Origin of the sequence: Bacillus arachidis (assembly GCF_030285945.1) — a bacterium.
In the GTDB taxonomy this organism is placed as follows: Bacteria; Bacillota; Bacilli; order Bacillales; family Bacillaceae_G; genus Bacillus_A; species Bacillus_A arachidis.
Map to the genome: position 1 here is coordinate 3805439 of NZ_CP127376.1, position 57671 is coordinate 3863109.

At 36.5% G+C, this 57671-nt stretch carries 66 protein-coding genes and 1 pseudogene (2 of these 67 running past the window's edge); 15 read left to right on the plus strand and 52 right to left on the minus strand.

Translation table 11 applies throughout. From position 1 onward, the window contains the following. The 17 genes from yqfD to gpr form a co-directional block, all read right to left on the minus strand. A protein-coding gene (gene yqfD, locus QRY57_RS21265; RefSeq protein ID WP_208018160.1) for a sporulation protein YqfD crosses the window boundary here: on the minus strand, positions 1–526 show its 5' end (the start). The gene continues 674 nt to the left of window position 1, outside the view; only the first 526 of its 1200 coding nucleotides appear in the window; the start codon lies at positions 524–526; the stop codon falls past the left edge of the window. 134 nt (positions 527–660) lie between these two features. Beyond that, on the minus strand, positions 661–957 hold the full coding sequence (yqfC, locus tag QRY57_RS21270; protein ID WP_026589887.1) for a sporulation protein YqfC: 297 nt from the start codon (positions 955–957) through the stop codon (positions 661–663). A 108-nt stretch (positions 958–1065) separates the two neighbouring features. Then, complete coding sequence (locus QRY57_RS21275) at positions 1066–1509, minus strand: GatB/YqeY domain-containing protein (protein ID WP_026589886.1); 444 nt, start codon at positions 1507–1509, stop codon at positions 1066–1068. Positions 1510–1524: 15 nt separating this feature from the next. After that, positions 1525–1698 carry a 30S ribosomal protein S21 gene (gene rpsU / locus QRY57_RS21280; RefSeq protein WP_000048061.1) on the minus strand — a complete coding sequence of 58 codons (174 nt, stop codon included), beginning with the start codon at positions 1696–1698 and terminating at the stop codon, positions 1525–1527. Positions 1699–1886: 188 nt separating this feature from the next. Continuing rightward, the gene (gene deoC, locus QRY57_RS21285; RefSeq protein WP_208018158.1) at positions 1887–2552 is read right to left on the minus strand and encodes a deoxyribose-phosphate aldolase; all 666 of its coding nucleotides are present in this window, start codon (positions 2550–2552) and stop codon (positions 1887–1889) included. Between the two features lie 145 nt (positions 2553–2697). Then, entirely contained in the window at positions 2698–4050 is a 1353-nt protein-coding gene (mtaB, locus tag QRY57_RS21290) for a tRNA (N(6)-L-threonylcarbamoyladenosine(37)-C(2))-methylthiotransferase MtaB (protein WP_026589884.1), read from the minus strand. A gap of 6 nt (positions 4051–4056) precedes the next feature. After that, complete coding sequence (locus QRY57_RS21295; protein ID WP_286016035.1) at positions 4057–4806, minus strand: 16S rRNA (uracil(1498)-N(3))-methyltransferase; 750 nt, start codon at positions 4804–4806, stop codon at positions 4057–4059. A 146-nt stretch (positions 4807–4952) separates the two neighbouring features. Further along, the gene (gene prmA / locus QRY57_RS21300; RefSeq protein ID WP_026589882.1) at positions 4953–5891 is read right to left on the minus strand and encodes a 50S ribosomal protein L11 methyltransferase; all 939 of its coding nucleotides are present in this window, start codon (positions 5889–5891) and stop codon (positions 4953–4955) included. A gap of 28 nt (positions 5892–5919) precedes the next feature. After that, positions 5920–7032: a molecular chaperone DnaJ gene (gene dnaJ, locus QRY57_RS21305; protein ID WP_286016036.1), complete on the minus strand. Its 1113-nt coding sequence runs from the start codon at positions 7030–7032 to the stop codon at positions 5920–5922. Positions 7033–7251: 219 nt separating this feature from the next. Then, complete coding sequence (gene dnaK, locus QRY57_RS21310) at positions 7252–9087, minus strand: chaperone protein DnaK (RefSeq protein WP_090687534.1); 1836 nt, start codon at positions 9085–9087, stop codon at positions 7252–7254. Between the two features lie 26 nt (positions 9088–9113). Continuing rightward, positions 9114–9674 (minus strand): nucleotide exchange factor GrpE, encoded by a 561-nt coding sequence (gene grpE, locus QRY57_RS21315; protein ID WP_026589879.1) that lies wholly within the window; start codon positions 9672–9674, stop codon positions 9114–9116. A gap of 108 nt (positions 9675–9782) precedes the next feature. Next, a complete protein-coding gene (hrcA, locus tag QRY57_RS21320; protein WP_286016037.1) occupies positions 9783–10814 on the minus strand; it encodes a heat-inducible transcriptional repressor HrcA in 1032 nt (343 codons plus the stop codon). Between the two features lie 134 nt (positions 10815–10948). Then, the gene (hemW, locus tag QRY57_RS21325) at positions 10949–12088 is read right to left on the minus strand and encodes a radical SAM family heme chaperone HemW (protein ID WP_286016038.1); all 1140 of its coding nucleotides are present in this window, start codon (positions 12086–12088) and stop codon (positions 10949–10951) included. Between the two features lie 51 nt (positions 12089–12139). Beyond that, positions 12140–12514 carry a winged helix-turn-helix transcriptional regulator gene (locus tag QRY57_RS21330; protein WP_098301764.1) on the minus strand — a complete coding sequence of 125 codons (375 nt, stop codon included), beginning with the start codon at positions 12512–12514 and terminating at the stop codon, positions 12140–12142. A 90-nt stretch (positions 12515–12604) separates the two neighbouring features. Further along, entirely contained in the window at positions 12605–14428 is a 1824-nt protein-coding gene (gene lepA, locus QRY57_RS21335) for an elongation factor 4 (RefSeq protein ID WP_026589875.1), read from the minus strand. A 210-nt stretch (positions 14429–14638) separates the two neighbouring features. Further along, on the minus strand, positions 14639–15004 hold the full coding sequence (locus QRY57_RS21340; RefSeq protein WP_490715737.1) for a DUF3679 domain-containing protein: 366 nt from the start codon (positions 15002–15004) through the stop codon (positions 14639–14641). Beyond that, complete coding sequence (gpr, locus tag QRY57_RS21345; protein ID WP_026589873.1) at positions 15000–16103, minus strand: GPR endopeptidase; 1104 nt, start codon at positions 16101–16103, stop codon at positions 15000–15002. Before gpr ends, QRY57_RS21340 begins: the two co-directional genes overlap by 5 nt. A gap of 181 nt (positions 16104–16284) precedes the next feature. Between gpr and rpsT the strand changes: the two genes are divergently transcribed. Continuing rightward, positions 16285–16542 (plus strand): 30S ribosomal protein S20, encoded by a 258-nt coding sequence (rpsT, locus tag QRY57_RS21350; protein ID WP_001274013.1) that lies wholly within the window; start codon positions 16285–16287, stop codon positions 16540–16542. A gap of 325 nt (positions 16543–16867) precedes the next feature. Here rpsT and holA read toward each other — a convergent pair whose 3' ends face one another. After that, positions 16868–17881 (minus strand): DNA polymerase III subunit delta, encoded by a 1014-nt coding sequence (gene holA, locus QRY57_RS21355; protein ID WP_026589872.1) that lies wholly within the window; start codon positions 17879–17881, stop codon positions 16868–16870. Positions 17882–18374: 493 nt separating this feature from the next. On the opposite strand from holA, the gene QRY57_RS21360 reads away from it, so the two are divergent. Beyond that, on the plus strand, positions 18375–18509 hold the full coding sequence (locus tag QRY57_RS21360) for a YqzM family protein (RefSeq protein ID WP_001001652.1): 135 nt from the start codon (positions 18375–18377) through the stop codon (positions 18507–18509). 43 nt (positions 18510–18552) lie between these two features. Here QRY57_RS21360 and QRY57_RS21365 read toward each other — a convergent pair whose 3' ends face one another. From QRY57_RS21365 to QRY57_RS21375, 3 genes are all read right to left on the minus strand, one after another. Beyond that, entirely contained in the window at positions 18553–20865 is a 2313-nt protein-coding gene (locus QRY57_RS21365; protein WP_286016039.1) for a DNA internalization-related competence protein ComEC/Rec2, read from the minus strand. 174 nt (positions 20866–21039) lie between these two features. Continuing rightward, positions 21040–21597 (minus strand): ComE operon protein 2, encoded by a 558-nt coding sequence (locus tag QRY57_RS21370; protein ID WP_208018152.1) that lies wholly within the window; start codon positions 21595–21597, stop codon positions 21040–21042. Between the two features lie 61 nt (positions 21598–21658). After that, the gene (locus QRY57_RS21375; RefSeq protein WP_090687545.1) at positions 21659–22255 is read right to left on the minus strand and encodes a helix-hairpin-helix domain-containing protein; all 597 of its coding nucleotides are present in this window, start codon (positions 22253–22255) and stop codon (positions 21659–21661) included. Between the two features lie 82 nt (positions 22256–22337). On the opposite strand from QRY57_RS21375, the gene comER reads away from it, so the two are divergent. Beyond that, complete coding sequence (gene comER, locus QRY57_RS21380) at positions 22338–23165, plus strand: late competence protein ComER (RefSeq protein ID WP_286016040.1); 828 nt, start codon at positions 22338–22340, stop codon at positions 23163–23165. Positions 23166–23335: 170 nt separating this feature from the next. On the opposite strand, the gene QRY57_RS21385 is transcribed toward comER, so the two are convergent. The 8 genes from QRY57_RS21385 to QRY57_RS21420 all read right to left on the minus strand — a co-directional run bounded on the left by QRY57_RS21385 (position 23336) and on the right by QRY57_RS21420 (position 28493). Further along, complete coding sequence (locus QRY57_RS21385; protein ID WP_286016041.1) at positions 23336–24085, minus strand: methyltransferase domain-containing protein; 750 nt, start codon at positions 24083–24085, stop codon at positions 23336–23338. After that, positions 24082–24438 (minus strand): ribosome silencing factor, encoded by a 357-nt coding sequence (gene rsfS, locus QRY57_RS21390; protein WP_026589866.1) that lies wholly within the window; start codon positions 24436–24438, stop codon positions 24082–24084. Before rsfS ends, QRY57_RS21385 begins: the two co-directional genes overlap by 4 nt. Then, entirely contained in the window at positions 24435–25004 is a 570-nt protein-coding gene (yqeK, locus tag QRY57_RS21395) for a bis(5'-nucleosyl)-tetraphosphatase (symmetrical) YqeK (RefSeq protein WP_026589865.1), read from the minus strand. Before yqeK ends, rsfS begins: the two co-directional genes overlap by 4 nt. Beyond that, positions 24994–25563, minus strand: coding sequence for a nicotinate-nucleotide adenylyltransferase (locus QRY57_RS21400; RefSeq protein WP_286016042.1), 570 nt, complete (start codon positions 25561–25563; stop codon positions 24994–24996). Before QRY57_RS21400 ends, yqeK begins: the two co-directional genes overlap by 11 nt. 160 nt (positions 25564–25723) lie before the next feature. Next, entirely contained in the window at positions 25724–26017 is a 294-nt protein-coding gene (yhbY, locus tag QRY57_RS21405; protein ID WP_026589863.1) for a ribosome assembly RNA-binding protein YhbY, read from the minus strand. A gap of 4 nt (positions 26018–26021) precedes the next feature. Further along, entirely contained in the window at positions 26022–26855 is an 834-nt protein-coding gene (gene aroE, locus QRY57_RS21410) for a shikimate dehydrogenase (RefSeq protein ID WP_286016043.1), read from the minus strand. A gap of 15 nt (positions 26856–26870) precedes the next feature. Beyond that, the gene (gene yqeH, locus QRY57_RS21415) at positions 26871–27977 is read right to left on the minus strand and encodes a ribosome biogenesis GTPase YqeH (RefSeq protein WP_286016044.1); all 1107 of its coding nucleotides are present in this window, start codon (positions 27975–27977) and stop codon (positions 26871–26873) included. Between the two features lie 3 nt (positions 27978–27980). Further along, positions 27981–28493, minus strand: coding sequence for a YqeG family HAD IIIA-type phosphatase (locus QRY57_RS21420; RefSeq protein WP_026589860.1), 513 nt, complete (start codon positions 28491–28493; stop codon positions 27981–27983). A 244-nt stretch (positions 28494–28737) separates the two neighbouring features. Between QRY57_RS21420 and QRY57_RS21425 the strand changes: the two genes are divergently transcribed. Next, the gene (locus QRY57_RS21425; RefSeq protein ID WP_026589859.1) at positions 28738–28893 is read left to right on the plus strand and encodes a sporulation histidine kinase inhibitor Sda; all 156 of its coding nucleotides are present in this window, start codon (positions 28738–28740) and stop codon (positions 28891–28893) included. Positions 28894–29041: 148 nt separating this feature from the next. On the opposite strand, the gene QRY57_RS21430 is transcribed toward QRY57_RS21425, so the two are convergent. The 3 genes from QRY57_RS21430 to rpmG form a co-directional block, all read right to left on the minus strand. Next, positions 29042–29839: a phosphatidylserine decarboxylase gene (locus QRY57_RS21430; protein WP_026589858.1), complete on the minus strand. Its 798-nt coding sequence runs from the start codon at positions 29837–29839 to the stop codon at positions 29042–29044. Between the two features lie 307 nt (positions 29840–30146). After that, positions 30147–30860, minus strand: a complete 714-nt coding sequence (gene sigK / locus QRY57_RS21435; protein ID WP_026589857.1) for an RNA polymerase sporulation sigma factor SigK — start codon at positions 30858–30860, stop codon at positions 30147–30149. A 236-nt stretch (positions 30861–31096) separates the two neighbouring features. Then, on the minus strand, positions 31097–31246 hold the full coding sequence (gene rpmG / locus QRY57_RS21440; protein ID WP_286016045.1) for a 50S ribosomal protein L33: 150 nt from the start codon (positions 31244–31246) through the stop codon (positions 31097–31099). 380 nt (positions 31247–31626) lie between these two features. Here rpmG and QRY57_RS21445 point away from each other — a divergent pair, with 380 nt between their 5' ends. Next, positions 31627–32277 carry a GTP pyrophosphokinase gene (locus tag QRY57_RS21445; protein ID WP_026589856.1) on the plus strand — a complete coding sequence of 217 codons (651 nt, stop codon included), beginning with the start codon at positions 31627–31629 and terminating at the stop codon, positions 32275–32277. Between the two features lie 35 nt (positions 32278–32312). Here the strand turns inward: QRY57_RS21445 and QRY57_RS21450 are convergent, their stop codons facing one another. Next, positions 32313–32792, minus strand: coding sequence for a hypothetical protein (locus tag QRY57_RS21450; RefSeq protein ID WP_286016046.1), 480 nt, complete (start codon positions 32790–32792; stop codon positions 32313–32315). A gap of 56 nt (positions 32793–32848) precedes the next feature. Then, positions 32849–34234, minus strand: coding sequence for an alkaline phosphatase (locus QRY57_RS21455; RefSeq protein WP_286016047.1), 1386 nt, complete (start codon positions 34232–34234; stop codon positions 32849–32851). A 286-nt stretch (positions 34235–34520) separates the two neighbouring features. On the opposite strand from QRY57_RS21455, the gene QRY57_RS21460 reads away from it, so the two are divergent. Then, positions 34521–35360 carry a GNAT family N-acetyltransferase gene (locus QRY57_RS21460; RefSeq protein WP_286016048.1) on the plus strand — a complete coding sequence of 280 codons (840 nt, stop codon included), beginning with the start codon at positions 34521–34523 and terminating at the stop codon, positions 35358–35360. A 24-nt stretch (positions 35361–35384) separates the two neighbouring features. Then, complete coding sequence (locus tag QRY57_RS21465) at positions 35385–36260, plus strand: alpha/beta fold hydrolase (RefSeq protein ID WP_432804096.1); 876 nt, start codon at positions 35385–35387, stop codon at positions 36258–36260. A gap of 38 nt (positions 36261–36298) precedes the next feature. On the opposite strand, the gene QRY57_RS21470 is transcribed toward QRY57_RS21465, so the two are convergent. From QRY57_RS21470 to QRY57_RS21480, 3 genes are all read right to left on the minus strand, one after another. Next, a complete protein-coding gene (locus QRY57_RS21470) occupies positions 36299–36799 on the minus strand; it encodes a DoxX family protein (protein ID WP_026589851.1) in 501 nt (166 codons plus the stop codon). A 258-nt stretch (positions 36800–37057) separates the two neighbouring features. Continuing rightward, the gene (locus QRY57_RS21475; RefSeq protein ID WP_286016050.1) at positions 37058–37609 is read right to left on the minus strand and encodes a delta-aminolevulinic acid dehydratase; all 552 of its coding nucleotides are present in this window, start codon (positions 37607–37609) and stop codon (positions 37058–37060) included. Next, positions 37610–38185, minus strand: coding sequence for a histidine phosphatase family protein (locus QRY57_RS21480; RefSeq protein ID WP_286016051.1), 576 nt, complete (start codon positions 38183–38185; stop codon positions 37610–37612). Positions 38186–38377: 192 nt separating this feature from the next. Here QRY57_RS21480 and QRY57_RS21485 point away from each other — a divergent pair, with 192 nt between their 5' ends. Continuing rightward, the gene (locus tag QRY57_RS21485) at positions 38378–38716 is read left to right on the plus strand and encodes a hypothetical protein (protein ID WP_026589848.1); all 339 of its coding nucleotides are present in this window, start codon (positions 38378–38380) and stop codon (positions 38714–38716) included. A 182-nt stretch (positions 38717–38898) separates the two neighbouring features. Then, the gene (locus tag QRY57_RS21490) at positions 38899–39021 is read left to right on the plus strand and encodes a DUF4023 domain-containing protein (protein WP_286016052.1); all 123 of its coding nucleotides are present in this window, start codon (positions 38899–38901) and stop codon (positions 39019–39021) included. A gap of 42 nt (positions 39022–39063) precedes the next feature. On the opposite strand, the gene QRY57_RS21495 is transcribed toward QRY57_RS21490, so the two are convergent. Further along, positions 39064–40302, minus strand: a complete 1239-nt coding sequence (locus tag QRY57_RS21495) for an eIF2A-related protein (RefSeq protein WP_286016053.1) — start codon at positions 40300–40302, stop codon at positions 39064–39066. A gap of 473 nt (positions 40303–40775) precedes the next feature. Between QRY57_RS21495 and QRY57_RS21500 the strand changes: the two genes are divergently transcribed. Next, positions 40776–42533, plus strand: a complete 1758-nt coding sequence (locus QRY57_RS21500; RefSeq protein ID WP_286016054.1) for an aromatic amino acid hydroxylase — start codon at positions 40776–40778, stop codon at positions 42531–42533. Beyond that, entirely contained in the window at positions 42511–42825 is a 315-nt protein-coding gene (locus QRY57_RS21505) for a 4a-hydroxytetrahydrobiopterin dehydratase (RefSeq protein WP_286017919.1), read from the plus strand. The genes QRY57_RS21500 and QRY57_RS21505 overlap by 23 nt, the downstream gene beginning before the upstream one ends. An 18-nt stretch (positions 42826–42843) precedes the next feature. Here the strand turns inward: QRY57_RS21505 and QRY57_RS21510 are convergent, their stop codons facing one another. Next, positions 42844–43701 (minus strand): VOC family protein, encoded by an 858-nt coding sequence (locus QRY57_RS21510; RefSeq protein WP_286016055.1) that lies wholly within the window; start codon positions 43699–43701, stop codon positions 42844–42846. Between the two features lie 21 nt (positions 43702–43722). Further along, positions 43723–44127 carry a DoxX family protein gene (locus tag QRY57_RS21515; protein WP_286016056.1) on the minus strand — a complete coding sequence of 135 codons (405 nt, stop codon included), beginning with the start codon at positions 44125–44127 and terminating at the stop codon, positions 43723–43725. A 158-nt stretch (positions 44128–44285) separates the two neighbouring features. Here QRY57_RS21515 and QRY57_RS21520 point away from each other — a divergent pair, with 158 nt between their 5' ends. Beyond that, on the plus strand, positions 44286–44831 hold the full coding sequence (locus QRY57_RS21520; protein WP_026593444.1) for a helix-turn-helix domain-containing protein: 546 nt from the start codon (positions 44286–44288) through the stop codon (positions 44829–44831). 60 nt (positions 44832–44891) lie between these two features. On the opposite strand, the gene QRY57_RS21525 is transcribed toward QRY57_RS21520, so the two are convergent. Together QRY57_RS21525 and QRY57_RS21530 are read right to left on the minus strand one after the other, a co-directional pair. After that, the gene (locus QRY57_RS21525; protein WP_026593445.1) at positions 44892–45269 is read right to left on the minus strand and encodes a hotdog family protein; all 378 of its coding nucleotides are present in this window, start codon (positions 45267–45269) and stop codon (positions 44892–44894) included. A gap of 100 nt (positions 45270–45369) precedes the next feature. After that, positions 45370–45828, minus strand: a complete 459-nt coding sequence (locus QRY57_RS21530; protein WP_090687568.1) for a GNAT family N-acetyltransferase — start codon at positions 45826–45828, stop codon at positions 45370–45372. A gap of 166 nt (positions 45829–45994) precedes the next feature. Here QRY57_RS21530 and QRY57_RS27250 point away from each other — a divergent pair. After that, positions 45995–46210 (plus strand): annotated as a pseudogene (locus tag QRY57_RS27250) (CPBP family glutamic-type intramembrane protease); the annotation flags it as partial. An 11-nt stretch (positions 46211–46221) separates the two neighbouring features. On the opposite strand, the gene QRY57_RS21535 reads toward QRY57_RS27250, so the two are convergent. Together QRY57_RS21535 and QRY57_RS21540 are read right to left on the minus strand one after the other, a co-directional pair. Then, positions 46222–46728 carry a GNAT family N-acetyltransferase gene (locus tag QRY57_RS21535; protein ID WP_286016057.1) on the minus strand — a complete coding sequence of 169 codons (507 nt, stop codon included), beginning with the start codon at positions 46726–46728 and terminating at the stop codon, positions 46222–46224. A gap of 4 nt (positions 46729–46732) precedes the next feature. Beyond that, entirely contained in the window at positions 46733–47686 is a 954-nt protein-coding gene (locus QRY57_RS21540) for a LacI family DNA-binding transcriptional regulator (RefSeq protein ID WP_026593448.1), read from the minus strand. Positions 47687–47801: 115 nt separating this feature from the next. Here QRY57_RS21540 and QRY57_RS21545 point away from each other — a divergent pair, with 115 nt between their 5' ends. Then, positions 47802–48557 (plus strand): HAD family hydrolase, encoded by a 756-nt coding sequence (locus QRY57_RS21545; protein ID WP_286016058.1) that lies wholly within the window; start codon positions 47802–47804, stop codon positions 48555–48557. A 262-nt stretch (positions 48558–48819) separates the two neighbouring features. Here the strand turns inward: QRY57_RS21545 and QRY57_RS21550 are convergent, their stop codons facing one another. The 6 genes from QRY57_RS21550 to QRY57_RS21575 form a co-directional block, all read right to left on the minus strand. Beyond that, a complete protein-coding gene (locus QRY57_RS21550) occupies positions 48820–49053 on the minus strand; it encodes a YrhC family protein (protein WP_026593450.1) in 234 nt (77 codons plus the stop codon). Between the two features lie 125 nt (positions 49054–49178). Continuing rightward, positions 49179–51782, minus strand: a complete 2604-nt coding sequence (gene adhE, locus QRY57_RS21555; protein ID WP_026593451.1) for a bifunctional acetaldehyde-CoA/alcohol dehydrogenase — start codon at positions 51780–51782, stop codon at positions 49179–49181. 258 nt (positions 51783–52040) lie between these two features. After that, the gene (locus QRY57_RS21560) at positions 52041–53174 is read right to left on the minus strand and encodes a bifunctional cystathionine gamma-lyase/homocysteine desulfhydrase (RefSeq protein ID WP_286016059.1); all 1134 of its coding nucleotides are present in this window, start codon (positions 53172–53174) and stop codon (positions 52041–52043) included. A gap of 2 nt (positions 53175–53176) precedes the next feature. Then, the gene (locus QRY57_RS21565; RefSeq protein ID WP_208018130.1) at positions 53177–54100 is read right to left on the minus strand and encodes an O-acetylserine dependent cystathionine beta-synthase; all 924 of its coding nucleotides are present in this window, start codon (positions 54098–54100) and stop codon (positions 53177–53179) included. Positions 54101–54182: 82 nt separating this feature from the next. After that, on the minus strand, positions 54183–54878 hold the full coding sequence (gene mtnN, locus QRY57_RS21570; protein WP_090687586.1) for a 5'-methylthioadenosine/S-adenosylhomocysteine nucleosidase: 696 nt from the start codon (positions 54876–54878) through the stop codon (positions 54183–54185). Between the two features lie 14 nt (positions 54879–54892). Then, positions 54893–55531: a class I SAM-dependent methyltransferase gene (locus tag QRY57_RS21575; protein WP_090687591.1), complete on the minus strand. Its 639-nt coding sequence runs from the start codon at positions 55529–55531 to the stop codon at positions 54893–54895. Between the two features lie 136 nt (positions 55532–55667). Between QRY57_RS21575 and QRY57_RS21580 the strand changes: the two genes are divergently transcribed. Beyond that, complete coding sequence (locus QRY57_RS21580; protein WP_026593456.1) at positions 55668–55883, plus strand: YrzA family protein; 216 nt, start codon at positions 55668–55670, stop codon at positions 55881–55883. 37 nt (positions 55884–55920) lie between these two features. Here the strand turns inward: QRY57_RS21580 and QRY57_RS21585 are convergent, their stop codons facing one another. Continuing rightward, entirely contained in the window at positions 55921–56556 is a 636-nt protein-coding gene (locus QRY57_RS21585; RefSeq protein WP_286016060.1) for a YrrS family protein, read from the minus strand. Between the two features lie 116 nt (positions 56557–56672). Further along, a protein-coding gene (locus QRY57_RS21590; RefSeq protein WP_286016061.1) for a peptidoglycan D,D-transpeptidase FtsI family protein crosses the window boundary here: on the minus strand, positions 56673–57671 show its 3' portion. It continues 756 nt past the right edge of the window; 999 of the gene's 1755 nt are visible here — the last part of the coding sequence; the start codon falls outside the window, past its right edge — the gene reads right to left on this strand; the stop codon is at positions 56673–56675.

Sequence of the window (57671 nt, forward strand, 5' to 3'; positions counted from 1 at the left end):
TTTTAAAATGATACGTCGTTCCCTTTATCTCTAAACCAGCCCACGTAATTGCATTAATATTATCTGTTAAATGACGTTGAACATCCTCTACACTCGGCATTTGAAATTGGAGTCTTCCTTTTTTAATGCCCATTTTGTCCAATTCTTTCATAAGAATATATTCTGTTTCCGGTTTCGCCCCTGTAATCTCGATTTTCCAGACCATGTTTGATAAAGCAATCATACCGAAAAAAAAGATAAGAAATCCAATTAGAAAACCACTATTCTTAAGCAATCGCTTATTCCAAAACGGAAAACCGAAACGTCCAATAAAGTATAGCTTGCATTCATTTTTTCGATAAATCGGTCTCAGCCGTTTCACATCACGAAGTAACATAAAAAATACTAATGTATCTTCTGCAATCTTTTTTACATCCCATACAACTAAATTTCTACGCACACATTCATTAATAAAACGCTCCGCTCCTCTACCTTCAATTCGAACCTTCACATATCCAACCCATCGTGTAAACCATTGATTTTTCATCGTCAGCCCCCACTACCTTTCTCAAAAGCACAGGTGTTATGCGACTATTTTCATAGTGCTTTTTTCAACTTTTAACATTCAAATAGCTCGTACGAAGCGAGATAAGAAGAAAAACTTCACTAATGGAAGTTTTATTATGGTGTATCTTTCTTCTCACTTTCTAAAAACATTACTTGTTCAATATTCCCCTCCAACAAAAGTTCTTCTGGAAGAATCGTTTTAATCACAAATGATTGCCCTTTTATTAATAATTGACCATGTTTTAATAACAACCGTACTTCTTTATCTGTAAATACTAATAATCCCCGATGATTTTCTATATAAATATGCACTTGCCCGACAAGAGTAATACGAGGTAGATCCATTAACACATCCACTGGTAGGTCTATTTGCTTCGTTAGCCAATTTTTCATTTGCACTAATTTCTTCATCTCCAAGACCCCCCTCTCATCCCATATGTATGAAAAAAGGGCTTGTAATATCACGTCCAAATAGAAAAAAAGCATAAAAAAACGTCTCATTTCTCATGAGACGCTTTTTTATGCTAATAGCTGTGCAACCAGCTTATTCACTTGTGATCCGTCTGCTTTACCTTTTACTTTCGGCATAACAGCACTCATCACTTTACCCATATCTGCTTTAGAAGCAGCACCAACCTCAGAAATTACTTGCTTAATTACATTTGCTAGCTCTTCTTCTGTTAGTTGTTCAGGTAAATACGTATTTAAAATCTGAATTTCACTTTGCAGTTTATCAACAAGGTCATCACGACCCGCTTTTTTAAATTCAAGGAGGGAGTCCTTACGCTGTTTTACTTCACGAGTTAAAACTGTTAATTCCTCTTCTTCAGTAAGAGTTTGTTGCAGTTTAATTCCTTCATTTTGCAAAGCAGCCTTAACCATACGAATAACGGTTAATTTTTCTTTTTGTTTATTCTTCATCGCTTGTTTCATATCATCGTTTAAACGACCGAGAAGACTCATAACTTACACCCTCTCTTAGAATTTACGCTTTCTTGCCGCTTCAGATTTCTTCTTACGTTTTACACTTGGTTTTTCATAAAACTCGCGCTTTCTTGCTTCAGCAAGTGTACCAGTTTTAGAAACCGATCTTTTAAAACGGCGAAGTGCATCCTCCAAAGACTCGTTTTTACGAACGACTGTTTTTGACATTCTCTTTCCCTCCCTCCGAAACATCACACTTACATACTAACTTCAGCATGCAAAAAGAAACACTTCTTCAGCATGTCTTTTACGATTATAATACATTTTGTCACTTCAGGTCAACTATTTGACAGAATAAAAGAAGAGTATCAGCTTCAATACCCTCCAATTCTGAACGAACAACTTCCACTTTTAAATTAATAATCCGTTGTTGCTGTTTTTCCACTCACTAAAGCTACGCCTGCACTTGTACCGATACGCGTCGCTCCTGCTTCTACCATTCTATCCATATCTTCTCCGTTACGAACACCACCAGAAGCTTTCACACCAATTTCTGGTCCAACTGTTTTTCTCATTAGTGCTACGTCTTCCACTGTTGCTCCACCTGTTGAGAAGCCTGTTGATGTTTTTACAAAATCCACACCTGATTTTACAGATAATTTACAAGCACGAACTTTTTCTTCTTCTGTTAATAGGCACGTTTCAATAATAATTTTCACAAGCGCTTTTCCTTTTGCAGCTTCTACAACCGCCCGAACATCACGCTCTACTAATTCATCATTTTTATCTTTTAATGCACCAATGTTAATTACCATATCAACTTCCGTTGCACCTTTTGCAATTGCATCTTTTGTTTCAAACGCTTTTGTTTCTGGTGTATTCGCCCCAAGCGGGAAGCCGATTACTGTACAAACTTTTACATCTGTACCTTTTAATAATTCAGCTGCAGTCTCAACCCAAGTAGGGTTTACACACACAGACGCAAAGTCATGCTTTTTTGCTTCTTCACATAATGTAACAATCGCTTCTTTTTTTGTATCCGGTTTTAATAATGTGTGGTCAATTAATTTTGCATAGTCCATTTTTTATATGCCCCTTTCTTCACTACACGGTCGTCTGACAACCATAACGGTTAGCATTATAGCATGAAATATTACATCTTCATATCTTAACTTCTCCAGCAAAGAAAAAAGCATGCAAACCCTTTTTCGTTTGCATGCTTTCCTATTACGCGCTTGCTGATTCTTTTTTCACATCATCTTCAAGAACACGAACAAATTGCGCTTCGTTATATGGATAACCAGCTTTTGTAATCTTCACTTTTACTAGTTTACCGATTAATTCTTCAGATCCTTCAAACACAACTTTTAAGTAATTATCTGTATAACCTACATATAATCCTTCGCGATCGCCATCTTTGAAAGGCTCTTCTGGAATAATTTCAAGAACTTCCCCTTCAAATTGAGAAGCATACTCTTTCGCCAATTGATTTGATAATTCAATTAGGCGGTGCACACGATCATTTTTGACTTCCTCAGGAATTTGGTCATCCATACGAGCCGCAGGTGTTCCTGTACGTTTCGAATAAGGGAACACGTGTAATTCAGAGAAACGGTTTTCTTTAATGAAATTATATGTTTCCATAAACTCCTCTTCCGTTTCACCAGGGAAACCAACAATTACATCAGATGTAATCGCAAGGCCTGGTAACGCTTCTTTTAAACGATCTAAACGCTCTTGGAAAAATTCCATTGTATACTTACGGCGCATACGTTTTAGTACAGTGTTAGAACCTGATTGCAGCGGAATGTGCAAGTGACGCACAACTACTTCAGATTTATCTAGCACTTCAATTACTTCATCTGAAATTTGACTCGCTTCGATTGAAGAGATACGAAGGCGTTTTAAACCAGTTACCTCTGCTTCCATATCGCGAAGTAATCCAGCTAAGTTATAATCCTTCATGTCTTCACCGTATCCACCTGTATGAATACCAGTTAATACGATTTCTTTATACCCTGCATCAACTAATTGCTGCGCCTGATGAATAACTTCTTTTCCATCACGAGAACGCATTAAACCACGTGCCCAAGGAATGATACAGAACGTACAAAAGTTATTACAACCTTCTTGTATTTTTAAAGATGCACGTGTACGATCAGTGAAATACGGTACATCAAGCTCTTCATATACACGTGTTTTCATAATGTTGCGGACGGCATTGATTGGCTGACGTTCTTTACGGAACTCTTCAATATACCCTAGCATTTTTTCACGATCTTGTGTACCAACTACGATATCTACACCTGGAATCGCCATAATTTCCGCTGGAGATGTTTGTGCGTAACATCCTGTTACACAAATAACAGCGTCCGGATTTTGACGTACCGCACGTCGAATAACTTGACGGCTTTTTTTGTCTCCAGTATTTGTTACTGTACATGTATTGATTACATATACATCAGCTTTCTTTTCATACTCAGTTCTTTCATAACCACCCTGTTTAAATAATTGCCAAATTGCTTCTGTTTCATAGTGGTTTACTTTACAACCTAACGTGTGAAACGCAACAGTTGCCATTAATCATCACTCCATCAATTCAAAATGATAAGAAGCAGCACTTAACGCGTAAAGCGGCGCCGTTTCCGTTCGTAAAATCCTCGGTCCTAAACTACATGGTACAAATTTATGTTCACGAAGCGCAGAAATTTCTTCCTCAGATAGACCACCTTCTGGGCCAAATACAATCAACAGCCTTTGACCGCGTTCAAGTGCTGCTAAAGCCTTCGCAAAATTAGCTTTTTCGCCTTGCTTTGCTTCCTCTTCATATGCAACAAGACAAGCATCATAATCACTACTCATCGCAAGCAATTGTTTAAATGATGCCGGGGCTTGTACATCTGGAATTTCACTTCTATGCGATTGTTCTGCCGCTTCTTTCACAATTTTTTTCAAACGCTCAACTTTTTTATCTGCTTTTTTCGCATCCCATTTTACGATAGAACGAGATGCTTGAAATGGTAAAAATGCAGCTGCTCCAAGCTCAGTTCCTTTTTGGAAAATAAGCTCTAACTTGTCTCCTTTAGGCAGTCCACTTGCAATCGTTACGAACACTGGCAGTTCGCTTGACGCCTCTACCCATTCTACAATAGCACTATCCACAAATTCACTGGTAATTTCAGCAATTGTACACATTGCCGTTTTACCGTTTACACAGCAATAAATGTGATCACCTGCTGACATGCGCATCACTCTTACGATATGATGTACATCATCGCCTACAATTCGAATACTTGCATTATTTACATATTTTTCTTCTACAAAATAACGTTGCATCTCATCACCTTAGCAAAGTTTCGTTCCTTTCGTAAGTCCATACTTACGAAAAGAACGAAACGTTATCATTTTCATATAACAAACGGCAAGTCCCTCGCTTTATACAGCGAGAGACTTCTACGTTTATTATAAATATAAATTATATATTACGCATTTCGTGCAATGATTGCTACCCAATCTTCCATTCTTAAAACTTCTTCAATTGTAAATCCAGCTTTTTCTAGAGCTTCAGAAATTATTTTTTCTTTTGCTGCAATAATACCAGATGTAATAAATAGTCCGCCCTGCTTTACAACTCTCGCTGCATCTTCAGGGAATAAAAGAATAATTTCCGCAAGTAAATTCGCTACAATTAAATCTACTGGGCCTTCAATACCTTCTAATAAACTATTTTGTCCTACAGATACGACATCGTCCGTTTTATTTAAACGAACATTCATCTCTGCACTTTCAACTGCAACTGGATCTAAGTCATATGCCTGAACAGATGCTGCACCTAATTTTGCTGCTGCAATACTTAATACACCTGAACCTGTTCCAACATCAATTACTGTATTACCTGGCTGAACTGTTTTTTCTAACGCACGAATACACATCGTTGTTGTTGGATGCGTCCCTGTACCAAACGCCATACCTGGATCTAACTCAATAATTTTTTCATTTGGAGAAGAAGGTGTATATTCTTCCCATGTCGGCACAATTGTGAATGTATCAGAAATTTGAACTGGATGATAATATTTTTTCCAAGCAGTCGCCCAGTCTTCCTCATCGACTTCATTAATCGTGATATTTCCTGTACCAATTTCGATGTCGTAAGATGGAAGTACATCAATAGATGATTTTACACTTGCAACTGTTTCATGTAAAGAATCCGTTTGTGGGAAGTATGCTTTTATTATCACGCCATCCTCTGGATATTCAGCTGGATTCAACGCATAAATTTCTCCATACTGTTGCTCACGCTCTTTTGTTAATTCTGCCGGATCTTCAATCGCTACGCCACTAGCACCTGCTTCATGTAAAATATGAGAGACAGCTTCTACTGCTTCCTCTGTTGTATGAATACTAATTTCTGACCATTTCACAATTTACCAACTCCATTTTTTATTTCCATTATTCCCCTTTGAAAGCCCGTTTAAGCTTTCCAAATAAGCTATCATCTTGATCTTCCTGTCCTGCAAATTCACGCAATAATTCTTTTTGATGCGCTGTTAATTTCGTTGGTACAACAACACGAACTACTACGTATTGATCTCCTTGTCCATACCCACGTACATTTGGAGCCCCTTTTCCTTTTAGACGGAATTCCGTTCCAGTTTGTGTACCCGCTGGAATTTTTAGTTTTATTTTCCCATGAACCGTTGGGACTTCCACTTCAGCACCAAGTGCTACTTGTGCGAATGTTAATGGCATTTCACAAATAATATGATCCCCATCACGCTCGAAGAATTCGTGATTTCTTACCTGAACAACAACATATAAGTCCCCAGCTGGGCCTCCGTTCACACCCGCTTCACCTTTACCAGACACACGGATTTGTTGGCCATTATCAATACCTGCTGGAATTTTAACGTTAATTTTTTTACGTTTACGTACTTTTCCAGATCCATGACATGTTGTACATTTCTCTTTAATCATTTGTCCTGTTCCTGAACAATGTTTACACGCTTGACGATTTACAATGCGACCAAACGGCGTATTTTGTTCTACACTTACTTGCCCTGTTCCTGAACAGTATTTACATGTCTCTTTTGAAGTTCCTGGTTTTGCACCGCTACCATGACATGTATCACAAGGATCTTCCACTGGAATTTCGATATTTAATTCTTTACCAAAAATAGCTTCTTCAAAATTTAAAGTAACTTGATATTGCAAATCAGCGCCTTGGCGTGGTGCATTTGGATCACGACGTCTGCCGCCACCTCCGCCAAAGAATGAACTAAAGATGTCTTCAAATCCGAATCCACCACCAAAATCTCCACCGCCAAAGCCACCAAAGCCTTGATTTGGATCCGCATGACCAAACTGATCGTATTGCGCACGTTTTTGATCATCACTTAACACTTCATACGCTTCTTGTACTTCTTTAAATTTTTCAATTGCATTTTCTTCTTTACTTACGTCTGGATGATATTTTTTCGCCAAACGACGGTATGCTTTTTTGATTTCATCTTTTGATGCGCCCTTGCTAAGGCCAAGCACCTCATAATAATCTCTTTTATTCATAAATTTGTAACCCCCGAATCTTTCACATAAACGTAATTTTAACACCGAAAGAAAGTGCTTTGCAACAAAGTTTCCTTACTTACAGTATGCAAAAACAAAAACGTAAGACCCTTAACTAAAATACTTAGTTCATACTAAGCCCTTTTCTTATTCGTGAAAAAAGCCAAAGCCAAGGCACGCTTGACTTTGACTTTTTGTCATCTTACTTATTTTGTTTTATTACTTGTCTTCTTTTACTTCTTCAAACTCAGCATCAACTACATTGTCATTTTTTGCACCAGCGTTACCTTGTGCACCTTCTGCTTGCTGAGCACCAGCAGCCGCTTGAGCTTGCTCATACAATTTTACAGTTAGTTGTTGTACGATTTCTTGAAGAGCATCTTTTTTCGTACGGATTTCATCAAGATCATTTTTCTCGATTGCCGCTTTTAATGCATCTTTCGCTTCTGTTGCTTTCGCCACTTCAGCTGCATCTACTTTACCTTCTAAATCTTTTACAACTTTATCTGTTTGGAATACAAGTTGGTCAGCTTCATTACGAAGTTCAACTTCTTCCTTACGTTTTTGGTCCGCATCAGCATTTGATTCTGCTTCTTTTACCATACGCTCTACTTCTTCATCAGAAAGACCTGAAGAAGATTGAATTGTAATTGTTTGTTCTTTGCTTGTTCCTAAGTCTTTTGCACGTACATTAACGATACCGTTCGCATCAATATCGAATGTTACTTCAATTTGTGGAATACCACGTGGTGCTGGTGGGATATCAGTTAATTGGAAGCGACCTAATGTTTTGTTGTCAGCTGACATCGGGCGCTCACCTTGTAGTACGTGAATGTCTACTGCAGGTTGGTTATCAGCAGCAGTTGAGAATACTTGTGACTTACTCGTTGGAATTGTTGTATTACGTTCGATTAATTTTGTAAATACGCCACCCATCGTTTCGATACCTAAAGAAAGTGGAGTTACATCTAATAGTAGAACGCCTTCTACATCACCAGTAAGCACGCCACCTTGAACTGCAGCACCTAATGCTACAACTTCATCAGGGTTAACACCTTTGTATGGTTCTTTACCAGTTTCACGTTTAATAGCTTCTTGTACAGCTGGGATACGAGTAGAACCACCAACAAGGATAACACGATCTAATTCGCTTGCAGATAGACCAGCGTCTTTTAATGCACGACGAGTCGGTTCTAACGTTCTTTCAACAAGGCTTGCTGAAAGCTCTTCGAATTTCGCTCTTGTTAATGTTAATTCTAAGTGTAATGGACCAGCAGCCCCAGCACTAATGAATGGTAATGAAATTTGTGTTTGTGTTACACCAGAAAGATCTTTTTTCGCTTTTTCAGCTGCATCTTTCAGACGTTGAAGCGCCATTTTATCTTGGCTTAAATCAATGTTGTTTTCTTTTTTGAATTCAGCTACTAAGTGATCGATGATAACTTGGTCAAAGTCATCTCCACCAAGACGGTTGTCACCAGCAGTTGAAATAACTTCAAATGTTCCATCAGCTAACTCAAGGATAGATACGTCAAATGTACCGCCACCTAAGTCATATACTAAGATTTTTTGTTCTTCATCTTGTTTTTCCAAACCGTAAGCAAGCGCTGCTGCTGTTGGTTCGTTAATAATACGCTCAACTTCTAAACCAGCAATACGACCAGCATCTTTTGTTGCTTGGCGCTCTGCATCGTTGAAGTATGCAGGTACTGTAATAACAGCTTTCGTTACTGTTTCACCTAAGTATGCTTCAGCAGAAGCTTTTAAGTTTTGTAAAATGATCGCAGAAATTTCTTGAGGCGTATATTCTTTACCCTCAACTTCTACTTTGTAGTCTGTACCCATATGACGTTTAACAGACATGATTGTGTTTGGGTTTGTAATTGCTTGACGTTTCGCAACTTCCCCAACTTGACGCTCTTCATTTTTGAAAGCTACAACAGAAGGCGTTGTACGGTTTCCTTCTGGATTTGGGATAACCTTTGGTTCTCCACCTTCCATAACAGCTACACAAGAGTTTGTTGTACCTAAGTCAATACCGATAATTTTACTCATGGCGAATCCTCCTACTTTTATGTAAATTATTGATTTACTTTTACCATTGATGGGCGAATCACACGGTCTTTTAGTCTATAACCTTTTTGGAATTCTTCCACAACCGCGTTTGATTCAAATTCACTGTCTTCTACTTGCATAACAGCTTGGTGTTCATGAGGATCAAACTGTTTACCAACAGCTTCAATCGCTTCCACACCTTCTTTTGTCATCGCTTCTACCAATTGACGATACACCATTTCCATACCTTGTAATAAGGACTTCATTTGCTCGTCATTTGCTTCCACTTGCATTGCTCTTTCAAAGTTATCAAGAGCTGGCAAGATATCTGAAACAAGACTTTGTGCTCTATATTTTTCAGCAGCCTGTTTATCCATTTGAACACGGCGCTTATAATTTTCAAAATCAGCTTGTAGACGTAGCATGCGCCCTTCCGTTTCCGTCAGTTTCACTTGCAATTCATCTACCTTTTCTTGTAAAAGAGCCGCTTCACTTTTTTCTTCTACCACAGTTTCTTCACTGCTCTTTGCTGTAATAGTTTCTTCATTTTGCGCTTCTTCAACTACTTGTTCGTTACGCTCTTCCACAACTTTCACCTCCTTAAAAGGCACCTGGGCTCATGCTTAGCATGAGCACCCAAGCATATTTTATGTTACACACCAGCAATGATTATGTTCACTGCTTGAGCGAATTTATTATTTTGATTTATACAATCCGTTTAAGCCGTCTGTAAATTGCCTTGTAAACAATTGTAACAGACTAATCACACGAGAGTATTGCATTCTCGTTGGTCCTAAAATTGCAATGGTCCCAATCTGTTCTTCACCAATGGAATAAGTTGCAGAGATTAAACTACAATCCTCCATAGCAATCGAAGAATTTTCTCGACCGATTTTCACTTGAATACCGACTTGTTTATTACGCAAAATATCGTAAAATGCGGCTTCATTATCAATCATAGTTAGCAAGGAACGTACCTTTTGGATGTCATGAAACTCCGGTTGCGAAAGCATATTGGCTTTCCCGCCAAAGTATATTTTTTCCGATAAAGGCACTTGAAATGTACCATTCAACATTTTTATTGCACTATCATAATTATGGACGTAGCCACGCAGAACCGTCACAATCTCTTTGAAAATTTTATTATGCAATTCCGCCATCGGTACACCCGATAGTTTTTCATTTAAAATATTAACCATTTTTTCTAAATCTGATAAATCAACAGATTCCGGAACGGTAATCGTTTTGCTTTGCACATGCCCTGTATCTGTTACAATAATTGCGACTGCTGTTTGATGATCAAGCGGAACGATTTGTACATTTTTCAACTTATTTGTACTCACTTTCGGCCCAAGAACTATCGCCGTATAATTTGTGAGTTCTGATAAAATTTGAGCTGATTGCTGTGCAACCTTCTCTGCTTCAAAAATTCTTTCAGCAAATAAATCTTTAATCTGTACAATCTCCTCGTTTGGTAAATTCTGTGGCGCTAAAAGATGATCTACATAAAATCGGTATCCCTTTTCTGAAGGAACCCTTCCTGAAGAACTGTGTGTTTTTTCAATAAAACCTAGTTCCTCTAAATCAGCCATTTCATTTCGAATAGTAGCGGAGCTAAATGTAATTTCATCTTTTTTAGCCAACGTCCTTGACCCAACAGGCTGCGCTGATCCAATAAAGTCATCAATAATTGTTTGTAAAATTAAGAGCTGACGTTCCGTAAGCATCTCATCATCACCTCTGTTAGCACTCTTTGTCTTCGAGTGCTAAATCTATTAATAACTTACCAAAATTGACATTCAATTGTCAACGGAAACGTCACGAAATATTAAAACTTTTTCATATACATGAAACATCTAAGTTAATCAACTAAAAACGATTGAAACACTTCATTACCTAATAACTTCCCTTGTCTCGTTAAACAAACATGACCATCTTTTTCCTCTAGCAATCCATGCTCTTTGTTATATAGTAACTGTCTCGCAAAGATTTCATCTATCTCCACTCCAAATTTCTGTTGAAATCCTATTCTAGAAACACCTTTTGTTTTTCGAAGTCCTAAGAATAATTCCTCTTCCATTTTTTCTATTTTTGTTACCTCATGGACATCTAAATAAGGAAATCCTGTCTCATCGATTTTTGAAAAATACTGTTTAAGGGGCCCGACATTTTGAATACGCTCACCACTTACATAACTATGAGCACCAGCTCCAAAACCATAATACGTTTCATTATTCCAGTATGTGAGATTATGCCTACTTTCATAGCCTTCTTTTGAAAAATTACTAATTTCATACTGATGGTAACCGTGCTTCTCCATCTCATCCATTACTATTTCATACATTCGTGCCTCATGATCTTCCCCTGGAAGCCTTAATTTCCCCTTATTCATTAAATTATAAAAAACTGTTTTGGGTTCGACAATTAATGAATATGCAGAAAAATGTTGAACTCCAAGCGTAAAAGCAATGTCCAATGTGTCTTTCACGTCTTCTATCGTTTGTCCTGGCAGCGCGTAAATTAAATCAACATTAATATTCGTAAAGCCAACTTCCTGCGCCTCACGAATCGCTACAAATGCATCTTCCCTCGTATGCTTACGTCCAATCTTCTCTAGCAATTCATCTCGAAACGTTTGCACACCAAAACTGATTCGGTTCACGCCACCTTCTAATAATAGGTTTAATTTTTCTTTCGGTAAATCTCCAGGATTCGCTTCAAACGTTAATTCACACTCTGGAGCGAACGGACGTAAACGACGATTAATAATGGCAAGTAACTTTTTAGTCTGCTCCATATTTAATGCTGTTGGTGTCCCGCCCCCAACAAAAATCGTTTTCATATTTTCAAACGGTACCTTTTGAACCGTATTTATTATCTCTTTCTCTAAATACTCCAAATATTGATCAACTGGCTGACGTTCAATAAAAACTTTATTAAAATCACAATAGTGACAAATATGCTGACAAAACGGAATATGAATATATGCAGCTTGCATCAAATTTTACTCCTACCTTTCTAAAAAGAAAACCTCCGCATTTCGGAGGCCCCTTTACTTCTCTAACCCATTACGAATTTGCTTCATCCGCATTTTCCCCCAATCATACATCATTTCGACGATTGGTAAAAGCGACATGCCTAAATCCGTCATAAAATATTCTACGCGCGGAGGCACTTCTGGATATACCGTCCGATCAATAATCCCATCTTCCATTAATTCTTTTAGTTGATTAGACAATACCTTATGAGAAATGTTCGGGAATAAGCGTTGCAACTCACTAAAGCGATGTGGTCCTTCTACACCTAAATGCCACAAGATCACAACCTTCCACTTCCCACTAATAATAGAGAGGGTTAATTCTTTTTCACAATTAAAATCACCATTTTGCATTTTTTCTTGAATATCTTTTCGAATATTTTCAGACATCATTCGTCTCCTAACTCTATAGCAATCCTTACTTTCTTCCTTGTACGAAAGATACAGAAAAAGAAGCCGCACAAACGGCTTCCTTTCTTATTAGTTATCATCCATTTTCAACACAGCCATGAATGCTTCTTGTGGTACTTCTACAGAACCAACAGACTTCATACGTTTTTTACCTTCTTTTTGTTTATCAAGAAGTTTACGCTTACGAGAAATGTCACCACCGTAACATTTTGCAAGTACGTTTTTACGCATCGCTTTAATTGTAGAACGCGCTACAACTTTGTTCCCAATTGTCGCTTGAATTGGCACTTCAAACTGTTGTCTTGGAATTAATTCTTTTAATTTTTCTACGATTACTTTACCACGGTCATACGCTGAATCACGATGTACGATAAATGATAATGCATCAACTTGTTCAGAATTTAAAAGAATATCCATCTTCACAAGTTTAGATGGTTTATATCCGATTAACTCGTAGTCAAATGACGCATATCCCTTCGTATTTGATTTTAGTTGATCGAAGAAATCATATACGATTTCAGAAAGTGGGATTTCATATGTCAATGTAACACGTGTTTCATCTAAATATTGCATATCAATAAACGTACCACGTTTACCTTGGCAAATTTCCATTACAGCTCCAACATAGTCATTCGGAACCATGATTGCAGCTTTTACAAATGGTTCTTCTACACGGTCAATGGACTGCGGATCTGGCATGTTAGATGGATTATCGACAATCAAATCTTCACCGCTTGTTAAATATACTTTATAAATAACACTTGGTGCTGTTGTAATTAAATCAATCTTGAATTCACGTTCAATACGTTCTTGAATAATTTCCATATGAAGTAAACCTAAGAATCCACAGCGGAAACCGAAACCTAATGCTTGAGATGTTTCTGGTTCAAACTCAAGTGCAGAATCATTTAATTCCAATTTTTCTAATGCATCACGTAAATCATTATAGCGCGCAGAATCAATTGGGTATAAACCACAGAATACCATTGGGTTTAATTTACGGTAACCTGGTAATGGCTCTGCTGCTGGGCGTTTTGCATGTGTGATTGTATCACCAACGCGTGTGTCTCCCACATTTTTAATAGATGCTGCTAAGAATCCTACATCACCTACTGTTAATTCTTCACGCTGCGTTGTTTTCGGTGTGAATACACCTACTTCTGTTACTTCGAACTCTTTACCAGTTGCCATCATACGTACTTTATCGCCAACTTTTACTGTCCCATTTACAACACGGATATACGCAATTACACCGCGGTACGGATCATATAAAGAGTCAAAAATCATACATTGAAGCGGCTCTTCTGGGTCGCCGTCTGGAGCTGGTACTTTTTCAACAATTTGTTCTAAAATGTCTTCAATACCAATACCAGCTTTCGCCGAAGCAAGTACAGCTTCCGATGCATCTAAACCGATTACATCTTCTACTTCTTGACGAACACGTTCTGGATCAGCGCTCGGTAAATCGATTTTATTAATAACTGGTAAAATTTCCAAATTATTATCAAGCGCTAAATATACGTTTGCTAATGTTTGTGCTTCAATACCTTGCGCTGCATCAACAACAAGGATTGCACCTTCACAAGCCGCTAAACTACGAGATACTTCATACGTAAAATCGACGTGTCCTGGTGTATCGATTAAGTGAAGAATATATTCTTCACCATCTTTTGCTTTATACGTTAATTGAACTGCATTTAATTTAATTGTAATACCACGCTCACGCTCTAAATCCATAGAGTCAAGTAACTGAGCTTTCATTTCACGTTGTGTTAAAGCGTTTGTTTTCTCCAAAATACGGTCTGCTAACGTTGACTTTCCGTGGTCAATATGAGCAATGATGGAGAAGTTACGAATGTTAGACTGCCTTTTTGCTCTTTCTTCTTTATTCATCTATGTTCTCAACTCCTAATAGTCTCGCCAATATACACTAGCACTGATTATATCAATAGAGCAGCAAAGATTCAATGAAAACTAGTGCTGCTTATCAGACAAATCTTTCTCTCTTTATCTTATGCGAGCAAAACATAAGAGACAAACCTTTTTGTAACAAAAAATGGTTGTCTTACAAAATTATAAGACAACCATTTTTTATTCTCCCAATTAATTAAAAATATCTTTTATTTTTCCAACTACTACATCTGCACTAAACTTAGTGATACTTCGCATACATTCCGCAATTCCCATTCCCAACCCTTCTACAACATTAAAGCTTCTGAGATTTTCTAACTGCTTTTGTTTTTCACGTGCCGAAAATATGCCTCCTAAAATTTCTGGATTAACATCCCCACTCCCAGTTCCAGTCATTTGGGCAACTTGTTCATACGTTGGTTGCCGATAACCTTTCATGCTTTTTAAGCCATGATTAGCCATCCCAATTCCCATTATCATAAAAAAAAGAAACAGAATCACACAGCTCATACACTGAAGCGTAAATCGACTCAATTTCGGCCGCCCCTTTTCATCAATGCGTATATGCACCTGTGTTATCTTGATCAATTTGATGATGAAGTGCGGCATTTAAACCACTCGCGATTACATTTGCCATATCTTCAATAAACGCATCTACTTCTTTTGGGGTCACCATTAAATTATGTCCAAGAGGTGATAATACCTCATAAATTAACTTTCGCTTTTCTTCTTCTTCCAATGTACCGACTGCTCCTAAAAACATATTACGGCTTTTTTCATCCGGCATATCTTCCTCTGTTAATTTTTTCTTTTCTCCAAATGTAAAGCCGGCTGGTAATAAAGAACGAGACGGTTTATCGCCTTCTCTCATTTCACGACCAAAATGTTTTAAAATAAAATCAATTGTATCGCTCGTAATGGAAACAGCATCTACAACCGTCGGAACACCAATGGCAATTACCGGGATTCCGAGCGTCTCTTTACTCAGTTCTTTTCGTTTATTTCCTACACCAGACCCAGGATGAATTCCCGTATCTGAGATCTGTACCGTACTATTTACTCGTTCAATAGACCTAGCAGCAAGTGCATCAATCGCAATAACAAAATCTGGTTTTGTTTTTTCAATGATGCCGTAAATGACATCACTCGTTTCAATCCCTGTAATCCCCATTACACCTGGGCGAATTGCACTAACGGGACGATACCCTTCTTCCACGCTTTCAGGCTGTAATTTAAAAAGGTGACGTGTCACAAGCACATTTTCTACAACGATTGGACCGAGCGCATCTGGTGTTACATTCCAATTCCCTAATCCGACGATTAAACAGCTTGCCTCTTTAGATACTCCAATTTCTTCCAAAAAATGAGAGAATTCTTTTGCAAAAATACGTTCCACTTTTTGTTGTAATTCTGTATCTTGTTGACGAATCCCCTGCACTTCAAGCGTTAAATAATTTCCAGGCTTTTTACCCATCGCTTCCGAAGCACTCTCATCGATGATCACTTTCGTAATCGTAACCCCTTCTTCTTCACGCTCTTTTACAACAACACCTTTAATTCCCGTTTGTTCTTGCTGACGTTCTTGCAACATTTGATGAGCTTCTACCGCAAGGTCTGTTCTAACACTGTATTTACTTAAATCTAATGGTTCTTTCATCGTATCTCCTCCGCAATTCATAGTAAATATAGTTAGATTCCCCAAAATTATATAAGGTCATTCTTTCCTTTACATGAAATTTCATTGATCTCGCTATTGCAATTCTCTTCTTCGTTTGATAGAATATCACTTGTTCTATGTAAGTATCGAGTCACTCGATCGCACCAGGGAGGTGAAAAGTATGGCAAACATTAAATCTGCTATCAAACGCGCTAAACTTAGCGAAGAGCGTCGTGCACATAACGCTTCTATCAAATCTGACATGCGTACAGCTGTTAAAACTGTAGAAGCTTTAGTTACTAATAACGATCTTGAAAATGCTAAAGAAGCTTTCAAAACTGCTTCTAAAAAACTTGACAAAGCAGCTCGTAAAGGTCTTATCCACCAAAACGCTGCAGCTCGTCAAAAGTCTCGCTTAGCGAAACAAGTAAACGCGTAAGGCGTTTAAAAACGATCCATTCGGGTCGTTTTTTTATATACAAAAAAAGTTCACGCAGCAAACGGCATGAACTTTTTTATTTTATCCAGCTACGGCAACTAGAAACTCCAGCCATTTCACACTCTCGGTCGAAGCCAAAAGCGCTTCTCAGTCGAGTGCTCCAATGCCTTACGCTTCTTGGCAAGCTGCCTCCGCTTTTATTTTATCCAGCTACGGCAGCTAGAAACTCCAGCCATTTCACACTCTCGGTTGAAGCCAAAAGCGCTTCTCAGTCGAGTGCTCCAATGCCTTATGCTTCTTGACAAGCTGCCTCCGCTTTTATTTTTTATCCAATATGATTTAAACGCATTAAGAAAAACTCTAAGACAAGTTTCTTATCCATTTTCCCCGTTTTCATACTATAATCAGCTTCAGCTAATTCTAAAATAACCTTTTTTAATTCTTCAAACGAGAAAAGTTTCGTTTGATTCATCGCCAACTTTACTCGGTATGGATGAACACCAATATGCGAAGCAATTTGATTTTGTCCGTATCCGCGTTGCTGCAATTCTTTTACTTGGTATAGCAAACGAAATTGACTTACTAATAATGCCAATAATTTAATCGGTTCCTCTTGCTGCGTAAATAATCCATCTAAAATTTGCATAGCCCCAGCAATATCTTTTTTCACTACCTTTTCTGTTAACGCAAACACATTTTGTTCAACCGATTTTGGTACAAGTTCTGCCACAAGTCCTGTTGTAATTTCTCCTCCCATACCAACATAAAGGGTCAACTTGTCCATTTCCTTTGCTAACATCGTTACATTGCTTCCTACAAGCTCTAACAGCAAACCAACAGCTGTTTCCTCAATATGTACATGCACTTCATCCGCACGAGCCACAATCCATTTACGAACGTCCTGCACTTGCATCGCATTGGCTTCTACCACATCTGCAGTTTTCTTTAATAATTTTGTGATTTTTTTCCGCTCATCTAATTTTTCATAGGGGGCCACAAATACAACAAGCGAAAATGGAGATGGTTCTGCAATATACTCCTCTAAAATCTTTATATTTTGTTCTAATTTCTCTTTTTGTGAAGTTAAAAACAACGGGGATTTAATTAGTAATATTTTACGTTCTCCAAAAAAAGGAAGCGTCCGTGCATCTTCTACTACATCTTCTAAATACGCTTCTTCTAAGTCATACGTTACAACATTAAATTCACGATCTTCTTCAGCTAGCGATTCATTCGTTATAAGCTTTATTGTTTCATTTATAAAATAAGCTTCCGTTCCATATATTAAATACAGCGGCGCAAACTGTTTCTTTTTAATCTTCTTATGTATATCACTCATATTTTTTCCTACTCCCTAACTTGGCAATATATCTATATACTAATGCGGTATCTTTTGTTTTACAAGTACAAAGGAACAGGCTTAAGGCCCGTCCCTTTATCTATATAAAACGCCACGCAATAAGTCCCGGGATTCTTATTGGTGTGCGGTAACCGCTTTACTGTTATTATTCGCAACTGCCTGATAAGTATAATTGTTAACTGTTAACATGCATGGAAATCAAATTCCCGCCTTTTACTCACATAAGATTCAACACTTACCTCTACTCATATCTTCTCTATTTCTTTCGCTATTTGCGAGTAAAACCCCCACTCAAAATTTAACGAAAGAAAAGAAGTTAGATACAAGATCAAACGCTCGATTAGTTAAGAGAGATAATGAGTAAGGGCGAAAGTATCACTGATTAAAACCTCTCTTTATCTTCATATGGAAATTGTAGATTTTTTTCTGACAATATTTTATACTAAAATGGAATGTTGGGGAGGGATTCTAAATGAATGAATTTGAGCAAAACGTTCAAAGTAAACGCAATGACGCTATTGATTCAGGGGTAGGTTTTATCGTCTCATTTGGTTTTTTCGCAACACTTTTCATTATCGCAACAATTATTAAATTTATTGGTTCTTAAAGGCTGCTACTTGCAGCCTTCTTTTTTCACTTCATCTTTTCTATCATTCATCATATGTCATTTTACTTTGAAACGTTCCCTTTTCACCTTCAAAAACATAGGAAATAGCTCCTTGCTTGTCCGTTCGCCATATTTCAATATCCATTTCTAACAAACGTTCTAACACTTGCTGATGCGGATGACCATATCGATTATGTTCTCCAGCGGAAACAATTGCTTTACGGGGCTGGATGAGTTGCAAAAAAGATGATGAGGTTGATGTCTTACTACCGTGATGCCCAACCTTTAAAATATCAGCTCGCAATTCTGGGTACTGTTCTACAATTCGACGCTCGCCTTTCTCTTCTAGATCTCCAGTAAACAGCCATGCAAGTCCACCTATCTTTGCCCATAACACAATTGAAGAATCGTTATCCCCATTTTCTCTGCCCTCTGGAGATAACACAACAAATTCCGCTTCATCTATTTGCCACCTATCCCCTTCTCCCACGATGTTCGTTCGTATATTCTTTTGTTTTGCCATATGCTTCAATTCTTTTTCTAACACCGTATCCTCTAGCTTCCTTCCAAACACAATTTCTTCTACAGTAATAGATGATACTACTTCTTTTGCCGCCCCCATATGATCTGTATCACCATGCGTCACAATCAACTTATCAATTTTTCGAATACCTTCTTTTTGTAAAAATGGGAGAAGAATATCATGTCCAACAGAAAACTCATGTTTTTTCTTCTGCCACACTTCTTTTTTTACAGGAATCGTCCCTCCTGTATCAACGAGATAAATTCCCTTGTCATATGGAAGACGAATCAAAATTGCATCCCCTTGTCCAACATCAATAAAAGTCACACTTCCGCTGGCACGGAAATAAGGCGAAACATAATGAAAAATACACATAGAGAGGAAAATTCCGGCGACTAGGAACAAATAACGTTTTTTGGCCGCTTTTTCCCAGACAACAAATATACCAATAATACTAAAACAATATAAAACCATAAGAAATAGAGGTGTTTGTCCAAAAGTAAGACGAAGAAGCGGGAGGGTTTCACAATATTGAAGAATTTCATTCGAAAGCGTTAAACAGACTGATAATCCGTGTGCCATCCATGTCGATATAAAAGGAACAAATAACATACAAAGAAACATAACGATGCTACCTGGTAACACAATACAAGATAAAAACGGGACATATATAAGATTGAGGAAAATACTGTATGGGGAAAAATAACCAAAATGATATAACAAAATAGGAATACTAGCAAGTTGTGAAATCAATGAAAGATAGATTGTATTTTGAATTAGAGCGTTATCCTGTTTTAATAAACGATTCGTTGAAAGCAATAGCGCAAAACTACCAACAAACGAAAATTGAAATCCAATATCAAAAGCCATATAAGGATCATATAAAAACATCAATATAGCCGTCATACTAAGTGCATCTAAACTCGTAACACGGATAGAATGCATGAGTGCTAGCAACAACATAACACCCGTTACAGAAGCTCTCACGACAGATGGAGATGCCCCAGCTAAAAACATATAAAGGGGAATACAAACAATGAGACATATTGTTGTCATTTCCCTAGTTATTCCAATCCTAAGCAAAACAAAGTAGCCAATTGCCGTTAACAGCACAATATGCGACCCCGAAATCGCCAATAAGTGAATAAGGCCAAACTGTTGGTATTGTTCTTCTACTTCAAATGTCATCTGTTGCCGATCACCAAACAACAACGCATTCATAAATGCTCCAGGTTGCCCAGGAAACATTTCTGTAACTATCGACACTGCGTTTTGGCGTAATAAAAAAAACCACTGTGTGAACGTCAAAGATTTTTGGGTACAATTCGAAATCTCTTTTGCTTCAAATAAAAAATGAATCTTTTGCTTATACAAATAGTCACGATAGTCAAATCCATGAAAATTCCTTGCTTCTGATGGTACTTTCATTTCTCCTTTAAATGTACAACTCATACCCGCATGTAATTGCTCCAACTGTTCTTTTTGTTTAGCTGACTGAATTTTGTAAAATAATTGCAACGTATCCCTCTCATTGACCTCTATTTGAAAAGAAAGCCGATCACCATTTATAAGAGGTGTCGTTTGAATTACACCATCTGTCATTTCAAATTCTAACCCTTTTGAAGGCTGATTTTCCAGTTCCATATATGAGGTATAGAGGAAACCACATAAACCTGCCAGTATACAAAAAATGAGGACTTGGTGCGAAGTACGATATATACAGAATAAAATATAACAACCAAACACACTAACAGACAACAACTGAAACGAGGAACAGGAAGTTGCAATCCCCATAGCAAACGAGATTGCAACATAACCCCATTGTCCACGCAACTTATACTCACCCCTTATAGTGGGTGTTCGAAAAGGCCGGTAAAGATGACTATTACATTTCTTCACCTGCACCGCCAGTCCGGTACTCATGTAGTCCCACCTACACTCCGCACTCTCCTAGCTTCCGTGCCTCGAACCACCAGCCTCTCTTTATCCTCCTTTTTGAACACACATCTATATGATCTCTTTTGCTTTAGCGAATACTTGTTGTAATTCATTCATTGTTAAATCATCTTTTTCTAAAGATGAAAACAGTTCTTTTAATTGTACATTACGCTTTTGTTGCTCTATTGATGTAATATCATATTCTAGTGGAACATGTTTCACTTTCACATTTGCTTGCTCAAACAATTCTATAGCGTAAGGGTGATTTTTATAATCTTGTGCATAATAAACAGCTGTAATACCACTTTGAATAATGGCTTTACAACATTGTAAACAAGGAAAGTGCGTGACATAAATCTCCGCATCTTCTGTTTTCGCACCAAATTTCGCACATTGCAACAGTGCATTCATTTCAGCATGAATTGTACGAACACAGTGATTATCAATGACGTAACATCCATCATCTATACAATGCACACCACCCTTGATTGAACCGTTATATCCGCCCGCGATAATTCTCTTATCACGGACAATTGTCGCTCCTACCGCAAGCCTTGTACATGTGCTACGCAGTGATAACAAGTGACTTTGCGTCATAAAATATTGATCCCAAGAAATTCTTTCCATATGTTCACCTACTTTTTCATCTACTTGTAGTGTAGCGAAAGAAGAAAAAGTTCGTCAATCCTTACGGAATAATTATTTTATCTTTTATTTTTTCAAGAGACTTCTCTCCGATACCATCTACCTCCAGTAAATCTTCTATTTTTTGAAACGGACCATGTTCTTCTCGATATTTCATAATATTTTCTGCTTTTCGAGGTCCAATTCCCGTTATTTTTTCGAGTTGCTCTTTTGATGCAACATTAATTTGAACTTTCTCCTCCTGCCCTGAAGGTAGATTGGCTCCCTGAACCTGCTCTCCTTTTTTTGGGACATAAAGTAGCATTTGATCTTGCATACGCTGTGCTAAATTTACTTTTGCACGATCCGCCTCAGGTAAAAAACCACCTGCTTTTTCAATCCCATCTTTTACACGTGCATCCATCTCTACCTCATATACCCCTTCACGGTGCACCGCTCCTTTTATATCAATCATCATTGTTTTTTTCTTTTCTTTTGAATCTGCTAATTTCAATTTTCCTTTTTTCTCTTCACTCTTTATATTTGTGTCAATTTTCACAGCCGATTGCATAGCTTGCTGCTTCGTCTGCCACATAAAAAGGATACCTACAACACCAACAACTCCTAATAAAGCGAGCCACTTCTTTTGAAAATTCCGCATGATTTTAATACCTCCAATTCATAAATTCACAACATGGTTCATATTGTTTAGGAGAAAGATGTTACGAAGGAGGGATGAAACATTGAACATAGGAATTATAGGGACAGGAAACATGGGGAATATACTGATCGATGCATTTTTAGAAACCCATGCTGTCAAACCTTCGTGCCTTACTATTATTAATCGTACGCCTGCCAAAGCATATCATACAAAAGAGAAGTATCCTTCTGTTCATATAGCAAAGACTGTGGAAGAGGTAATTGAACGCTCTCAACTTATTTTTATTTGTGTTAAACCTTTAGACATTTATCCAATTTTAAAAAAACATGCTGACCACTTTACTGATGAAAAATGTTTAATTTCTATTACAAGCCCCATATCAGCAGATCAAGTAGAAAAGGTTGTATCTTGTAACGTCGCACGTATTATTCCGAGCATCACAAACCGAGCGTTCTCTGGCGCCTCACTATTTACATTCGGCAAAAACTGTTCGAAGGAATGGAAACAAAAGTTACTTCGTCTATTTGAAAATATTTCCACACCTATTGTAATTGAAGAAGGTATTACACGGGTTTCATCTGATATCGCAAGCTGCGGGCCTGCATTTTTCAGCTACTTACTACAATGTTTCATTGATGCTGCTGTAGATAAAACAAATATTACCAATGAAGAAGCAACTATTTTAGCAAGTGAAATGATTATCGGGATGGGGAAACTACTAGAGAAAAAAGTTTTCACATTACCAACTCTGCAAGAAAAGGTATGTGTAAAAGGCGGCGTTACAGGAGAGGGTATTCGGGTTTTAGAGGATCATGTCGGAAATATGTTCCATAAATTATTCGAGCGAACACACGAAAAATATGCTGAAGATTTAGAAGGCGTTGAACAACAATTTAAGAAGCACACGTAAATAATACGCCGCAATGATACAAAACCCTCTAAAAAACGATGATCTTTTCTCATCCTATTTTTTATCCAACTTTTATTTTTATATTTTCTAGGTATTACTTTTCTACTTTTCTATAAATAAAATATCATATTCTAAACAAGACAAAAGCAACCTAATCGGTTGCTTTTGTTTTATCTATTCTTTTTCACCATAAAAAAGATACGTTCCGTTTGTTCAGTTACTTCTATTCGTTCAAAATCACCCGTTACACGAAGGAGTGTAAATCCAGCTTCTTCAAGCCATTTTGTTACTAATTCAACTGAATAAGCACGTTGCATATGGCATTCATCAAAGCGATGATATACACCTTCCTCTGGATCCTGTACAAAAAATGACAAGTCATGTTCTACACTATCTGATTCTTCATCAAGGAAGCAGTTCCAAATAAGAGCTATCTCTTCCCCATTAACTGTGTACGTTTCATTTTGAAATACATGATGAATTTTATATAAAGAGTGTACATCAAATAAGAACAAACCATCTTGGCGCAAGTGATGATATACGCGTCTGAAAGTCTCTTGTATCCCTTCTTCTTCCAGTACATAATTCAATGAATCACAAAAGATTGTAATACAATCAAATTCACCTGGAACATCCAGCTCTCTCATATCTTGTTGATAAAAAGGAATAAAAAATCCTTCTCCTCCAAGTTTTTGTTGTGCAACTGTTAACATTTCTTCCGAAAGATCGACACCAATCACGTCATAACCTTTTCGCACAAGCGGAAGTGTTACATTCCCAGTCCCGCATGCTACATCGAGAATCTTCGCCTCTTTCATACCTGCCTGCTGTAAGCTTTCTTCTGTGAATTCTACCCATTTATCATATGGAACATCATTCATAAGTTCATCATACAACAAAGCAAATTGCTCGTACCTCATTGACCTAACTCTTCTGTAATATCTTCACGTGGTACATCGCCCCATAGGCGCTCTAAATTATAATGATCACGCTCATCTTTATGGAATACATGTGCAACTACATCGCCAAGGTCCACTAAAACCCAACGTGCTTCATCAAAACCTTCCATGCGTTGTACGTCGATTTGAAACTCATGTGCCTTCGCTTTAATTTCACGTGCAATTGCTTGTACCTGCTTATCTGAATTTCCGTGACAAATAATAAAATAATCTGCAATTGGTGAAATACCTTGCATGTTTAGTACAACCATATCTTCTGCTCTTTTATCATCAGCTGCTTTTGCTGCTAACACTAATAACTCTTTATCTTTCATTCCGTAATTTCCTCCTTGATAACTGCGTTGTATGTTTGAAATGTTAACGGATAGATCGTTTGATCTTTTTCCATTAAAAATTGAATTGTGCGCTTTAATGCAAATAATAAGGCTTTATTTATATCTTCTCCTGCTAACTTCCGCGCTTCTTCCACACCTGGAAATTTGCGGCCTGGTTCAATATAATCCGCCACATAAATAACTTTATCAAGCATTGTCATCTTTTCATGACCACTTGTATGATATGTAATAGCTTGCAGGATTTCTGGATCCGTAATGCCGACTTCTTTTTCTACTAAGTATGCCCCAACTGGCGCATGCCATAACTCTTTGTTGTAGTGAAGTAAATCTTTTGGCAACTCTTCCTGCTTAATAATATCTTCCATTTCTTGAATCGGTCTACATTTTGCATAATCATGAAATATAGCAGCCATTTCCGCTTTTTTCTCATCCACACCATATAACTTAGCAAGTTTAATTGCCGTTTCCATCACACCAATTGTATGTATATAGCGCTTTTCATGCATTTGTTGTTTTACAATCTTAAGTGCTTTCTCACGATTCATACAACCCATTCCTCTCGATATATACGTGTACTTGTTCTGGAAGCAAATATTTACACGTTTTCTTCTCCTTATATCTCTTTCGTAATAAGGAGGAAGAAACCGCAAATTCCGGAATCTCTACTGTAACGATTTCATAAGGTGTATGTAATGTATATCCCGGTCTTGCAACTCCAACAAAGGTTACAAGCTGTAGTAATTTCTCAATGTTATACCATTTGGGCAAATACTCAACCATATCTCCGCCAATAATAAAATAAAACTCTACATCCGGATGCTTCTTTGTTAATTGTAACATAGTGTCATATGTATAGGATGGGCCCTCTCTTTTTAGCTCTTCTAAACAAACAGAGAAATACCCCTCTTTCCCAATTGCTAACTCTAGCATGTTTAATCGATTTTCCACACTTGTAATATTGCGACCCTGTTTATGAGGTGGAATTTGATTCGGCAAAAACCATACTTCATCAAGAGCCAGTGTATCATACACCTCATTTGCAATTAACAAATGTCCATAATGAGGCGGATCAAACGTACCGCCAATGATTCCGATCTTTTTCAAAGGAAACGCCTCCTTTAGTTCACAAGCAGTAATCTTTCCGAAACAACATGAGGAAAGATTACTGCCCGTAAAAGTTCAATTGGTCTAAACCCTATTAACAAGAACAAATCCCGAACATAGCGGGCATAAACTATGGAAACGACCTACACCATTCTAATTACTATTGTGGAAGTTTGATTTGTTTATTTTCTCTTGATTCTTTATATAAAACAATTGTGCTTCCAATTACTTGGACGATTTCTGCTCTCGCACCTTTAGATAGTTCTTCTGCAACTTCACGACGATCAAATTCACAGTTTTGTAGTACGCTCACTTTAAATAACTCACGAGCTTCTAATGCATCTGCAATTTGTTTTACCATATTTTCATTTACGCCGCCTTTTCCCACTTGAAAAATCGGTGTTAAATGATGTGCTTTTGCACGTAAAAATCTTTTTTGTTTTCCTGTTAACATATAGTTAGCCTCCAAGCTTTCTCATTACTAATTGTTTCATTCTTTCGATATTTGGCATACGTCCTGTCCACATTTCAAATGCAAGTGCCCCTTGATAAACAAACATATCAATTCCATTTTGTACGATTGCTCCTTTTGCCTTCGCCTCTTGCAAAAGCTTTGTCTCAAATGGATTATAAATAATATCCGAAACAATCGTCCCTGGTTTCAAGGATTGAATTTGCAGTGGTGTATTTTGGACATCTGGATGCATACCTATTGTTGTCGTATGAATGATAATATCATAATTATTTTGTTTTTCTGTTGCTTGCTCTAACGATAATGCATGCGACAGAATTCCCTCTTTACATCCAGCAATTAACTGCTCTGCTTTCTCTATTGTTCGATTAGCAATATCGATTTCTTTTACACCTGCATCTACAAGTGAAAAATAAATACCACGACATGCCCCACCAGCACCAAGTAATAAAATACGCTTTTGATAAAGTGGCTCTTTACTAATTGATTGTAAAGAACGAACATAACCAATTCCGTCTGTATTATAACCAATTAATTTTCCATCTCTATGAACTACCGTATTCACAGCACCAATTTGCATTGCTAACGGATCAATTTCATCTAAGTATTTCATAATCGAGACTTTGTGTGGAGTCGTTACATTAAATCCCGAAACTCCTAATGCCTTTAATCCTTTCACCGCTTCCCCTAGCGCCTCTTCTTCAACAAGAAAAGCATGGTAATGGGCATCTATACTTAAATGTTCAAATGCATCGTTATGCATCAGCGGTGATAATGAATGTCCAATTGGATTTCCGATCACACCATATAATTGTTTCATAAATTCCTCTCCATATTAAATTAAAGATTTACGTAATGAAACACTAACTCCTTTTGGTACATGAGCAACAATCTTTGCCCCAGGCTCATTTACAGTAACCCATCCTAAGCCAGAGAATACAACATCTGTTTTTGGCTCACGAATATTAAATTCGTATTTCACAAACTCAGGCATATTTTCTAGTTCCTCTGGGGTTGGTGGATTTAATAATTCCCCTGCATGTTTTTCATACAATTCATCTGCTTTTTCAAGCTTTGTACGATGAATCGTTAAGCGATTTGAGAAATGGCAAGTGAATGCACGACGACCGCCACTCACGTAATCAAAGCGTGCTAATCCACCAAAAAATAATGTTTGTTCTTCGTTTAATTGGAATACCATCGGCTTAATTTCTTTTGTCGGTGTAATCAGCTTTAAGCTTTGTTTTCCAACATAATGTGCCATTTGATGATGATTAATAATACCTGGTGTATCATATAAAGACGATGTTTCATCTAGCGGAATATCAATCAAATCAAGCGTTGTTCCTGGGAAATGAGACGTTGTAATCACATTCTCAGTTTCTTCACTGAATTCCTTAATCATACGATTAATAAATGTAGATTTACCAACGTTCGTACATCCAACAACATATACATCTTTACCATCACGGTACTCTTCAATTGCCTCAGCTAGTTCACGAATACCTTGTCCCTTTGCTGCACTAATTAAAAAGACATCTTCTGGTTTTAAGCCAAGTTGTTTTGCACTATAGCGCATCCAATGTCTCAGTTTATCGTGTTTCACTGATTTTGGAATTAAATCCGCTTTATTTCCAACAAGCAATACTTTGTTGTTCCCTACAAAACGATGTAAGCCTGGTAACCAGCTACCATTGAAGTCAAAAATATCTACAATTTTAACAACAAGCGCATCTGACTGACCAATTCCATTTAAAATACGCAAAAAGTCATCGTCTGTTAACGACACATCTTGAATTTCATTATAATTCTTTAAACGAAAACAACGCTGACAAATCACTTGTTCTTTTTCTAAAGATGAAGCTGGTGCATATCCTACTTCATTTTTATTTTCTATTTGAATTTCTACACCGCAACCAATACATTTAATTCTTTCAGTCAAACTTTATTCCTCCCAGTTAATCAAGCCTTTTTTCTTCATATTTCTCATAATTCTTCGTTCAATCTTTCGATTAAAGCGCGTTACTAATCCATCTGTTTGCGCTACTGGTACAACTAAAATCGTATGAAGACCAACACGATTTCCACCCAGTACATCTGTTAGCAATTGATCTCCAATTACTACTACCTCATCAGCAGTTAAATTCATTTCTCGTATTGCACGTTTAAAAGCACGAACAAGCGGTTTACGTGCACTATGGATAAAAGGAATACCAAGTGGATCAGCGAAATCCTTTACACGTTGCTCATTGTTATTCGAAACAACTGTTACTTGAATGCCCTGTTCTTTCATTTTTAAAAACCACTGTTCAAGCTTAGGCGTTGCATTCGGACGATCCCATTCAATTAAAGTATTATCTAAGTCAGTAATAATACCTTTAATTCCGCGTTTCTTTAAATCTTCTGGTTGAATATGGTATACGTTTTTTACGTATTCATTTGGTAAAAACAATTTCAATTTCTTTCACCTCTTTGAGGAGTTTTCATAAAATTTTTCGACAACATTTTTCGATATCGAGCTTGTGGATAACATTGTACACATTTTCCACATTATTCTTTCAGTCAATTTAGAAATTATTAACAGTTCATACACACCTTATCCACGGTGTCATGTGGATAAACAGCCGTTTGTGACTGTCATATTTTTTTGGTACATTAGATGCAACAAAGAACCTATCCTTAATTATCGGAGGTGGCTCACCTTGAAAATGAAACATATGGAACAGTTATCTACTGAGTTACTCACTGAGTCTTATTATAAAGCAAAAGAACTAAAATTAAATCCTGACTTCATTTTACTTATAAAACAAGAAATCATTCGGCGATCATTAGAGGACAAGCTTGCCAAATCGTCTTGAGTACATATAGATGACTACTTCACCTGTAAAAAGAGCCATCCTGAAGATGGCTCCTTTATAAAATGAAACTTCCATCCAGAGGAACTTTTCACCCTGCACATAAGCTCATCTAACTTCTTCGTGCCCTTATAAGTTCGTGATAAAACTTTTACTGTACGTTACCATTAGATAAGCGAGTTGCAATTTTTTCACCAAGGAGAAGTTCTTGGCCACTCGTTAACGTTGAAACAACTTCAACCATTCCTTTTTCAAACAGTAACACGACTGTAGAACCAAATGTAAAGTATGCCATCTCTTCACCTTTTTGAACAGTGTTTCTTTCATGAAGAAGCTCAATACTATTTACAAACATCGCTCCTACTTTTACAAGTGACATATGCTGACCTGCACTATCAACCTCTGTAACAGAACGATAATTCTTTGACAATGGCTCTTTTCCATACTTCATCCCTGCTGCGTTGACTGGATATGATTTTCTTCCAAGTACAAATCGCTCTGTCACAGTACCTGTAAGAGGACTATGAATACGATGATAATGACTTGGACTTAAATAAATAACCATATATGTACCGCCAGCATAGCGGCTTGCTCTCTCTTCATTACCTAGCATGTCCACAATTGAATAACGCTTGCCTTTAATATCAAATGTTTTCGTTTCTTCGATAGGTCCATAATCAGCAAATACTCCATCAACAGGACTAACAATACTTGATGGTGCCGCATCAATTTCTCGCTTTCCTTCTTGTAACTTACGTGTAAATAATTCATGCAGCGTCTTATATTCCTTTAAATCTTTTTCCATCTCATCTTGATTCAATTGAAACACTTTCGCATAAGAGGAAATAATAATGGAACTTAAACGAGACTGTGCAAATTTACGTAGTATATAAGAAGTAAAACGTCCATTTGTAAGTTCGATCATAAGTCGATATAATTTACGTCGCAAACCGCGAAACCTCCTAATAATTCTTCATGTAACAATTAAGTTTAGCTTTCCCTTCTTTTCTTTCTATATCATACAGTAGAACTCCTGAAAATAGTTTTTATATTCAATTATCGTAAACAAAGCTGATGATAAAAAAGAAAAGGTATGTACTATTTCATTCTTAAATTCGTTAGCACCTTTTAATATTACAGATAGAACCCATCATTTTCAACAGTGAACGTATATTTCTTCTTAGAGTTTCTTGTTTTATTCCCTTTTCATTAAAAGAAAAACGGCTGCGTTTCAACCGCAGCCGTTTCATGCATCTTTATGCTTTTCCTTTTTTCTCCTTTTCTGCCCGCACAAATTCATGAAACATTTTCATCAGTGCCCGCTTCTCAATCCGTGACACGTAACTTCTTGAAATCCCTAGTGCTTTCGCAATTTCTCGCTGTGTTTTTTCTTTATCCAATCCAAGCCCAAAGCGTTTCACAATGACTTCTTTCTCGCGCTCATCTAAAATATCGATATACTCTTTAATTTTTTCTAATTCCATACTAAGCTGAATCATATCAATGACATCTTCAGACTCAGATTTCAAAATATCGATAAGTGATATTTCATTTCCTTCCTTGTCCTGTCCAATCGGGTCATGAAGTGAAACGTCTTTTTTGGTTTTCTTTAGTACACGCAAATGCATTAAAATTTCGTTTTCAATACAACGAGCCGCATATGTCGCCAACTTCGTCCCTTTCCCTGCTGAATAACTTTCAATTGCTTTAATAAGCCCAATCGTTCCGATAGAAATTAAATCTTCCGCATCTTCACCTGTGTTTTCAAATTTCTTAACAATATGAGCCACAAGCCGTAAATTATGTTCAATTAACAAATTTCTCGCATGAGCATCACCTTGTTCCATCAGCTCTAAGTACTTTTTTTCATCATCTGATGACAGTGGTTGTGGAAATGCATTGTTTTTAACATAAGAAACAAATATAAACACTTCGCGAATCATGTATCCAATTGCGGCGAACAGACTCAAACTCTTCACCTCCGCAAAAATAATGGTCTTTACTATATGTATGTAGGCGGGTGGTTGTTTGTGTCTGTACCTACTTAAGAATAGCGATGCATAAAAAAATTCTTGTGACATAGCCACAAGAACTTTTAAAAACTTATCCTATGTACTCCAAATCGCCTCTCCAGTATGTGCATCAGTATAGCGAATTCCTCGTCCCATGGAAGAAATAAAAAAACAGCTAGATTTCTCTAGCCGCTTTACTTCGTTTCACGATGCAACGTCACTCGCTTTAAACGTGGACAGTATTTTTTTAGTTCAATACGTTCCGGATTATTTCGCTTATTTTTCTTCGTAATATAATTACGATCACCGCTTTCTGTACAAGCTAATGTAATATTCACGCGCATATGTAGGCCTCCTTTTCTTAAAAAATCACAACTAAAACGTAATCATTACGATTTATATAATAAATGCTATTATTCTTTTTGTCAATTTCCCTATTATAAACTCTATCCAAATGATTTGTTGAAATCATTCTAAAAAGACAAAAAACTGAAACAATTAGTTCATACGAAATTCACATCAATCTATTATTATTAGAGCTGTACATAATCAATTTACTAACAATCCATTTTATTGATATATGAAATTTAATTAGAAAGGAGATACAGAAATGAAAGCCAAATACCGTTTTATGATCTCATCATTTGCTGCATGTGCTTATATGATCTGGTATTTAGTATAAATAAGCAACCTTATTTGCAAATATGAAAAGGTGTGTATATAAATGAAATATAATCAATCAACCGTTAACTATTGGAAGGCATTTGTATTACCTTATACATTCGCTTTAGAAGAGTTGAAAACAAAATTCGAAATTATGAACCGGGAAGCTCAATTTCTAGAGGACTATAACCCGTTTGAACATATAAAAACAAGATTAAAACAACCTGACAGCATCGTTAAAAAACTCGAGCGCAAAAATTTAGCACCAACTATCGAAAACGCGCAAACGCATTTGCAAGACATTATCGGCATCCGGATTACATGTTGCTTTGTGGAAGATATTTATCACTTAAAGCAAGTCATTGAAAATCGTGAAGATATGGAAATTGTAGAAGTAAAGGACTACATCGATAATCCAAAATCCAATGGCTATAAAAGTTTGCATATGATTATTAAATATCCATTAGCGTTAAATTCTGGTACAAAAGAGGTATTTGCAGAAATTCAATTGCGTACACTCGCAATGGACTTTTGGGCAAGTTTAGAGCATAAACTCTACTATAAATATGAAGGGAATATTCCCGATTATTTAAAAGATGAACTTCACGATGCTGCCATGAAAGCAGAAGAACTAGATAATAAAATGGCGACCATTCGCCAAGATATCGATGAGATTGAAGCATGTTCAAGTCAAATTTTACTCCCATTATAAAGAAAGGTTCTCCTCATATGAGAACCTTTCTTTCTTTATTTCTTTTCTATCGTCCGAACTTCTTCAATTCTCCAATGTTCTTCTTCTTTCCCAAGTGCATACTGTACCTTTTTCTGAAAAGATCTTCCACCATCTATTTCTTTCTCCGCTGTTTCAACAACAACATAATCCCTCTTGAAGTTTTTCACCTGCACATCATTCAACTCAATTTTCTTATTTTCTCTTTGAAATGCAGCTGCCTTTTGTGTTCGTAAGTCTTCAGCACCAACTATTTTGTCCGAAAACAGAGCCATATGTTGATCGAATTTTTTTTCGTTTGTCGTCTGTACAAACGCCTCTATTACATTATGGATTTCTTTTTCTTCTTCTGGTGTTACATGTATCTTCGTTTCTTTTTGTACCATTACTCCTTTCTTCTCTCCATCTATTTTCTTCATTTCCTGCTCTGATTGACATCCTATTAACAATAGTCCCACTATACTAACAAATCCTATTTTCTTAGTGAAATTTCGCATTCAATATTCCTCCCAAAAAGAAAAAGCAAGGCAAAACGCCTCGCTTTACTCCATAACTATTGTCTGCCTTTATTAGGGTCACCGCCACCAACAATATCGAAGACACGTTTTGCTATGTTTGTATTTTCTTGAACGCCTGTGAATAGATATTTACCTGGTCCGAATGCATATACATTCACGTCTTCCCCAGTATGTCCACCTGTTGTCCAGCCTGTAAATGAACGTTTATTGAAGATTTCCTCAATCGCATTATCAATTTTTGTTACATCTTTTGATGGCGCAATATCATTCACAGATTTAATTTCTTCTGGTGTTAATTGTAAATCAATGTATGTTTTCAATGTTTCTTCTACATTTGCACCTTTTGCAATTTCATTTGCCATAAAGTCCGGTGTACGTTTTGCCGCTTTAATTGCATTTGCATCAAAGTTATATTCACCATTTACACCAAGAGAGAACCCACCTGTAGAATGATCAGCTGTTGCAATAACTAATGTATGTTTATCTTTCTTCGCAAATTCAATCGCTGCTTTAAATGCTTTCTCAAAGTCTTCCATTTCACTCATCGCACCAACAACGTCGTTATCATGTCCAGCCCAGTCAATTTGGCTACCTTCTACCATTAAGAAGAAACCTTTATCGTTTTTATTTAAACGATTGATTGCTGCATTTGTCATTTCTTCTAACGAAGGTGCTTTTTCATTACGATCAATCATTTTATCTAAGCCACCTGGTGCAAACAAGCCAAGAATTTGATCACTTTTATCATTCAATAATTGCTCACGATCTGTTACATAACTATAACCTGACTTCTTAAATTCTTCTGTAAGATTACGATCTTTTCTTACAAAGTTATTTACACCACCACCAAGAAGAACATCTACCTTGTGTTTCCCGTTAATTTTCTCATCGAAGTAATCATTTGCAATTGCATCCATATTTTTACGGCTAATATCATGCGCTCCAAAAGCAGCTGGCGTTGCATGTGTAATTTCAGAAGTGGCAACTAAACCTGTTGATTTCCCTTGCGCTTTTGCTTGTTCAAGTACTGTTTTTACTTCTGCCTTATCATTATCCACCGCAATTGCTGCATTGTATGTTTTTACACCTGCCGACATTGCTGTTGCAGCTGATGCAGAATCTGTAATATTTTGATGTTCATCTTCTGGATATGTTTTTTGTGTTCCTACAAGATGTTTATCAAATTCTGTTGACTCCATTTCAAATGTTTTTGGATTATCTTTCATATAACGATGGGCAGTCATATACGAAGGTCCCATGCCATCTCCAATTAAAACAATTACATTTTTAATTTTTGTATCACTTGCTTTTCCATCCGCTTTAATTACATCTGAACGTGTTACGCCCCACGTTACAGCTGAAGTAAGTGCTAACGATGTCACAACCGCAAATGGCCATGCTTTCTTCATAAATTTTTTCACTTTTCATGTCCCCCTAATAGGTTATTAGTTATTAAGTTCCCAATACCCAATTTAAAGGAAGACTATTAAGGAAAAGTTAGCTTCATGTAAACATTTTGTTAAGTTGTGTAAATTTTCGTTATAATTTGTATATCTTTGTCTTATATTATCCAGTTTGGTCACCTTTACAAAAAAGAAAGGTGATCATGTGTATTTTTCAATACTTTACATTCTCTCTATATTATAATTGAATATTTATTTTTCATGATAAAATATTTCTACTAGATTAGAAATGTGGTGATTCAATATGCAAATACAAAAGCTAAACGATTCAAGTATTCCACAGCTCATTTCTCTTTGCGAAGCTGTTGGATGGTTACAACCCCGATTATTTATGCAAAAACAATTTAAAATGTACCTATCTATCGGAAATTTATTTGGCTATACACATCATGAAAAACTAATTGCTACTTGTGGGGTATTCCCTTCTGAATCTGGATTTTCTTCTATCGGTATGCTAATGGTTCATCCCGATTTTCAAAAACAAGGGCTTGGTCGTACTTTACTCGATATTTGCATGCAGCAAACATCCGCTTCCCTTCCTGTTATGCTCATTGCAACAGATGCTGGTATACCTTTGTACCAAACATATGGCTTTACGACCGTTACAACAATCCATCGCTTTGAAAAATTTGTTACGAACACATCTACGAACCACTCCCATTTAAAGCAAATTGAGCCATATGATCTTAACTCTCTCATTAAGCTTGATCAAACCGTGACAGGGGCGCATCGTCCAAAGCTCTATTCGATATTACTATCTAGAGCAACACTGGCATTCAAAATTGAAAAAAACCATAGAATCGAAGCTTTTGCACTGTGTATACAAAAAGGAAATACACTCTGCATTACTCCTCTTATAGCCAAGCGTGATGAAGATGCAATCCAATTATTACAATCCATTTGCATGAGCTGGAATGGAACAGTCCGTATAGATGTTCCACACTCACAATTCACATTTCGAGCACACTTGGAATCGAAAGAGTTTCAAGAAACACTTCTTTCGCCGCTTATGATAAAAAATGGAAGTCACCTATCTGGAAATCGCGACCATTTATTTGCTATGATGGATACAGCGTTATGTTAGAAAGGGGACACCTGCTTGAAACGAATGAAGTGTTATATGGTAAGTTGCCTTGCTATTACATTATTAGTGGGTTGCAATGCAGCAGACAAGCCAGTAGAAGCAGTAAAACAAGTTAAAAATACAATTGAAACAAAGCTAACAACAGATGAAAAAATGGTCGAGATAGACGGGCAAACTATTTACTTTAAACAAATTGGAGAAAAGAAACCACCATTACTTATGCTTCATGGGTTTGGCGGTTCATCCAATGGCTTTAGCGATATTTATTCAGACTTAGCAAAAGATCATACAATTATCTCAGTTGATGTTTTAGGATTTGGCCATTCTTCTAAACCAATGGATTTTCCATACTCTTTTCCTAATCACGCCAACCTTTATTATAAGTTAATGAAAAAACTAGGATATGATGCTTTTGCAGTACTAGGTCACTCTATGGGCGGGGAGATTTCCCTTAATTTAACATATTTATATCCCAGTGCAGTTACCCATCTCATTTTAACGGATGCTACAGGGGCTATATCATTAACAAATAGAAATGCTTCACCTAAACCACAGTTATCCACTGATTTGAATACTGTATCTTCTATTACGGATTATGATGAAAGCAAAGTGAAATTTAAACGCGATGATACAGAACATTATAACCAAATGAAAATGTGGCCAAAACGACTTAAGATTAATGCTAGTGAAATCAAACTTCCGACTTTAATTATTTGGGGCAGAAATGATAGTAGTGTATCATGGAAAGAAGGCGAATCTTATCATCAGTTTTTAAAAAACAGCACCTTCCATATTATTGAAAAGGGTTATCATGCCCCATTCCGCCAAGAACCGAAAGAATTTATAGGCTATGTAAAAGAATTCTTTGAAAAGAATCCAATCGAAACAACAAAGCAATAAAAATGGGTATCTCATCTTTGAGATACCCGTTTCATATGTTAAGCAGCTTGCTTCTGTCTTTTTTGCCTTTTTGATCCTAGTAATTTAGGTACAATCCAACCATCCACTCCAAGTTTTCCAGCATTCATGCCAGCAACTAAAACGAACATAGATAAAATAACCATTTGTGGATTTACACCTAGAGACCCACTAAACATATAGGAAAAGTTCATTACAAGGCCAAAAAAGACAGCTGTTTTCGTTAAACAACCTACAATTAAACCTATTCCAACTAGAATTTCTCCCCACATTACAAGCGTGTTAAACATATCAACATTCGGAATTGCGAAGTCTTGCAAAAATGATGCCCACCAAGATTGTACGGCTGGTTGTGCTCCTTTTGACTTTTCAATAGCCCCCTGTAAATAACCTGTCGCATCAAATCCTTTCCCTTGTAACTTTCCGATTCCAGCCATCAACCATGTGTACCCCAGATAAACACGGATAACTGCTAATACAAAAGAAACTGCTTTGTTTTCTCTTAAAAATTGAATAACCATACTCTCCTCCTCAAGATGTAATTAAGTTAGTTACAGGTAATATAATAACATTAGTTACTTATTTTTTAAATATTAATTATGAATAATTTGTGAAGATTACACGGAATGTTAAAAACTAACATTTATATAGTTACTTTTATTCCCCTGTAAAAACTTGAAAATATCATACCATAACTGATAATGATTTTCATTATTTTTTACAAAAAAACTATGCGGTAAATATGAAACGTGCTTATCCAATATTCGGATAAGCACGTTTCATTCTCTATATAATTCAAATGTCAAAGTCTCATCATCTAATAATTTCGCATCTTGAAATGCATCATCTATTGTTTTTTGATGATTAATAAGCCCGTAAAATAAACGTATTGTAAACATAAGTGATGCATTTCCATCCACATAATCTGTTGAGCCTATATAAACTTTTACACCACTATTTAAAAATGCTGTTGCAAGTTTTGGATCTCCTAAAGTACACCCGCTATTGATAATATACTTGTTATGTAATTTTGCATATTGTTTAATTTCAGCTACACCAAAGTTCCCTCTTGGTTCATCTTCTTCATATATATCTTCCCCTAATTCCCCCATTACAAATTCGCCTTCTTCACCATGAAAGCAAAAAATAATATAATCCATATCTTCATACAAACTTTTCCCCGAAAGAACATCCATCAAATCTTGCGGTCGACCAATCCAATATGTAATAACTCTTGCTCCAAAATACTCAAGCGTCGCTCGAAGCGATTGTGCTTCTAAATCTGAATTATCGCCAACTACTAACGCAATATTCAAATAAAAAACCTCCATTCATACGTTTATTTCATACACACCTGTTTCTTCTAAAAAATCCTCTCTTGTTAATCTCTGCTTTTGTAAATATTGTCTATATGCTGTAATTGTTCCATCATGAGAAACGATGCAGACCCTTGCAACCTTTAATGTATAACACCAATTGATAAATTCATCTGCTCTATTCTGAAATTCCTTCTCTGAAATCGTATTTATCCCCTGATTCCATAACATATCGTTTGTACTTTCTCTTAAAGAAAAACTAGGAAATGACTCTTGGATTACCTTTGTACTTAACAACCTGTCACATGGTAATGTTTTTGCTCCTTCACGATAAGGAAAAATATGCGGGGAAATATACGGATGTGTTATTTTGCGGCAAACTACTTGTGAGCTCCATATCGCTGCAGTCTGCAATGTTCGAAGCGTAGGGCTTGCGATTAATACATCATTTTCTTGTAGTGGTAAACTGCTTTGAAGTAACAATGCTTGTTTTTCGCCTTCTTCTGTTAAAGGTGGATTTTCTAATTGCAAGCCCATAGGTAAATCTTTTGTATGTTTCCCTTCACCATGTCTTATGAAAATAAGTTTCATAGTTTTATCTCTCCTACTACTAAATGAATATGTATATTTTTTGCTACACTCTTTACTCTTCCATATCTTTTTCTCAATTCCTTCTCCCTTACCTGTAAAAAACCTTTGACATATAACTTGGAAATTATTATGATAATATATGTAAAAAACCTTTTACAACACTTATTTTTAATAAGGAGGAACTTACCAATTATGAATTGGGTAATTTATTTTATTGGAATGATAATATGGGGATACATAAATGGCTTCTTTACAAGCGATAAAGCTTCTACACCTTGGATGAAAGACGATGAACGCGAGACGAAAATTAAACAGAAAGCTATTTCAGCAAGTTGGTCCGCCGTTTTTATGTTTTGTATCATTAGTCTCTTTAATAAACTATTAGGCCTAAGTGGCGGAGGCAAATCTCCTTATTTACCAGATCCTTTAGCAACAATTTTAAAAGAGAATGTAGAATTACAAGTTTTACTCATCCTTTTCCTAATGTACGGAATGTATTATTTATATTATCGAAAAAAAATGAGTGCTTGAATATACGAAAAGTAGCGTGATACAAAACGAAGTCTTTCTTACTCGATTTATCTCTAATTCAACCGGGTCAATTATTTTTAAATACAGAAAAAACCATACAACCTTTTAATTTTCAACTTATGATTCCTTCCTAAATGGATATAGTAAAAAAGATAAAACGAAACCTACGGGAGGATTCATTAATGAACAACTCAAACGATTTTTTAAATACAATACACGAAAAACAAGCAAAAGACGAGCAGAATAGAAAGCGTCAAGGTAATGGAAATCCTGGAAAAAAGAAACCAAACAAAACACATAAATAATTGTGAAAAAGCCACCTAAAAGTATCTTTTAGGCGGCTTTTTTCAATCTTCTTTTACAGCAATAACATTTTCCCAATTCCATTTTTCATAATACCACTCGGGTACATCTATATTTCCAATCCATTTCTTCGCTTTTGCTCCATCCCCATTCGCCAACCACATATCTGCCTTTTTACGGTCAGAACGCATCCATGTCAGTTGATTTTCACGCTTTATATAAACTGGATTGTAATCTCCATATTTTTTGGGGGGAGTTGTAATTTGGCGCTGGCGATTTGATTGAATATTTACTTGGTATAAAGAAGGGAATGATCTTTTTTCTTCTTCATTTTTCCACTCCATTTCTCGAGCTCTTGAAAGTATAATAAGTTCGTCACTATGCCATGTGAAATCCCAATCAACATCCCCTTTAGGCGTAAATTTTTCTTGCTGAAGGGCAGGGACTTCTTTTGTTTTTAAATGTTTATTTTTTAATGCAATTCTCCCGCTCCCTTCAATATAAGCCAATGTATTTTTCGATGGATCCCATTGTATCCACTGGCTATTTAATAACATTTGATCTACTTTTTCAAAATGACTCCCATCCGCTTTCAAAAGGCAAAGTGTATTACTATCCGCTGACCACGAAGCGGTTGGAACAGCTAAAAATGCAATCCACTTTCCATTTGGAGACCACTTGAAATTACTTACAACATAAGCGAGAAAATCCTCCTGCATACTCGGTAATGTATACAGGTGTTTCATTTTATTAGGATTCATTCCAGCATCCTTTTGTACTTCATATAACTGTGCTCCTGTCCAACCCGTTGGAAGCAACTGAGCCTCAGACGAAACAAGAAATTTCTTTCCATCTGGATACCATGCATAATCACCAACACCCGATGATACATTTTCAAACGTTGCATTCTTCTTCTCTGCATCAAATGTATTTAATGTACCTGTAAATTCAAATGCAATTATATTTTCTACCGGCGACCATTGATAATTCGTTGCTTCTGTTTGAGAAGGAACAACTTTTTTCCCATCCACAACGTGGTACAATTCGAGCTCTTTTTGCTCTTCACCTTTTGCATATGCAATCCACTTTCCATCATGTGACCATTTGGGTTTTGTTATGTATTCTCCTTTTGTTATTTGTTTTTCTTTTCCATCAAGTTTGATCCAGAGATCATGATTACGAATAAATGCTACTCGTATATCTTTTTCCTCAGCTTGAACATCAAGAGTAGTTTCGTGCAAGTAACAAATACAAAGTATAAAAATAAGCAGTTTTTTCCACATCTTTCTCTTTCATCCTCCCATAATTAATCTCCTTTATCATGCCCGCCTATTTACTATTTGAAAAAGATTATTACATTGACAACTTTTTAAATATATTTTTATAAAAAACATAATTTAATTGAACGAATTATAGCTTTTAAGGCATCCCTAGTAGCGGCCTATATCTATGACTCAGTGAACTGATGGTTTGTGCAAATTATAATTTTTCATAATGCTTTGTACATGAAGAAAAAGACGGATTTTTCCGTTAGCAGTAACTGAGATGTAAGCATTCTCGTACCTAAGGTGGTCCCGCCATTTTTCCGCCCCTATCGGATTTTCCGATAGGGTCTTTTTCTGTTTCTCACAAAACAAATATTAAATAATTCCGAATCTTGTGATAAAATTTTATAAGCGCTTACAAATTTTGAAAGGAGGTGATATACGTAAAAGGAACAAGAGCAGTTTTTACGTATAAAAAGGAGGATGTATGAATGACAACAAAAACAGAAATTCCATCACATTTAAAACCATTTGTATCCACGCAGCATTACGATCAATACACACCAATTAATCACGCTGTATGGCGTTACATTATGAGACAAAATCATAACTTTTTAAAAGATGTTGCTCATCCAGCCTATGTGAACGGACTGCAATCATCTGGTATTAATATAGATGCGATTCCAAAGGTGGAAGAAATGAATGAATGTTTAGCACCAAGTGGCTGGGGCGCCGTAACGATTGACGGTCTTATTCCTGGCGTAGCGTTCTTTGATTTTCAAGGGCATGGTTTATTACCGATCGCAACAGATATTCGTAAAGTAGAAAACATTGAATATACGCCAGCGCCTGATATCGTTCATGAAGCAGCTGGGCATGCACCGATTTTACTTGACCCTACATATGCAAAATATGTAAAACGATTTGGACAAATTGGAGCAAAAGCATTTTCAACGAAAGAAGAGCACGATGCTTTTGAAGCTGTACGTACTTTAACAATTGTGAAAGAAAGTCCAACTTCTACACCAGAAGAAGTTGTAGCAGCTGAAAAAGAAGTTGCAGAAAAGCAAAAGCTTGTTTCTGGCTTATCAGAAGCAGAACAAATTTCTCGTCTTTTCTGGTGGACAGTCGAGTACGGCTTAATTGGAGATATAAATAATCCAAAAATTTACGGTGCTGGTCTTCTTTCCTCTGTTGGTGAGAGCAAACATTGTTTAACAGACGCTGTTGAAAAAGTTCCATTCTCCATTGAAACTTGTATACAAACGACATATGATGTTACAAAAATGCAGCCACAGCTATTTGTATGCGAGTCATTTGAAGAATTAACAGAGGCACTTGAGAACTTCTCTGAAACAATGGCTTTCAAGACAGGTGGCGCAAAAGGATTAGAAAAAGCAATTCGTTCTGAAAACAATGCAACCGTTCAATTAAGTAGTGGTTTACAAATTACAGGTACATTTGCAGAAAAAATTCAAGATGATGCAGGTAGAGTGATTTACATGAAAACAAACACACCGACTGCATTAGCACTAAATAATAAACAACTACCGAATCATTCTACAGCTGTACATCAAGATGGCTTTGGTACACCAGTTGGTTTATTAGAAAGAAATATCTCACTCGAGGATTGTACAGATGAAGAGTTACAATCATTAGGCGTTATCATTGGTAATCAAGCGGAACTCTTCTTCACAAGCGGTGTTCACGTAAAAGGAACAGTGACTGATATTGTGAAAAACGATAAAAAAATCGCTCTTATTTCATTTACAAATTGCACAGTGATTTACAAAGATCGTCTATTATTTGATGCCTCATGGGGAGCGTTTGATATGGCAGTTGGTTCAGAAATCACTTCTGTATTCCCAGGTGCAGCAGACGTGGCAGCATTCTTCGGAGTAGAGGAAGAAGCAGAAGAAACACCTACACCACTTACCTTAACGGAGCTTGATCGTATGTATCAAACTGTTCGCGATATTCGAAATGAAGGCATGTTACAAAATTCACATGTAGAACAATTAGTAACAATTCAAGAAGTCCTAAATCAGTTCTTTACAAAAGAATGGTTACTTCGTCTTGAAATTTTAGAATTGCTTTTAGAACATAACAAAGGACACGAAACATCTGCTCAGTTGTTACAACAGCTATCTACTTTTACAAAAAACGAATCTGTTCAACGTTTAATTAATAATGGTCTTACTCTACTCTCAATAAAGGATGTGAAAAATAATGCAACGACTAACAGATGAAGAAGTACGAGAGAAATTAACAAAGTTAGATAAATGGACAGTGAAAGATGAAAAATGGATTGAAAGAAAATATATGTTTTCCGACTACTTAAAAGGTGTCGAATTTGTCTCTGAAGCAGCCAAACTATCAGAAGAACACAATCACCATCCATTTATCCTTATTCAGTATAAAGCAGTCATTATTACTTTGTCATCATGGAATGCAAAAGGTTTAACAAAACTTGATTTCGAACTCGCAAGACAGTTTAATGAACTTTTTTTACAAAATGAAAAAGCAATTATAAGAAAGTAAAAAAAGAGAAGCCTTTATTTAGGCTTCTCCTTTTGTAATTAAGTGAATACAGTGGCCAAATGGATCCTCTACTTGTAATATTCCCTCTTTGTACATAACAACCGCGCCAATATATTTTAAGCTTTCACACACTTGCTCTTTTTGTTTTTCATCTGCTAGTACAATGGTGAAATATTTCAAACCAACGGAAGCTTGCATTTGCGGCGGCACACCTTCGCCTTGCCATGTGTTTAAACCAACATGATGATGATAACCACCTGCTGAAACAAATAATGCACCGTTTCGAGCTGGAATCGTTACTTCAAATCCAAGTCCATCTACATAGAAACGTTTTGCTTCTTCTAAATCAGCAACATGCAAATGGATATGCCCCATTACCGTTCCCCTTGGAAATCCGTTCCACGCATTTCCTTGTTGCAATAATCCTTCACCATCTAATGGGTTGCTAACAAACGGAAGCTCTCCCTTTTCATCTCGCCACACTTCTCTTTGACGATCTTGATAAATTTCGATTCCATTTCCATCTGGGTCAGCTAAATAAATTGCTTCGCTAAAGTAATGATCTGCCCCGCCATGTAACGGATATACTTTCTGCACAAGGTGACGAAGAATATTTGCTAAATCTTGTCTACTTGGTAATAAGATTGCAAAGTGATATAAACCAGTTCGACTTCTTTGTTTTGGAAGAGCATTTTCTTTCTCCTCTATTATAAGAAGCGGTTCATTATTTTCATTACCAAGCGTAACGATCATTTCTTCTTCTTTTATCACTTTCAAACGTAATACCTCTGTGTAGAACGTCAGTGATGTCTTTACATTCGATACATATAAATGCACAACACCGAGTGTTGTATTGGGATGAAGTTGAAAGCTCATATTGTTATGCCCCCATTTTGATTAATCTTTTTTGAATACAGTTACTTTTAAGAAATTATCTACAAAACCTTCAGCCTTAACAACGAATAAGTAAAGGCCCATTGCTAATAAAGCAAGGTCTAGTTCATACCCTGGATTCTTTCCATCGCCTAATAAACCAGCAGACCATTTCACTTTTACAATTGCCCCAACTAAAATAAGTGCGAATAATAATCCAATATAACGTACACCTAAACCAATAATCAATAATAGACCACCAACTAATTCTACCGTCGCTACGCCGTATGCAAGCGCTCCAGGTAAACCAATGCTTGTAAACCATCCTGCAATATTATCAATCCCTGATTGAAACTTTGTCAAACCATGCATAAAGAACGTTACTCCTAATACGATACGAATAATTAAATTACCAATATGTTGATTCATTTTGTTCTCTCCCTTATTGTTTTGTAATACAAATCTTTTATTCACATTACAAAACATACAATAAAAATTTTTATTCGTCAATTTATTTTTCTTGAGAAAAAAGTGTTTTTTTTTGCTATGATACAAATAGTTGTCTACAAAAAAGGAGCTTGATTATTATGAATATCGGTTCTGCAATACGTGAAATTCGTCAACGCAGAGGCGTTACTATCGCCCAAATTTGTGAAGGGACGGGACTTTCTAAAGGTTTTATGAGTCAAGTCGAGAATAATAAAACGTCCCCATCTATCTCAACTTTAGAAACAATTTCCAAATTTTTAAACGTTCCTCTTCCCTATTTATTACTTGAGCAAAAAGATCACATGAAAATTGTAAAAAAAGAGGAACGAAAATATAGTGTATATGGAAAAGATGAACAAAGGATTGAGCATGTCGCTGAACAAGGAGGCCTTCGTTTATCTTTAGTAGAGATTCCAGTTGGATTCCCAAAAGAAAACACACCAAATGCTCATGAAGGTGAAGAATGTCATCTTGTATTACGCGGTAAATTAGAAGTACAACATGGAGAAGATATCGCGATTGTGGAAGAAGGAGATTCTTTCTCCTGGAGTGCATGCGTGCCACATATTGTGCGTAATATTGGCGAAGAATCTGCATTATTACTCATCTCTAGCCATGCTGAAAATCGAAAGCGCGTATATTAAAAGGCATTGCAAACGATATGTTTGCAATGCCTTTTAACTTTTATATGAACAATATACACGTTACTCTCGTATGATCCCGTAACTTGTTCCTACTAATACGTCTTTACCTTTTTGATTACGATAAATCAACTCCATAGATACCTTTTTGTACCCTTCCATTTGTTCTACACTTGTAAGAGTTACATCACAAGTAATTGTATCTCCAGTAAAAACGGGCCTGATGAATTCACTTACAAATTCCCGTGCTATGTAATGTACATCTCCACCAATTTTCGTTCCAATGCTTGCAGTTAATAAACCATGTACCATTAAACGTCCCTGCTCATCATGTTCCATATGATGTCTCCCTTTATCCCCTGTAAGATGAGCAAACTCCAAAACCTCTTCTTCTGTAAATGTTCTTTCATAACGAAACATATCTCCTACTTTAATATTCAATTTCATCCCCCTTTTCAAGATTCTGAATTTTCTTTATAATTTTAACATAAAAAAACTATAAAATGAATGATAGTTCATTTTATAGTTTTCAATCGCTATTCTATCGATGCCCCTCTTTTTTTGCTTCATTATAACCGTAATAAGCACATGTCCCATTTTGAGATAAATCACGTACTTCGAAACCACAACTACGATAAAAATCAAAATTATTCGCAGATGTATGCGCAAACCAATCCCCATGGGGTAGTTTCTGCATACAAAGGGAAACGAGCTTCTTGCCTAATCCCTTTCCTCTATATTCATACTTCACAACTAAATCCATAATATTGGCAGCCATGATCTGATCAGAAATGACACGAACCATCGCAATCATTTCTTCATCATCCCAAATCGTAAAAGCCCATGTTGAATTTTCAAATGCTATCGTAAATTTTTCAATTTGCCAAGATGGAATGCTATTGTTGCTCCACCCCGCATCTTCAAATAAACTTTTAATTGCATAAGCTGGTACACCTGTCGTTCCTTCTCGAATAATGAGTCCATTATGATAAATATACAATCCCATTCCCCCTTTTATTGTTATATACTATTCTTTAAGAGATAAATATTACCTTTTTAAAAGGAGAAAAAGATGGGAAAATTTTCATTACTGCTTTCTTTTACATTCCTTATAATTACCGTGCAAACTACTAATATAGTATTTTTTAGTCTATGAATTCTTACTACATCAGTTTGGTGAAAAATGGGCTATTTTGCTTACAGGCATTGGTTTTGGTTTGCAGCACTATTCTTTAGGTTTTTCTTGGAGTGTTTCCACCGCTTTCATTTTAGCTGGTATATTTTATGGAGGAATAGTTGTGAAGTCAAATAGCATCATTCCAGCTATTATATGGCATATAGTTTTAAATCTATTAATGGTATTGAGTGGCCTCATTCTTTAAAAGAGCAGGGTTTATCCAGCTCTTTTAATTGCATATACAAGAATATCTATTCCATGAAATGATGCTGTCTTCTCATAACTCATTCCTGTTTTTCGAGCGACAAAGATAGATGCAGGATGATCTGGATTAATAAGGGAAATGAGTTTATTTAGTCCTAACCCTTGAAAGCCGTAATCTCGAAAAGCTGTTGCTGCTTCCTTTGCATACCCTTTCCCCCAATATTCAGGAAGTAACCAGTACCCAATTTCAATTTCTTCGTTGCCATCTACTTGTTGCCTAACGAGCCCTGCGTGACCAATTGGTGTATCTGTTCCCTTTTCAATCATTAGAAATAATCCTAAACCGTTTTTATAACTAGCAAGCACCCAGCTTTCAAGACTTTTTTTACACTGTGCGTATGTTTTCGGCATTCCATTCCCAATGTAGCGCATCACTTTTTCATTTCCCCATAAGGATGCATAAAACTCTAAGTCAGCCATTGTATATTTGCGAAATTGTAAACGATCTGTATGGAACATACTCCTACTCCTTTCTTGTGGATTCTCTTTCTATAACTGAGATAGGCAATTGTATACGCTGTACATGCTCTCCTCGTAATTGTTTATGCAATAATACGATAGAATTCTTTGCCATACTTTTGATGGAGGTATTAATCGTTGTTATATTAGGGTGCATGATCATGGAGAGTTCTTGATTATCAAATCCCATAACACCAAAATCTTGTGGGATACGAATTCTTAATCGCTGCGCTTCCATAATGATTCCAGCAGCTATCTCATCACTACCTGAAAAAATTGCATCAGGTGCATTTTGCATAGATTGAATGATATGTATAATATTCTTTCCATCCTTCAGTCCACAGCAATTCGAAAATATCCATTCTCGTTGCACCTGTATATCGTACCCCTTTAAAGCTCGTTTATAGCCTTGATATCTCTGTCTCTGCGCTTTACTTTTTAATGTATCGTAACAAAATCCTATACGTGTATATCCATTTTCCAAAAGATGCCTCGTTCCAATATAACCGGCTAACTCTTCATCAAATTGAACTGTAGATACGAGTTCTGTTTCTACATGTTCATTACAAATAACAATTGCTCCTGAAGTTATCGCAAGCTCTATTTCCTCTATTGGCAAAGAAAGTGTAGTAAAAATAAGCCCATCTAACTTTTTCGTCCTAATATATTGTAAAAATTCTCTTTCTCTCTCAACTTCATAATTCGATTGTAATATCACGACATCATAACGATCTATTTTTAAAATACCACTTAACTCTTGAATTAACTGACTAAAAAAGGGATGATGTAAATTTGGTACGACTACACCGATTAAATTTGTTTGTAGACGACGTAGATCTTTCGCCGTTGCCACAGGCACATAATTTTTTTCATCAATAATCGCCTGCACTCTCGCCCTTAATTCTGGACGTACATACGGATGATGATTGATCACACGGGAAACTGTTGCTTTAGACACTCCGGCTAATTTAGCGATATCTTCAATTGTAGAAATCTGAACTCCCTCCTTGACCTGTAATGCATTTCAGAATGTACAGTATATGGTAACTATTATAAACGAGGTGACATGAAATATGGGGAAAATTCAAATTTCTGGAGAGGTTATTGAAACGAAAGCAATTGCCTTTGATAAGGATGGTACATTATTTCACGCGATTCCATTTTGGCAGGAAATTGATAGACTGCGAAAATACAAGTTTTCACAAATTGTCGGTAAAAAATATGAACCGCTGTGGGAAAAAGCAGTTGGATTTGTACCTCCAAACAAAGTTGATTTTAAAGGCCTATTAGCAGTCGCATCTGAAGAAGAAGAAATTATTGTTGTTGCTAGCCTTTTATATCAAATCAAAAAATATCCATGGCATCGTTGCAAAGAGCTTACTACTACCATATTTGAAGAAAGTAATGAGCAATTATCCATTGAACAAGCTTTTCATCCTATTCCAGGTATAACTGAATGCATTATTTCTTTGCAAAAAGAAGGAATATACACAGGTATTCTTACCTCAGATAATAAGGTGAGAACAAAAAAATGTATTGATTTACTTAACATACCATCTCTTCAATTTCTCTTTACGCCAGAAGATGTAGAAAACGGAAAGCCTCATCCAGAAATGATTACCAAAGCATGTGAACAGCTTAATATTAAACCAAATGAGCTAGTAATGGTTGGAGATACTATTGTAGATGTAAAAATGGCTAAAGAGGCCGGAAGTATTGCTGTAGGCATTGCCAATCATGAACATGCAATAGAAGAATTAACACCGTATGCGGACTTTATCATCACTGATTACAGCGATATACAAGTTTTAACGAAAAAAAGACAGTAGACAAAGACTTGTCTACTGCATCCATATCATAACTAGTATAAAGAAAACTACAGTTGAGGGGGGATTTTTCAAGTATATACTAGATATTTACCTTGTTCTAACAATGGACAAGAACTTTCCGTTCACAAATGACCTTAAATTAGAACTTAATTCTACTCCATTCTAATTGATAAAGATTATCAATATCAATATAAATCGTATATAAAGTTTTATACGAAAAAACGCTACAAAAAGAAACACTCTTTTCATAGCGTTTCATCTATCAATTTGATTCATAATCGTTCTCCTCTAACCTATCACGCAACGCTTTAACACGCTTAAAAAAGAAAAATGACATTCCTAAAAATAAGACTATAACACCCATCATTGCAAAGGATTGTACAGTTTCTCTTCCTCCATTCGGAATCAATAAACCAATCATTAAAAATGTGGCTAGTGCGAGAAGAACTTGACCGAAGCGAATATAATCTGCTATTTTCTGTTGTAATTCTTTCATCTCTTTACCACTCCTCATTCTCACTGTATCATATTCTAATAGCCTCTGAGACAAGCAAATACAGCCAATGAGGGAGAAGTTTTCCAAAATAAAAGAGCCGCTAAAATGCGGCTCTTTCCCATTTATTACACTCCTTTGTATGCTTCCATATATACTTCTTGCAGCTCTGAAATCAACGGTAATTTTGGGTTTGCTGTTGTACATTGATCTTCAAAGGCTCTTTCCGCTAACATGCCAACAACTTCTTCAAATGCTTCTTGTTCCACACCTTGTCCAGCAATGCTCATAGTAATATTCAATTCTTTTCCAAGAGCAATAATCGCTTGTACGAGTGATTCTACGCCTTCTTCTACTGTGCTCGCTGGAAGTCCAAGCATTCTTGCGATATGGGCATAACGTTCGTCAGCAACAAAGTGCTCATATTTTGGGAATAATGCATGTTTTCTTGGTTTGATTGCATTATAACGAATAACATGTGGCATTAAGATTGCGTTGGCACGTCCGTGCGGAATATGAAATTCCGGACCAATTTTATGCGCCAAACTATGATTAATGCCAAGGAACGCATTGGCAAACGCCATTCCAGCAATCGCAGAAGCGTTATGCATTTTCTCACGCGCCTCTTCGTCTTTGCCATCTTTATATGCTCTCGGTAAATATTTGAATACAAGATCAATCGCTTTTAATGCTAAACCATCTGTATAATCATTTGCCATAATAGACACGTATGCTTCAATTGCATGCGTTAATACATCCATGCCAGTGTCTGCAGTTACATGCGGTGGCACTGTCATGACAAATTGCGGATCGACAATCGCTACATCTGGCGTTAATTCATAATCAGCTAACGGATATTTTATATTATTCTTCTTATCTGTAATAACCGCAAATGGCGTCACTTCTGACCCTGTTCCTGATGTTGTTGGAATCGCAACAAACTGCGCTTTGTTCCCAAGCTTCGGATATTTACATGTACGTTTTCTTATATCTAAAAACTTTTGCTTTATTCCAAAGAATGTTGTTTCTGGATGCTCATAGAAGAGCCACATTCCTTTTGCTGCATCCATTGCCGATCCACCACCAAGGGCGATAATCACATCTGGCTTGAAACTCCTCATCATTTCAGCACCTTTAAATACAGTTTCATCTGATGGATCTGGCTCTACTTCAAAGAATACCTCCACCTTCACATCATTTGTATGTTTACGTAAATAGTGCGTTACTGTATCCACATAACCAAGCTCGACCATTCCAGGATCCGTTACAATAAATGCGCGTGAAATATTTGGCATATTTGCTAAATACCCTGTCGCATGTTTTTCAAAATAAATTTTAGGTGGTAATTTGAACCACTGCAAATTCTTTTTTCTACTTGCAAGTCTTTTTATATTTAATAGATGCGTTGCCGTTACGTTTTGAGAAACTGAGTTCTTTCCATATGAACCACATCCAAGTGTGAGTGATGGAATAAATGCATTATATATATCACCAATTCCACCTTGTGATGACGGTGCGTTTACAATGAGACGGCACGCTTTCATACGTAAACCAAATTGTTTTTGCACTTCTTTATTTGTCGAATGAATAACCGCTGAATGACCTAAGCCGCCTAATTCTAACATTCCCTCGCAATATGTGAATCCTTCTTCAAGTGAATTTGCTTTTACACAAGCAAGTACTGGACTTAATTTCTCACGAGATAGTGGATAATCAGCACCTACACCTTTAATTTCAGCAACGAGCATTTTTGTATCTTCTGGCACTGTAATTCCGACTAATGCTGCAATATAATACGCTGATTTTCCGACGATATCACTATTTACTGCACATGTATTTTCATTAATAACAAGCTTCTCTAATTTTTTACGCTCATCTTCTGTCACAAAGTAACAATTATTTGCTATCATTTCTTCTTTCACATCATTGTAAATTTCTTTGTCTACAATGATCGCTTGTTCAGAAGCACAAATCATACCGTTATCAAAAGTTTTTGATAAAATCAAATCATTTACAGCACGTTTTACATGCGCTGATTTCTCTATATAACAAGGTACGTTTCCTGGTCCTACGCCAAGAGCTGGTTTACCAGTAGAATATGCTGATTTCACCATTCCTGCACCCCCAGTTGCTAACACAAGCGCAACCCCTTCATGATTCATTAATTGCTTTGTTGCCTCAACAGAAGGTTTTTTGATCCATTGGATACAATTCTTTGGTGCCCCCGCCTTCACTGCCGCATCACGTAACGTTTTTGCTGCTGCAATCGAACAATTTTGTGCAGAAGGATGAAATGCGAAAATAATTGGATTTCTTGTTTTCATTGCGATTAACGCTTTAAACATCGTTGTCGAAGTTGGATTCGTTACTGGTGTTACCCCAGCAACTACACCGACTGGCTCTGCAATTTCGATCACTTCTTCATGAGGATCCTCATGAATGATTCCTACTGTTTTGTCTTTTTTCATACTATGCCAAATATATTCAGTGGCAAATATATTTTTGATGCATTTGTCTTCATATACACCACGCCCGGTTTCTTCAACAGCCATTTTTGCAAGTGGCATATGTTGATCTACACCCGCAAGTGCCATTTCATGTACAATGTTGTCAATTTGCTCTTGTGTAAAATCCTCTAATGCTTGTAAAGCTGCCTGACCGTTCTTTACCAACGTATCAATCATTTCTGTTACTTCTTGCATTTCATTTACAACTTTCTCTTTGACTACCATGTGAATTCCTCCAATTCCGCTATATGGACTTTAATTGTCCCTCAGGGTCTCTAAAAGTCCCATTTAGCATAAAAAAATAGAATTACTTTCCCTACATGAATTCCATTGTTTGTGAAATATTTCACAAGTCTATGTGTGAAGCATCATTTCATGATTTTACTATACACGAAATATTTTTAATTGTGTGTGTCTAATTTGTGAAAAGTTTCACAAATTATTTTTTTAAAAAGCACTGCCTTTTTTTAGCAGTGCTTTTTATTATGCTAATGCTTGCGCTAAATCTTCAATTAGATCTTCACCATCTTCAATACCCACAGATATACGAATTAATGTATCCGTAATTCCTAATTCTTTACGGCGATCTGCTGGGATAGATGCGTGAGTCATTTGTGCTGGAATAGAAATTAAGCTTTCTACTGCCCCTAAACTTTCAGCAAGTGTAAAATACTGCAGTTTCTCAAGTACTTTATTTAGCGTTTCTTCACTATCTACATCAAATGAAATAATTGCACCGTATCCATTCGCTTGTTCAGTTGCTAATGCATGATTTGGATGTGATCCAAGGCCTGGATAGTATACTTTATTAACTTTTGGATGATTATTTAAAAACCCAGCAATCGCGCGTGAATTTGTTTCATGTTCTTCCATACGGACTCCTAATGTTTTTAAACCACGAAGTAGTAAGAAACTGTCTTGTGGTCCAAGAATGCCCCCTGTTGAGTTTTGAACGAAATGAAGGTCTTCTGCTAATTGCGCGCTATTTACAACAACTAATCCAGCAACAACGTCACTATGTCCACCTAAATATTTCGTTGCACTGTGAAGTACAATATCTGCACCTAAAGAGATTGGTGACTGCCAGTAAGGCGTCATGAATGTGTTATCAATAATTGTTAATAAACCTTTTTCTTTTGCCAATATAGAAATTTGCTTAATATCTGTAATTTTTAATAGTGGATTTGTTGGCGTTTCTACATAAATTGCTTTCGTATTCGGAAGAATTGCTTCTGCTACTTCATCTAAATTTGTTGTATCTACAAATGTATGTTCAATACCGAAACGATTCAATACTTTTGTAATTACGCGATATGTTCCGCCATATACGTCATCTGTTAAAATGACATGATCTCCTTTTGAGAATAACATAATCGTTGCTGTAATCGCAGCCATTCCTGAACCGAAAGCAAACCCTGCATGACCGTTTTCTAATACGGCAATCATTTCTTCTAGCGCTGCACGTGTCGGGTTTCCTGTACGTGAATATTCGTATCCTTGATGCTTTCCAACTGCTTCTTGTTTGTACGTACTTGTTTGATAAATCGGTACGTTTACAGATCCAGTTGAAGGTTCTCCTATGCGAATACCATGAATTAACTTTGTTTTTGCTCTCATTTTCATTCCCACCCTTTGTATATATCTTTACTTAAGTAACGCTCACTGCTATCTGGAAAAATCGTTACAATATTTGTACCTGGTTTTGCCTTTTCAGCCTCTAATAAGCTTGCATGAAATGCTGCTCCCGAAGAACTGCCAACAAGAAGGCCTTCTTTCTGCGCTAATTCTTTCACACGCCTGAATGCATTTCGATCAGAAATGGTATGAATTTCATCGAAATATGATGATTTTAAAAATGGTGGAATAAATTCAAGACCGATTCCTTCTGTTTCATGTGAACCTGCTTCACCACCATTTAAAATAGATCCTTCTGGTTCCACAATCACCGTTTTAATTTCACGATTTTGCTCTTTTAAATAGGAGGCAGTTCCCATAAATGTACCACCAGTACCTGCACCTGCCACAAATATGTTAATCTCTCCACCCAACTCTTCCCACAGCTCCGGACCTAATGTTTTGAAATAAGCACGTGGATTTGCATCATTTGCAAATTGACTTGGAGAGTATGAGTTTGGAATTTCTTTTACTAATTCTTTTGCCTTTGCAATTGCACCTGTCATCCCTTGTTCAGTTGGTGTATGCACAACCGTTGCACCGAGAGCTTTCATTAACTCTTGTTTTTCAATGCTAAATTTCTCTGGTACACAAACGATCACACGTAAATCATACTCTAATGCAGCAAGTGCCAGTCCAATACCAGTATTTCCAGCTGTCGGTTCAATAATCGTTCCACCTTGCGCTACAAACCCTTTTGCCAGTGCATCCTCAATCAATTCTCTTCCTAATCGATCTTTCACGCTTCCACCTGGATTATAAAATTCAAGCTTTGAAAATAAACGAACGCCCTCTGGAAGTGAAAAACGAGTAATTTCTACAATCGGTGTATGACCGATTAACTCATGAACTCCACGATACACCTTCATCGTGTTCTCCTCCTTATTCGCCAATAAAGAAAAGGCAACTGTATGTATTTTCTTTATATGAGACAGTTGCCTTTTTGTTACATTACTTTAACTCTTCTAATACTTTTACAATAAAGTTTGTAGAATGAAGAGCTGCTTGATCTAAAAATTGATCAAATGAAACATTTGATTCTTTCCCAGCAATATCAGAAAGTGCACGAATAATTACAAATGGAACGTTATATTGATGGCAAACTTGTGCAACCGCTGCTGCTTCCATTTCTACTGCGTAAAGATTTTCAAATTTATCACGGATTGCTGCAACTCGGTTGGGATCGCTCATAAATGAATCTCCTGTTGCAATCATTCCTTTAACCACTTGAATGTTTTCTTCTGCCTTCATACATTTCTCAGCTAATGCAACTAGTTCTTCATCAGCTTTAAATCCTGGTGGCATGCCTGGCACTTGACCATATTCATAATCAAATGCAGTTACATCCACATCATGATGACGAACTTCTGTTGAAATAACTACATCACCCACGTTTAAAGATTGATGGAATCCACCAGCTGAACCCGTATTCATTACTTTTTCAGGTTGGTATCTCTCTAATAAAATTGTCGTTGACATAGCTGCATTCACTTTACCAATACCAGACTTTAACAAGATTACTTCATGCCCTGCCAATAGTCCCTTCGTAAATTCACAACCTGCAACAGTTTCTGTTTCTGCCTGTTCTAATTTGTCACGTAAAATACGTACTTCTTCTTCCATTGCTCCAATTACAGCAATTCTCAATCTAATCCCTCTTTCTATTGCTTAGTTGCCTCCATTACCCAAACGAAATGATTCAATCTCGTAAACGTTACGTGGAAGCCATTATTTTCAAAAATAGATTGCATGATCGGAATACGTGTGTAGTATTCTGTTTGCAAATCATTTGCTAACTGATGAAAACCTCTTTGTTTTGCAGTTTCAACAGTTTTATCATACGCTTCTTGATCTGCAAATATCGTATCAGCAAACACTATTTTACCACCTTTATTAAGCAATTGACTATATTTCGCAATTGCTACGTCTTTTTCTTCATCTGTTAGATGATGAAATGCATAGGTGCTTACAATTGTATCAATAGAATTCGGGACATCAAAAGAAAGAAAATCTCCTTCTGTAATCGAAAATCCTTTTGGTAACTTTTCTTTTGCGATAGCACGCATTTCACGTGACGGCTCTATGCCGTATACAGTATGGCCAGCAAGTAATAATTTATTTGTTAAATTACCAGTACCAACACCAAATTCTAATACATTTCCAAATGATTTATTTACTACATCCTCTAAAATGGCTTCATAACGAGCAAAAACTTCTTTATATTGTATATCTTCGCCTTGTACGAATGAATCATACGTATGAGCCCACTCATCAAATAAACCGTTAAATTCTGTACCCATATCGAATTCCCCTTTTTCTTATCGGTTTTATCAGTATGATATGCCTTCTTTTCGAAAATGTCAATTGAAATGAAAATGGTATTTCCTTCTTTTCTTTGTTACACTTAACTAGATTATGCAGAAAGGGGCGTATTTTGTGTCATTTACCTTTGAAATGTTGGAAGATAAAGTAGAATTTTTTGAGGCAGCTGACTTAGTTTCTTTAGAAAAGAAAGTTAACGAACAAATTGACAATAATAAAGCACTTATGCTGGAAGTTCATCATATTTCTCATCAAATGGTTATGGATACTGAAAGCAAACGGCCATATTATAGCGCAGTAGTTCATTTCAAATTAAAAAAATTACGCTAACTAAAAAAGAGAAAGGTTCTAAGAACCTTTCTCTTTTTTAGTTTAGAGTTTGAACAAGTACTGGTTTCCAGCCTTCGTTTTCTACCCAATCAATATTTACATAATATTTTTTACCGGTTTGTTTATCTTGTACATTACCGTATGCTTTTTGCTTACCGTTGTTTCCAATGCGGTGAATGACCAACTGTTCCACTGGAACTTCAATTGCAGAGGAAATTGCTTGTTTCATCTCATTCCAATCTGCTGACCCTTGTTTAAATGTCATTGCCGGTGTTGCACCTTGCGTTGTACCAACTGGCTTCCAAGAAGCTTTTGTATAAGCATCAGTTGCTTTAGGCTGTGTTTTTTCAGCTGGAACTTTCTCATTTGCTTTCGCTTCTTCCTCAGCTTTTTGTTTCTCTTCTGCAGCCTTCTTTTCTTCTTCCTCTTTCTTCTTTTGCTCTTCTAGTTTTGCTTGCTCTTCTTTATCTTTCTTTTTCTCAGCTTTATTACCTTTTGTTGTTTCCTGAGATACTTTCTTTTGTGGAGAAGACACTTGCTCTGTTGTATCAGGAACAAATAATTGATACGCTACAATAGCTACTGCTAATAATACGATAGCTATTGCGATATTTAAAACACCGTTGTGACGACGTTTTTGTTGTTTCTGTTGGAATCTAGATCCTCCTGCCATTCTTCAAACCTCCATGCAGTTTTTCCTACTTGCTATTGTAACACTAAATCTTAAATGGTTGAACAACTACAGTAACATTTTCACGAAATGAAAACATTTGATAATAAATTGCAAGATTACCTTCTCCCTTCCAAGTGAGCAATCTCTTCCACAAATTCTTTAAAAATCGGTGTTACAGTATTTTCTTTACTATTCGTTTCTAAATCAACAACTACTAGTGCATATCTCGGGTTTTCGTATGGGAAATAACCCGCAAACCAACGATTTACGCGATCTTCTTTTCCTGTTTGCGCAGTCCCAGACTTTCCAGCAACAGATAAAGGTAGCGATTGAAACGTTGCACCTGTTCCCTTTTCCATCGTTATGACTTTCCTTAACAAGGATTGTACCTGTTTCACTGTACTATAAGAGAGTTGTCGTCCTTCCAGTTTATGGTCTTCAAAATATAAAAATTTCGTTCCATTTTTATATCGGATTTCTTTTACAGCTTTTACTTCTTTCTTCTCCCCATTTCTTGCAATCGTCGCCATCATATTTGCAATGGCTAAAGGGGATATTCTTACATCCTTTTGTCCAATTGCCGTTTGAGCGATTGCTTTGTGACCCACCTTATTTTCTTCGCCATTCCAAACAGTTGCTTTTTTCTCTTCTATCAACTGTTTAAACCCAGACGTATGAAACATTTGCCCTTTCCATCCTACCGTCTCACTCGCTCCTAGCGCTTCTAAATACGTTTCCATTATATGTTTATCCTTTTGCATCAATTCATCACCAAGCACAGCGAATGTTCTGTTACAACTCCTAGCAAAACTCTCTGTGAAGTTTAATTCCCCCATCATAACCTGTGAGAAATTTTCACCATACGGATCTGTATTACAGTTAAACATACGATGAGATTGAATCATATCATTATCAATTGCTGCGGCCGCTATAACTGTTTTAAAAACGGAACCTGGGAAATGAGGCGTTAGCATTTGGTTCTCCATCGTTTTTTGATATGCACGCTTATCGTTCATCTGTAAAGATGGTTTACTCACCATTGCTACAATTTCACTCTTCTTCACATCAAGTAGTACTAATCCACCTTTTTTGATTCCATGTGTTCGCACAAGCTC

Excerpts from the sequence above, each read along its gene's own strand:
- yqfC (WP_026589887.1), bottom strand. The coding sequence starts at position 957 with ATGAAGAAATTAGTGCAAATGAAAAATTGGCTAACGAAGCAAATAGAC.
- QRY57_RS21275 (WP_026589886.1), bottom strand. The coding sequence starts at position 1,509 with ATGAGTCTTCTCGGTCGTTTAAACGATGATATGAAACAAGCGATGAAG.
- rpsU (WP_000048061.1), bottom strand. The coding sequence starts at position 1,698 with ATGTCAAAAACAGTCGTTCGTAAAAACGAGTCTTTGGAGGATGCACTT.
- deoC (WP_208018158.1), bottom strand. The coding sequence starts at position 2,552 with ATGGACTATGCAAAATTAATTGACCACACATTATTAAAACCGGATACA.
- mtaB (WP_026589884.1), bottom strand. The coding sequence starts at position 4,050 with ATGGCAACTGTTGCGTTTCACACGTTAGGTTGTAAAGTAAACCACTAT.
- QRY57_RS21295 (WP_286016035.1), bottom strand. The coding sequence starts at position 4,806 with ATGCAACGTTATTTTGTAGAAGAAAAATATGTAAATAATGCAAGTATT.
- dnaJ (WP_286016036.1), bottom strand. The coding sequence starts at position 7,032 with ATGAATAAAAGAGATTATTATGAGGTGCTTGGCCTTAGCAAGGGCGCA.
- dnaK (WP_090687534.1), bottom strand. The coding sequence starts at position 9,087 with ATGAGTAAAATTATCGGTATTGACTTAGGTACAACAAACTCTTGTGTA.
- hrcA (WP_286016037.1), bottom strand. The coding sequence starts at position 10,814 with ATGCTTACGGAACGTCAGCTCTTAATTTTACAAACAATTATTGATGAC.
- QRY57_RS21330 (WP_098301764.1), bottom strand. The coding sequence starts at position 12,514 with ATGTCTGAAAATATTCGAAAAGATATTCAAGAAAAAATGCAAAATGGT.
- lepA (WP_026589875.1), bottom strand. The coding sequence starts at position 14,428 with ATGAATAAAGAAGAAAGAGCAAAAAGGCAGTCTAACATTCGTAACTTC.
- gpr (WP_026589873.1), bottom strand. The coding sequence starts at position 16,103 with ATGAAAGAACCATTAGATTTAAGTAAATACAGTGTTAGAACAGACCTT.
- rpsT (WP_001274013.1), top strand. The coding sequence starts at position 16,285 with ATGGCAAACATTAAATCTGCTATCAAACGCGCTAAACTTAGCGAAGAG.
- holA (WP_026589872.1), bottom strand. The coding sequence starts at position 17,881 with ATGAGTGATATACATAAGAAGATTAAAAAGAAACAGTTTGCGCCGCTG.
- QRY57_RS21360 (WP_001001652.1), top strand. The coding sequence starts at position 18,375 with ATGAATGAATTTGAGCAAAACGTTCAAAGTAAACGCAATGACGCTATT.
- QRY57_RS21370 (WP_208018152.1), bottom strand. The coding sequence starts at position 21,597 with ATGGAAAGAATTTCTTGGGATCAATATTTTATGACGCAAAGTCACTTG.
- QRY57_RS21375 (WP_090687545.1), bottom strand. The coding sequence starts at position 22,255 with ATGCGGAATTTTCAAAAGAAGTGGCTCGCTTTATTAGGAGTTGTTGGT.
- QRY57_RS21385 (WP_286016041.1), bottom strand. The coding sequence starts at position 24,085 with ATGAGGTACGAGCAATTTGCTTTGTTGTATGATGAACTTATGAATGAT.
- rsfS (WP_026589866.1), bottom strand. The coding sequence starts at position 24,438 with ATGAAAGATAAAGAGTTATTAGTGTTAGCAGCAAAAGCAGCTGATGAT.
- yqeK (WP_026589865.1), bottom strand. The coding sequence starts at position 25,004 with ATGAATCGTGAGAAAGCACTTAAGATTGTAAAACAACAAATGCATGAA.
- yhbY (WP_026589863.1), bottom strand. The coding sequence starts at position 26,017 with ATGTTAACAGGAAAACAAAAAAGATTTTTACGTGCAAAAGCACATCAT.
- aroE (WP_286016043.1), bottom strand. The coding sequence starts at position 26,855 with ATGAAACAATTATATGGTGTGATCGGAAATCCAATTGGACATTCATTA.
- rpmG (WP_286016045.1), bottom strand. The coding sequence starts at position 31,246 with ATGCGCGTGAATATTACATTAGCTTGTACAGAAAGCGGTGATCGTAAT.
- QRY57_RS21445 (WP_026589856.1), top strand. The coding sequence starts at position 31,627 with ATGAAATATAATCAATCAACCGTTAACTATTGGAAGGCATTTGTATTA.
- QRY57_RS21450 (WP_286016046.1), bottom strand. The coding sequence starts at position 32,792 with ATGCGAAATTTCACTAAGAAAATAGGATTTGTTAGTATAGTGGGACTA.
- QRY57_RS21460 (WP_286016048.1), top strand. The coding sequence starts at position 34,521 with ATGCAAATACAAAAGCTAAACGATTCAAGTATTCCACAGCTCATTTCT.
- QRY57_RS21465 (WP_432804096.1), top strand. The coding sequence starts at position 35,385 with ATGAAGTGTTATATGGTAAGTTGCCTTGCTATTACATTATTAGTGGGT.
- QRY57_RS21470 (WP_026589851.1), bottom strand. The coding sequence starts at position 36,799 with ATGGTTATTCAATTTTTAAGAGAAAACAAAGCAGTTTCTTTTGTATTA.
- QRY57_RS21475 (WP_286016050.1), bottom strand. The coding sequence starts at position 37,609 with ATGGAGGTTTTTTATTTGAATATTGCGTTAGTAGTTGGCGATAATTCA.
- QRY57_RS21480 (WP_286016051.1), bottom strand. The coding sequence starts at position 38,185 with ATGAAACTTATTTTCATAAGACATGGTGAAGGGAAACATACAAAAGAT.
- QRY57_RS21485 (WP_026589848.1), top strand. The coding sequence starts at position 38,378 with ATGAATTGGGTAATTTATTTTATTGGAATGATAATATGGGGATACATA.
- QRY57_RS21490 (WP_286016052.1), top strand. The coding sequence starts at position 38,899 with ATGAACAACTCAAACGATTTTTTAAATACAATACACGAAAAACAAGCA.
- QRY57_RS21495 (WP_286016053.1), bottom strand. The coding sequence starts at position 40,302 with ATGTGGAAAAAACTGCTTATTTTTATACTTTGTATTTGTTACTTGCAC.
- QRY57_RS21500 (WP_286016054.1), top strand. The coding sequence starts at position 40,776 with ATGACAACAAAAACAGAAATTCCATCACATTTAAAACCATTTGTATCC.
- QRY57_RS21510 (WP_286016055.1), bottom strand. The coding sequence starts at position 43,701 with ATGAGCTTTCAACTTCATCCCAATACAACACTCGGTGTTGTGCATTTA.
- QRY57_RS21515 (WP_286016056.1), bottom strand. The coding sequence starts at position 44,127 with ATGAATCAACATATTGGTAATTTAATTATTCGTATCGTATTAGGAGTA.
- QRY57_RS21520 (WP_026593444.1), top strand. The coding sequence starts at position 44,286 with ATGAATATCGGTTCTGCAATACGTGAAATTCGTCAACGCAGAGGCGTT.
- QRY57_RS21535 (WP_286016057.1), bottom strand. The coding sequence starts at position 46,728 with ATGTTCCATACAGATCGTTTACAATTTCGCAAATATACAATGGCTGAC.
- QRY57_RS21545 (WP_286016058.1), top strand. The coding sequence starts at position 47,802 with ATGGGGAAAATTCAAATTTCTGGAGAGGTTATTGAAACGAAAGCAATT.
- QRY57_RS21550 (WP_026593450.1), bottom strand. The coding sequence starts at position 49,053 with ATGAAAGAATTACAACAGAAAATAGCAGATTATATTCGCTTCGGTCAA.
- adhE (WP_026593451.1), bottom strand. The coding sequence starts at position 51,782 with ATGGTAGTCAAAGAGAAAGTTGTAAATGAAATGCAAGAAGTAACAGAA.
- QRY57_RS21560 (WP_286016059.1), bottom strand. The coding sequence starts at position 53,174 with ATGAGAGCAAAAACAAAGTTAATTCATGGTATTCGCATAGGAGAACCT.
- QRY57_RS21565 (WP_208018130.1), bottom strand. The coding sequence starts at position 54,100 with ATGAAGGTGTATCGTGGAGTTCATGAGTTAATCGGTCATACACCGATT.
- QRY57_RS21575 (WP_090687591.1), bottom strand. The coding sequence starts at position 55,531 with ATGGGTACAGAATTTAACGGTTTATTTGATGAGTGGGCTCATACGTAT.
- QRY57_RS21585 (WP_286016060.1), bottom strand. The coding sequence starts at position 56,556 with ATGGCAGGAGGATCTAGATTCCAACAGAAACAACAAAAACGTCGTCAC.